General features: G+C 55.5%; 36 protein-coding genes and 4 tRNA genes (2 of these 40 cut by a window edge). 19 read left to right on the forward strand and 21 right to left on the reverse strand.

What is annotated here, in order from left to right; genetic code table 11:
- Positions 1 to 1702 carry the 3' portion of a cyclic peptide export ABC transporter gene (locus J3U87_RS28785; protein WP_237379244.1) on the forward strand. The gene continues 14 nt to the left of window position 1, outside the view, so only the last 1702 of its 1716 coding nucleotides appear in the window; the start codon falls outside the window, past its left edge; its stop codon occupies positions 1700 to 1702.
- A gap of 45 nt (positions 1703 to 1747) precedes the next feature.
- Here the strand turns inward: J3U87_RS28785 and J3U87_RS28790 are convergent, their stop codons facing one another.
- The 7 genes from J3U87_RS28790 to J3U87_RS28820 form a co-directional block, all read right to left on the reverse strand.
- The gene (locus J3U87_RS28790; protein ID WP_237379245.1) at positions 1748 to 2734 is read right to left on the reverse strand and encodes a TolB-like translocation protein; all 987 of its coding nucleotides are present in this window, start codon (positions 2732 to 2734) and stop codon (positions 1748 to 1750) included.
- Positions 2735 to 3177: 443 nt separating this feature from the next.
- On the reverse strand, positions 3178 to 3429 hold the full coding sequence (locus J3U87_RS28795) for a hypothetical protein (RefSeq protein WP_237379246.1): 252 nt from the start codon (positions 3427 to 3429) through the stop codon (positions 3178 to 3180).
- A gap of 2 nt (positions 3430 to 3431) precedes the next feature.
- The gene (locus J3U87_RS28800; protein ID WP_237379247.1) at positions 3432 to 8723 is read right to left on the reverse strand and encodes an RHS repeat domain-containing protein; all 5292 of its coding nucleotides are present in this window, start codon (positions 8721 to 8723) and stop codon (positions 3432 to 3434) included.
- 674 nt (positions 8724 to 9397) lie between these two features.
- Positions 9398 to 9880, reverse strand: coding sequence for a hypothetical protein (locus J3U87_RS28805; RefSeq protein WP_237379248.1), 483 nt, complete (start codon positions 9878 to 9880; stop codon positions 9398 to 9400).
- Positions 9881 to 11201: 1321 nt separating this feature from the next.
- Complete coding sequence (locus tag J3U87_RS28810; protein WP_237379249.1) at positions 11202 to 12398, reverse strand: CHAT domain-containing protein; 1197 nt, start codon at positions 12396 to 12398, stop codon at positions 11202 to 11204.
- A 23-nt stretch (positions 12399 to 12421) separates the two neighbouring features.
- A complete protein-coding gene (locus tag J3U87_RS28815) occupies positions 12422 to 13552 on the reverse strand; it encodes a CHAT domain-containing protein (protein ID WP_237379250.1) in 1131 nt (376 codons plus the stop codon).
- Between the two features lie 32 nt (positions 13553 to 13584).
- Positions 13585 to 13956, reverse strand: a complete 372-nt coding sequence (locus tag J3U87_RS28820; RefSeq protein ID WP_237379251.1) for a hypothetical protein — start codon at positions 13954 to 13956, stop codon at positions 13585 to 13587.
- 585 nt (positions 13957 to 14541) lie between these two features.
- On the opposite strand from J3U87_RS28820, the gene tnpA reads away from it, so the two are divergent.
- The 3 genes from tnpA (at position 14542) to J3U87_RS28830 (ending at position 16228) form a co-directional block, all read left to right on the forward strand.
- Complete coding sequence (tnpA, locus tag J3U87_RS35410; RefSeq protein ID WP_420038228.1) at positions 14542 to 14808, forward strand: IS66 family insertion sequence element accessory protein TnpA; 267 nt, start codon at positions 14542 to 14544, stop codon at positions 14806 to 14808.
- Positions 14809 to 14967: 159 nt separating this feature from the next.
- The gene (locus J3U87_RS28825) at positions 14968 to 15645 is read left to right on the forward strand and encodes a phosphodiester glycosidase family protein (protein WP_237379252.1); all 678 of its coding nucleotides are present in this window, start codon (positions 14968 to 14970) and stop codon (positions 15643 to 15645) included.
- Positions 15646 to 15898: 253 nt separating this feature from the next.
- Entirely contained in the window at positions 15899 to 16228 is a 330-nt protein-coding gene (locus tag J3U87_RS28830; protein WP_237379253.1) for a hypothetical protein, read from the forward strand.
- A 541-nt stretch (positions 16229 to 16769) separates the two neighbouring features.
- Here J3U87_RS28830 and J3U87_RS28835 read toward each other — a convergent pair.
- Complete coding sequence (locus tag J3U87_RS28835; RefSeq protein WP_237379254.1) at positions 16770 to 17003, reverse strand: hypothetical protein; 234 nt, start codon at positions 17001 to 17003, stop codon at positions 16770 to 16772.
- 384 nt (positions 17004 to 17387) lie between these two features.
- Between J3U87_RS28835 and J3U87_RS28840 the strand changes: the two genes are divergently transcribed.
- From J3U87_RS28840 to J3U87_RS28865, 6 genes are all read left to right on the forward strand, one after another.
- Positions 17388 to 19571 carry a sigma-70 family RNA polymerase sigma factor gene (locus J3U87_RS28840; RefSeq protein WP_237379255.1) on the forward strand — a complete coding sequence of 728 codons (2184 nt, stop codon included), beginning with the start codon at positions 17388 to 17390 and terminating at the stop codon, positions 19569 to 19571.
- A 96-nt stretch (positions 19572 to 19667) separates the two neighbouring features.
- Positions 19668 to 20417: an ATP-binding protein gene (locus J3U87_RS28845; RefSeq protein ID WP_237379256.1), complete on the forward strand. Its 750-nt coding sequence runs from the start codon at positions 19668 to 19670 to the stop codon at positions 20415 to 20417.
- Positions 20418 to 20429: 12 nt separating this feature from the next.
- Positions 20430 to 20900: a DUF669 domain-containing protein gene (locus tag J3U87_RS28850; protein ID WP_237379257.1), complete on the forward strand. Its 471-nt coding sequence runs from the start codon at positions 20430 to 20432 to the stop codon at positions 20898 to 20900.
- A gap of 19 nt (positions 20901 to 20919) precedes the next feature.
- Positions 20920 to 21354 carry an ERCC4 domain-containing protein gene (locus J3U87_RS28855; protein ID WP_272932431.1) on the forward strand — a complete coding sequence of 145 codons (435 nt, stop codon included), beginning with the start codon at positions 20920 to 20922 and terminating at the stop codon, positions 21352 to 21354.
- Positions 21347 to 23506 carry an SF1B family DNA helicase RecD2 gene (gene recD2, locus J3U87_RS28860; protein ID WP_237379259.1) on the forward strand — a complete coding sequence of 720 codons (2160 nt, stop codon included), beginning with the start codon at positions 21347 to 21349 and terminating at the stop codon, positions 23504 to 23506. Before J3U87_RS28855 ends, recD2 begins: the two co-directional genes overlap by 8 nt.
- A 14-nt stretch (positions 23507 to 23520) precedes the next feature.
- Positions 23521 to 26886: a CHC2 zinc finger domain-containing protein gene (locus J3U87_RS28865; protein ID WP_237379260.1), complete on the forward strand. Its 3366-nt coding sequence runs from the start codon at positions 23521 to 23523 to the stop codon at positions 26884 to 26886.
- 22 nt (positions 26887 to 26908) lie between these two features.
- Here J3U87_RS28865 and J3U87_RS28870 read toward each other — a convergent pair whose 3' ends face one another.
- Together J3U87_RS28870 and J3U87_RS28875 are read right to left on the reverse strand one after the other, a co-directional pair.
- Complete coding sequence (locus J3U87_RS28870) at positions 26909 to 28174, reverse strand: pentapeptide repeat-containing protein (RefSeq protein WP_237379261.1); 1266 nt, start codon at positions 28172 to 28174, stop codon at positions 26909 to 26911.
- A 179-nt stretch (positions 28175 to 28353) separates the two neighbouring features.
- Complete coding sequence (locus tag J3U87_RS28875; protein ID WP_237379262.1) at positions 28354 to 29319, reverse strand: hypothetical protein; 966 nt, start codon at positions 29317 to 29319, stop codon at positions 28354 to 28356.
- A gap of 1333 nt (positions 29320 to 30652) precedes the next feature.
- Between J3U87_RS28875 and J3U87_RS28880 the strand changes: the two genes are divergently transcribed.
- From J3U87_RS28880 to J3U87_RS28890, 3 genes are all read left to right on the forward strand, one after another.
- Complete coding sequence (locus J3U87_RS28880; protein ID WP_237379263.1) at positions 30653 to 43531, forward strand: Ig-like domain-containing protein; 12879 nt, start codon at positions 30653 to 30655, stop codon at positions 43529 to 43531.
- Positions 43524 to 43979: a hypothetical protein gene (locus J3U87_RS28885; protein WP_237379264.1), complete on the forward strand. Its 456-nt coding sequence runs from the start codon at positions 43524 to 43526 to the stop codon at positions 43977 to 43979. The genes J3U87_RS28880 and J3U87_RS28885 overlap by 8 nt, the downstream gene beginning before the upstream one ends.
- Before the next feature lie 402 nt (positions 43980 to 44381).
- Entirely contained in the window at positions 44382 to 44591 is a 210-nt protein-coding gene (locus J3U87_RS28890; protein ID WP_237379265.1) for a hypothetical protein, read from the forward strand.
- 298 nt (positions 44592 to 44889) lie between these two features.
- Here J3U87_RS28890 and J3U87_RS28895 read toward each other — a convergent pair whose 3' ends face one another.
- Positions 44890 to 45471, reverse strand: a complete 582-nt coding sequence (locus tag J3U87_RS28895; protein ID WP_237379266.1) for a hypothetical protein — start codon at positions 45469 to 45471, stop codon at positions 44890 to 44892.
- 175 nt (positions 45472 to 45646) lie between these two features.
- Positions 45647 to 46096 carry a hypothetical protein gene (locus tag J3U87_RS28900; RefSeq protein ID WP_237379267.1) on the reverse strand — a complete coding sequence of 150 codons (450 nt, stop codon included), beginning with the start codon at positions 46094 to 46096 and terminating at the stop codon, positions 45647 to 45649.
- A gap of 197 nt (positions 46097 to 46293) precedes the next feature.
- Between J3U87_RS28900 and J3U87_RS28905 the strand changes: the two genes are divergently transcribed.
- Positions 46294 to 46977 carry a hypothetical protein gene (locus J3U87_RS28905; protein ID WP_237379268.1) on the forward strand — a complete coding sequence of 228 codons (684 nt, stop codon included), beginning with the start codon at positions 46294 to 46296 and terminating at the stop codon, positions 46975 to 46977.
- Positions 46978 to 47142: 165 nt separating this feature from the next.
- Here J3U87_RS28905 and J3U87_RS28910 read toward each other — a convergent pair.
- From J3U87_RS28910 to J3U87_RS28940, 7 genes are all read right to left on the reverse strand, one after another.
- A tRNA-Met gene (locus J3U87_RS28910) sits at positions 47143 to 47214 on the reverse strand.
- Between the two features lie 38 nt (positions 47215 to 47252).
- Positions 47253 to 47325: transfer RNA gene (locus J3U87_RS28915), tRNA-Lys, on the reverse strand.
- A gap of 64 nt (positions 47326 to 47389) precedes the next feature.
- Positions 47390 to 47462, reverse strand: a tRNA-Lys gene (locus tag J3U87_RS28920).
- A gap of 12 nt (positions 47463 to 47474) precedes the next feature.
- Positions 47475 to 48815 carry a hypothetical protein gene (locus tag J3U87_RS28925; protein ID WP_237379269.1) on the reverse strand — a complete coding sequence of 447 codons (1341 nt, stop codon included), beginning with the start codon at positions 48813 to 48815 and terminating at the stop codon, positions 47475 to 47477.
- A 19-nt stretch (positions 48816 to 48834) separates the two neighbouring features.
- Positions 48835 to 48906: transfer RNA gene (locus tag J3U87_RS28930), tRNA-Pro, on the reverse strand.
- A gap of 286 nt (positions 48907 to 49192) precedes the next feature.
- Positions 49193 to 49579, reverse strand: a complete 387-nt coding sequence (locus J3U87_RS28935; RefSeq protein WP_237379270.1) for a hypothetical protein — start codon at positions 49577 to 49579, stop codon at positions 49193 to 49195.
- A gap of 211 nt (positions 49580 to 49790) precedes the next feature.
- Positions 49791 to 50513 carry a hypothetical protein gene (locus J3U87_RS28940; RefSeq protein WP_237379271.1) on the reverse strand — a complete coding sequence of 241 codons (723 nt, stop codon included), beginning with the start codon at positions 50511 to 50513 and terminating at the stop codon, positions 49791 to 49793.
- 942 nt (positions 50514 to 51455) lie between these two features.
- Between J3U87_RS28940 and J3U87_RS28945 the strand changes: the two genes are divergently transcribed.
- Entirely contained in the window at positions 51456 to 51749 is a 294-nt protein-coding gene (locus J3U87_RS28945; RefSeq protein WP_237379272.1) for a hypothetical protein, read from the forward strand.
- A 240-nt stretch (positions 51750 to 51989) separates the two neighbouring features.
- Here J3U87_RS28945 and J3U87_RS28950 read toward each other — a convergent pair whose 3' ends face one another.
- Positions 51990 to 52295, reverse strand: coding sequence for a hypothetical protein (locus tag J3U87_RS28950; protein WP_237379273.1), 306 nt, complete (start codon positions 52293 to 52295; stop codon positions 51990 to 51992).
- Between the two features lie 305 nt (positions 52296 to 52600).
- Here J3U87_RS28950 and J3U87_RS28955 point away from each other — a divergent pair, with 305 nt between their 5' ends.
- From J3U87_RS28955 to J3U87_RS28965, 3 genes are all read left to right on the forward strand, one after another.
- Positions 52601 to 52876, forward strand: coding sequence for a hypothetical protein (locus J3U87_RS28955; protein ID WP_237379274.1), 276 nt, complete (start codon positions 52601 to 52603; stop codon positions 52874 to 52876).
- Between the two features lie 149 nt (positions 52877 to 53025).
- A complete protein-coding gene (locus J3U87_RS28960) occupies positions 53026 to 53628 on the forward strand; it encodes a hypothetical protein (RefSeq protein WP_237379275.1) in 603 nt (200 codons plus the stop codon).
- A gap of 95 nt (positions 53629 to 53723) precedes the next feature.
- Entirely contained in the window at positions 53724 to 54764 is a 1041-nt protein-coding gene (locus J3U87_RS28965; RefSeq protein ID WP_237379276.1) for a tetratricopeptide repeat protein, read from the forward strand.
- 5 nt (positions 54765 to 54769) lie between these two features.
- Here J3U87_RS28965 and J3U87_RS28970 read toward each other — a convergent pair whose 3' ends face one another.
- Positions 54770 to 55354, reverse strand: a complete 585-nt coding sequence (locus J3U87_RS28970; protein WP_237379277.1) for a tyrosine-type recombinase/integrase — start codon at positions 55352 to 55354, stop codon at positions 54770 to 54772.
- A 669-nt stretch (positions 55355 to 56023) separates the two neighbouring features.
- Here J3U87_RS28970 and J3U87_RS28975 point away from each other — a divergent pair.
- Positions 56024 to 57671, forward strand: partial view of an LAGLIDADG family homing endonuclease gene (locus tag J3U87_RS28975; RefSeq protein WP_237379278.1) — the 5' portion only. The gene runs 1100 nt beyond the window's last position; the window shows 1648 of its 2748 coding nt (coding positions 1–1648); its start codon is at positions 56024 to 56026; the stop codon falls past the right edge of the window.

The following is a 57671-nucleotide window of genomic DNA, read 5'->3' on the forward strand; positions in this document are numbered from 1 at the left end:
CTTGATTCGTTATCTTTTGTCGTTTGCACCTCGACCGATGTTCCTCGCCTTCGCGGCCGGTATCCTTTCCGGCCTGATCCACACCGGCCTGTTGATGGTCATCAACCGTGGCCTCGCCGGCCCCACCGACGAGGGCATCGATCCCCGCTGGCAGTTTCTGGGATTGTTGGCCCTGTTCCCTCTGGCCCGAATCGGCGCCCAGGTGTTGATGGTCGCCATCGGCGAACGCGCCATCTTCGAGTTACGAATGTCGCTCTGTCGCCGGATCCTGGCACTACCGCTGCGCCATCTGGAGGAGATGGGCGCCGGCAAGCTCCTGGCCACCCTGACCACCGACGTCTTTCGCATCAGCAATGCGACGGCGGCACTCCCCGTCCTGCTGATGCACCTGAGCATCTTCGTGTCCTGCCTGGCCTACCTGATGTACCTCGATCTCTTCGCGGGTATCGGTGTCTGTATGGCGCTGGCCGGCGGTGCGCTGCTCTACCGGATCTTGGGGCAGGCGGGCAGTAGCTACCTGGACCGTTCGAGAGCCGAGAACGATTTCCTGCTCAAACACTTCCACGCCGTGGCGGAGGGCGCCAAGGAGCTCAAACAACATCGCGCCCGTCGACGAAACTTCACCGAGGAGCTCCTGGGCTTTTCCGCCTCCTCCTATCGACGTCACACCGTGACGGGGATCGCGCTGTTCGTGACCGGCGGTACCTTGAGCCAGCTCCTCTATTTCCTGGCGATCGGGTTCGCGGTGTTCCTGTTACCCACCTGGGGCGCCGCACCCACCAGCGAACTGGTCACCGGGTACACCCTGGTCCTGCTCTACCTGCTGTACCCGCTCGACGGCATCACCCTGGTTCTGCCGGACCTGGCTCAGGCCTCGATTTCCTTCGCACGGGTCGAGGGTCTGGGCATCCGCCTCGACGAAGCGCCGAGCGAGCCACTGAGTGAGCCGTCCCGATTCGCACCGAGCTGGCACAGTGTGCGATATGCGGACCTGACCTTCACCTACCCGCCCTCCGGCGACGATCCGCCCTTTCGCCTGGGTCCGATCGACTTCTCGCTTCGACCGGGGGAACTGACCTTCGTCATCGGCGGAAACGGGACGGGCAAGACCACCTTCGCCAAGCTGTTGCTGGGGCTCTACGCGCCGGACGAAGGCGAGATCATTTGGGACGGCGCGGTGGTGACGGCGGAGAAGCGCGACGCCTTCCGGCAGCTCTTCTCGGCGATCCACGCCGATTTCTTCCTGTTCGAGCAGTTGCAGGGGCTGAAGCTTGCGAAGAACGAGGACCTGATCCGAGAATTCCTCGCCCAGCTCGACTTGCACCACAAGGTCACGATCGAGAACCAGCGTTTTTCGACGGTCGACCTATCGAGCGGGCAGCGCAAGCGACTGGCGTTGCTGACCAGCTTCCTGGAGGATCGGCCGATCTACCTCTTCGACGAGTGGGCGGCCGACCAGGACCCCGTTTTCAGGCAGCTCTTCTACCGCAGCATCCTGCCCCAGCTCAAGTCGCGCGGCAAGACGGTGGTGGTAATCACGCACGACGAGCATTACTTCGACGTCGCGGATCGCCTGATCCGCCTGGAAACCCGGCCGTGGGGAACGGGACACACGGTGGTGCTGCGGGAGTTGCCGCATCCACGCCGCGACCGGATCGAGCCGGTCGGCCCGCGCGCCTACCGGATCTACACCAAGCTTTGAGTTGCCCGAGAGCGGAGGTACACGCACGAGCTCCTCGCAAAGGATTCACTGGATGCCGTGCTCGCGCTTCAAGGATTCGATGAACCGAGTATCCATGTAGTACACATTCAGTTGACCGTTGTCCACGCTGCCGAACTTTCGCGCCACGTCCCGCAAGTTCTTCACGGGGGTATCGTAATAAGACGTTTGGAAACGGTTACTTGCAAAGATGAAGAGCTTGCCGTCCGGGGTGACCAGCGGGCATATTTCCTTGGCCTCCGAATTGATTGGCGCGCCAAGGTTGATGGGTTTCTGCCAAACGTTCCCCTTCTTGAAACTGATGTAGAGGTCCGCGCTACCCAAACCCCCCTCGCGATAGGAACGAAAGATGATGTAGCTCTCATCGGGTGCCACGAAGGGATCCGCATCCAACGCGGGGCTGTTGATCAGGTCTCCCAGGTTTTCGATCGTGAAACCGTTGGGCCCCGGTTTCGCCGAAAACAGGTCGTCAGTCCTTCGTTTCTCATCCCAGGTGTTGAAATAGATGGTGCCGTTTTCGGCCAACGAACTGTAAAAATCAGAATGCTTCGTGAAGGGGAGATGCTTGGGTTCGCTCCATCCGCCGGCCTGTTTCTCCATCACCCAAATGCCGCTCTTTCCACCTTTGTCGGCGGCATGGACGGGCCGGCGAGAACTGAAGTACAACCGTTTTCCGTCAGGTGCGAACAGGGGGTCGAAGTCCGGGTGCTTCCCCGAAAAAGGCGCGATCTCCGGCTGGCTCCAACGGCCGTCGGCCAACATGCGTGTCACGGTGATGGCGTCATAACTCGGCAAGCTGACGGTGTAATAGAACGCCTTGCCGTCGGGCGAGAAGGTGCCGTTGTACTCGCCCAAAGAGGTGGAAATCCGATCGGGAAACAGCAGCTTGGGCTGACTCGCCCCCACAAGGCCCATGAAGGGACCGATCGGTTCTGTCGGCTCGCCCGTTTGAAAAGCCCGGCAAGGGAGCATCCACACGACACAGGTCATCATTAGAACGACGGTGACTCTCATGTAACTTCCTTTAAGATACCGATTAAGATGATTCCGTAAACATTGGCGTTTCGATTCGAGTGTACGGGGAAAACCGGAAGAAGGTGCTGAGCATCGACCCGCAGAACACCAAAAGTCCTCAATCCGGTGTAGCACGCCACATCGGGTTGGTAAAGAACCAACCAGGGCGCTCAAATGGCGGAGGCAAACAATGGCCTCAGGGTTCGAAGTTGAGGGCCACAAGTATTGGTGTGCCGAACCGTTCCAGTATCGCCGGAAACACAGTAGGTTGAGTAGAGCCAGATGCGCACCCAAAAGGAGGCTGATTCAGCCATAAAAGTTGTACGTGTCTGACAGGTACGGAAAAGCGCGAGCCAGGCTCTACAAATTCGTGAAGGCGCCTGGCTGTTCGCAGTTATTGTCAGCCCTTTTAATGTGCATCGGATTGGTTTTGAACTGTATGATCAGTCCTCTTCGAAAACGGCGAGAGCTCTTTTACATTCTGGAAAGTTTTCTGCTAGATCTCTTAGTGCCTGGTGAAAACGTTCTGTTTTATCTTCAGGGTCAGCGATCAAAAGGGGTAGATACTCCGTCCAATCAAGGAGTTTATACAAGTACTCCTTTTCTTTGTCACCTTGTCCTACGAGCCACCTCAGGGTTACAAGGATCTTATGGAGGGCGATCAGTGCTTTTTGGTGCTTTTCGCCTGAAATCATTATTACCTACCTCCGATGGTGAACTGAATTTCTGATATTTTTGGACCATTTCCGCCAGGAGTGACCTCGATTGGTGTTTTTATTTCACCTTTTCTTGTCGCATCCATTACCGATTTGAATCGATCTCTCATTTCTTGAGTGCTCATATCGATGGAATCTTTATGGGGAGATCTCAGGTTGTTAATCGATATATCTTTATTCGCGACTACTACATTATCTTTAAGGATATTTGCATTAATGGTCTCGTGGCCGTTGAGTTGAGCCGCTTTGGACCGGCGGACCCCATCCCCTATTTCGTAGAGTTCACCGCCCAATTTTGCCACATCATCACTTTTGGTCGCCAGCGTTGTCACGCCATCCACGACCTCATCGCTCTTCGTTGCCAAGGTGGATGCCAATGCAACCGCATCATCGCCATATCTCATGGCCTTGATGGTCGCACCTGCGCCACCAGGAACAACTGGAACGGCCGCAGCCAGGATGTCCACCGCAACGCCACCTGCATCAAACGCAGCGGAACCCCAGTTGCCCTCCCGGACGTTATCGACAAAGGAGGCGACACCCATCCCGATATTGGCGATGTCCCAGAGCGTCTCGACGACCTTTCCGTCTGGGTCGATAGCGTTTGCCGGGTTTTGATACGTGTAGCTGTAAAGGTTATAGGTGTTTGGCAGGTACGGATTGAAATCCCGGCCCGAATCGGGTTGGGTGAAACAACCAGCCACCGGGTCGTAATACCGTGCTTTCATGTATATCAAACCGCTCGGGTCTTCGTCGTGCCCGGTGAAACCGTGGGCTCCCTTGTGGCGGGCCTCCTCGATGAGCGGCTGGCCGTAGGGCTCGTAGGCAGCGGTCGTGAACTCGTCGGTTTCCCCGTCCCAGGTCACGACTGGGTTTCCCATACGATCGCGGAAAAAGTGGATCTTCTCCTTGGCCTCAAGCTGTCCATCATCGAAACGTTCTTTTTCGACGTAAATGGCTTTGCCCTGCAACGTGATGTACTGACGACGCTCCTTCAGGTCTCCGACCGAATCCGTCGCAAAGTCCTCTTCGGTGATGATGCGGCCCGCATGGCGGATGGAATAGGTCACGGTTCCCGCATCTTCGCGAATGGCCGCGACACGCTCCCCGAACGCGTCGTATAGGAAGAGCTGAGCCCCGGATCCCAAGCGTTCTCTGTCTTCGATACGACGGTTCGCCAGGATCTGCGAGACCTGGCCGCCGCGGTTGTAGCGAACTTGGTGGATCGGAGTGTTGGCCAATCGGCCTTGCGGTTCGTAGTCGTATCCACCGTCCCGGTGGAATCGGTTTCCTTGGCTGTACAGGGCCGAATGCCCGGTCACCGCAAGCGTCGCGGTTCCGGTGTGAAAACTCATCGACGAGCGGCTGGTCAGATTGCCCACCGTATCGTATTGGTAGGAAATGGCTTCATTCCCAACGGCAAACGATTGCAACTGCCCCCGATCGGTGTACTCGTGGCGCATTCCTGTCGCCGAGGGAAAAAGCCGGTCGTTTCGCGTGTAGGACGCGATGTAGCCCCACTCGTTGTACTTGGTGAATTGCCGCTGATACAGATAGCCCATGCTGCCGCGAAGCTGGCAGGAAGCCGATCGGCCCATGCTGTCCGGCCACCAATAATTGAACAGGGACAGGCTCGAATCCCGTGCTTCTTCCGCCGCCGCCTCGATCGGCTCCCTATCGATCAGCTCGTCTCCGGGTAACGGCGGCCTTCTGCGTTCTTCGTCGGTAACCGGCTCGGCCATTCGGGCAAGCGCTGGTGCACAGTTGCCTGACTGACATTCACCTTGGTCCCAGAGCGCCGCCAACAACTGACCATTGTACGGGTTGTACTGCGCGTGATCGATGAGGTGCTCGAAGGCCGGTCCCTCGGGATGATTGGGCCCAAATCCGTAGAAAACGCCCCGTGGTGCACTGAAATAGTCGTAGGTGTAGGATTCGAAGGCGCCGTTGGGATGCTGGAACCAGCGCTCGCGACCAATTTCGTCGTATTCGATGTCGAGTTCGTAGGTTCGTGAGCCAGGAAGCGCTTCAAACGGCGCATCGAAATTGCCCAGGTTGGCGCCGTCCAGTTGGGGCAGCGTGATCCTCATGCCTTTCAGTCGGTTGGCATCGTCAAACGATTTGTAGGTGTAGGTCACCGGAAGCCCGTTGTCGGCATACTGGACCGCCTCGGTCAAGCGGTTGCGGGCGTCGTAGGTGAAGGCCGAGAGCAATGATTCACTCGTCTCGCTTTGACGGCGGCCGTATCGCTGGACCACCCGACCCAGGCCGTCGTAGACGTACCTGGTGGCTTCGGTAGGATTGGTGACGTTGCCCTGGTATCGTTTCTCCAGGAGACCTCGGCTGTTGTATTCGTACCGAACCGATTCGCTGATTTCGGGATGGGTCTCTTCGCGTACCTGGCCGAGCCAGGTTGTCACGGTGGTGCGGGCCAGCGAAGCTTCGCCATAGGGAAGCGTGGTGGTTTCCAGCCCTCGTGGATGGGTGGCGTATCGGAAGAACGTTTTGTTGCCGTTGGTGCCAGCCATCGTCGTCCGGCCCAAAAAGTCGGTTTCCTGGATTCGCTCCAGCGAATCGTCACTATCGTAGGCCGTCACATTTTGGGAGAAAACCGACCCACCATCGCTGGTTCGGCGATAGTCAAAGGTGGTGTCCTGCAGGATGCGGTTCGCTTCCGTCCACGTGAAATGAATGCGAGTGGGCCGACCGAAGGCGTCGTACGCGTAGGACCAGTGGCCCCCGAGCCCGCTCGTCTTGCGCGACATCAGCCCCAACGGGGTGTAGGTGGTGTCGCGATACCAGGTTTTCTGGTCGAGCGTAGGAATGCCCACCCGCGTTTCCCGACCCCATTCGTCGAATTGCCGGAAAACCACCGGGATGGTGTAGCCCGCTTTGGTTCGGGTCACGATGGGAAAGGCCATCTCCGAGGGATTATTCCCTGGAGCGTCGAGGCGGTAGTAGCTGGTCATGTAGGGCGCAGCAGCTCCGGGCCGCGAGTACTCGGTGATCAGATCGGCGGTGTCCGGTTGCTGAACCAGCACGATGCGACCATCGCCATCGTACCGATAGGTAGTGGTGACCCCGTCGACCGTTTCGGTGGCTACCAAGCCGTCGGCATGGACCGTTCGAGTGGTGTCGACGCCCTCGGGGTGGTCGATCCGGGTCGGTACGCCGAAGGCGAAGTCGTGATAGCTCGTCGGGGATGTGGTGTCTCCGCGGGTTTCCTGCAGGAGCAGGCCGCGGTTGACACCGTTCTGGTAGTAGGCGAAGGTGTCGCGCTCGGATTCGGACGCATCGCGCCAGCGCCGAACCTCGGTGACGAAGGGGAAGATGGCGTTTTCGTACGCGTAGGTGGTACGGCCCACGGTTTCCACGACCGCGCCTCGTTGGAGGGTTTCCCGCTCATCGGTGACGAGGTTGATGGCATAGTGATCTTCAATGACGTTGGTGTGTTCGTCGAATTCCCGGACCACCCGATGTGTGTACTCAAAGTCCTTCCGCAGGATGTGGGACCCGTGGCGTGCCTTACGAACGACCGCCGTCGGTTGCAGGAAGTGCAGGTCAAAGTTCTGACCATTCAGGCCGTTCTCGTCAAACCAACTGTATTCGTAGGTGGTGTCCAACCAAACCCCGTCCTCGAGCTGGCTGTGTTGTCGCAGCGAATGAACTTGAACGGGATCACCTCCCGCGTGGCCGCCAATGTTGAGCGGCGGGGTATAGGTCCACGCTTCGCGGTAGCTTGAATTCCCAAATGTGACGGTGCGCTCGCGCGGACGCCCCGCGACGTGGGCTTGGTCCCAGGTTTGGAAGTAGGTTTCGAAGATGGGTGTGTTGACGTAGCTGGTGATGCGCTGATACTGGTCGTCGCCGTTGTGTTCCGTGACCGTGACGTCGATTCGGCCCTCGTTCTGGGGATTCGTCCGTTCCTCGGAAGCGGTCCATTGGTGGTAGTCAAAGGTGTAGCGACCCCCGCGGAAGGACATTTGGCTCAACCGCACGAAGGGGCGTGAACGAAGGATGTACTCTTCGCAACCATCGTCTCGAGCCGCTCGGCAGTCACTCGTGTCGACTTCCAGATGATGGAATGATTGGGTGGCGTATTGGTACCGAACGGTGCCGCCACTGGGCAGTTTCATGGCGGTCACGAAGGGAAAGGGCTCGCCGATGTTTTCCGTCGTGAACTCGGTTTCGTAGCCTTCCGGGGTCATGACCTTGTGCAAGACCCAGAACGATTGATTGCCGACTTGAATGGACTGGTATCTGAAGGATCTGAGAAGTTTCGATCCCTGCGAAGATTCCAGAGTCACGCGGTCCAGTTTCCCGGCGGCATAGTGGAACTGCAGCGAGCGACCAAACGAATCGATGACTCGATCGATGAGCCCCGAATCAGGCAGGGTCCCATCGGGATCGTTTCCACCCACATAAAAAATATTGATGGTGCGTTGGTTGGGTAACCGAATCTCGACCGGGAGGAACTTCACGGCCGTGGTGTTGTTCCACTGGGTCACCCGGTGGATTGCTTGATACTCTGTCCGCTGGCCGTTCGGATCCAACAGGAAATAGCTGTTTTGGGAAAAGCCTTCCAGAGAGGTGCCGTCGAAGGTGCGTTCCCGGGTGATGCGGCGGAGCTGGCTGTCGATGAAGTGGATGTCGGCGTGGACCGGTGTACAGCCGTCGGGGAGGCAGGCATCGCCGGCACCGCCGTCTTCGGGGCTGGCCTGAAAGACGCCATCCCGGCCGAACGGCGTGACATTGCCCGCGGTATCGACAAAGCGAACGCGTTCCCAGTCGGCGGAGGAAGGTGCAGTTCCATTGTCGAAAATTGCATTGCGGGCCAGGATGTAGCCGAAGTTGAAGCTCCAACCGTAGCCCAACCCCTGGCCAGAGGGTGCCTCGTTCATCGGGCAGAGTCGAAATCCGCTCTCGTCGTCGCAGTATTTTTCCTGCGGCGATTTGTAGAGCGGCTGAAGGAACATGCCGGGCACCCCGATCGGGTCGAGGGCGATGTTGAGCTTGCCGGTGAACTCGTTGACGGTGGTGAAGGGTGCCGAGGTGTGGACGCCCAAGCGGTCGGAATCGGAAGAAAGCGCGGCGACGCCGTTTTGGGGTTCGGTAAGGGCCGGGTTGCGGCGGCCGCTGTCGTCAAGGTTCTCAGAATCGGAGGCTGAAATGGGGGGATTCAGAATGAAAAACAGGCAGGCAGTGATGCCAACAAACACCAGGCGACGAGAAAGGCCAACCTGGAGCCGCCTTTGAATGCGATAGGAAGACATGATGTCAAACTCCAAAGAATAGAAAAAAAATCGCTAACTGGAGTTAAGAGCCGTATTTCGAAAGCGTTGACGTGAAGGGCAGGATGTCGGTACACCTGGGCGCACTCCGGTCAATCCGTCCAGGATGGGTCAACGGTTGGTTCAACGGGCCATCGCGTAAAGTTGGGTGACGAGGGCCTAAATGCCAGGTGGGCGCATGAAGTTTAGGGCGGAATCATTGTCGTCGAACGAGCAGGTCTCCATGTCGAAAGGCGGCATTCGGCGAGGGTTCCTATCGCTTGTTTACAAACGATTTACAGTGGGCCGGCTTGCCAAAAACGCCATGACGCCTGAACCATCCTAACAAGTCAACAAGACAAACCTTGTCTTTGAACCTAAAAAAGAGCGATTGACATTCCGCTCAGAACTTTTCGGTGCGAACCAAGGACCCCCGCAAGCAAGGCGGTGGGCCTAATCCTTGGTGAGTTAACGCCACTGGCCCCAACGAAGCGGATACATCCGGGACCCCTCGACGTAGCTCAGAAGAAGCGTTGTGCCGCTGATGGCTTCGGTCGCCACCTTCGTTGCCGTGCCGCACCAAGCACGGGGGCTTACCACCTCAGATGAACCACCCGGCCATCGTCCCTCCCACGGCCGGCTCTGGAGCGCGACTCAGGGGTCGCCTACAAGCCCACTCAGGTCCCGAACCAAAACCAGCCGTGGCTGCCGGCGACCGCCCCCGCCACCGTAAGCAGGCTGATACTCAACAAGAACACGTGCATCCGGCTGATGATGGCCATGGTTCCCTCGGGGTCTCGCTTGGCCCGCTCCTCGAACCAGCGATGCAGGATCAGGGGCTCGAGCACGAACAGCATGAGGGTGAAAACCAACCAGACCAGGATCATGGCGTGGAGCCACCAGTGTGCCGGAGACAGCAGACGGTTCCAGCCATCCATCACCCACAGCATGTAGAAACCGGAAAGGCCGGTGACCAGGGTCGTCACGCGGGCCTGCATGGCAAAGCGCGACTCGACCCGCTCGAAAAAGGCGACCTGCTCCTCGACCGAAGCAAAACGGCGCACCGCGGGAATGATGACCGTCGTCACCATGGCCACACCACCGATCCACAAAACAACCCCCAGAACGTGGAGGACACGAGCCAACGCGTATCCGTTCATCGCGCCACCCTCGAACCGGTGTCCGGCATCCGGTGCCCTCTCTCGCCGGATGGAACAGGCTCGTCCACAAACTCGATCACAATCGAACCCGGGTGGTTTTCCCGAAAATCGCGACCCACCATGTAACCGTCTCCCGTTTCATGATGATAAGGGCACTTCCAGAGCCCTTTGCCCACTTCGGCACTACCATATCACGAATCCCACCGATGATTCGGTCCGTCAGGCGCGGACGTACACCTCGGTTTCAAATGAGTCGCGGACAAGCGGGGCGAGAGCCCAGCTCGATTTCGGGAAAAAAACAACGCGAAGCGATTCGATTCGGAGAGCCCGCATTCGCGCAAGAGACGTAAAGCCTGTAGGTTGGCCCGCCGGGCCGACGCCTCGAAGCGACTCAAGCAACAGCAATCAATTGCGCCAAAAAGCGAAGCCGATTATTTCCCCCACGACCCCAATCAAAAGCCGTGAGGTCCAAAGTTCCCGGATCATGAGAGGGGCGTCAGGCCTGTAGGTGGAGCTGCTATTCAAGAGGGTGTGGTTTTGTAACATATTTGATTTGATATACTTGTGTCGATTGAATGAAGTCTGGGAATTCCATTTTGCGACATATATGCGACATCGAGAGTGAAAGTTGAAAACCAGCCAGGTTTTACAGGAAATCGACTAGTTTTACCTTTTGTTTACATAAAGAAAGAGTGTTCAAGGGAACAAAGTCACCAACCTGATTCCCGTTCATCCCAGGGTGGCTTCACTCGCTGGGGATTTAAGGGCGTCATCCGTCCAGGTGCGACCTTCTTCTGTGCTGATCCAGGCAGGCCTGCCTTACCAAATTGAGAATCCTAGCCCAACCGAGGCGACAACTATCCTGACACATAGGGCAGCCGACATGCGACAACTTTGTTGACAAGCAACGCGGCCACCCGAGGGAGGAACCCAGTGCGTTAACAGCGTACGCTGGGATCTGCGCGGGGGGGGTGCTCCGAGATGGGCATTCCTACCGCGACCGTTCATTCATCAAAGGGACATTCCAGGCGCAGACCTGGTTCGATTGGCTAAATGCGGGAAATGAGGCTTCAGTTTAACATTGATATCGTGTAGATTGAGGCTATTACAGCTTGTGGTCGTTTTTCAAAAATTGGCTATTTGGAGTTTCCTGATGCACGAAGCAAATCGAGATGTTTTTTTGAGAATATCATTTTGAGTCACACAATATTGTTGTATATAGGGTAGCTCTGAATTAACACTGTCGCTTCTATTACCAATTTTCTCATATCATTAAAGCATAAGTTCTTTTTATGTGTGTCGAAAATTTAAAAAAATATAATCAAAGAATAATTTGATCTTCTTCAGGCGCTGTTTCGTGCAGAACAGGTTTTTCAACATTTCTAACGCGGAATAAATCAAAGCTTTCTCGCCATTCAAGAGCTTCAAGTCCTAGACCCATGTATTGGGATCGACCATACAGCACTGGGCTGGACCAGTCACCAGCATATCCCCGCTCCGAATCAATATACAACTCAGCACGCCCTTGGCGAACTGCTTGGTCGACGCGGTTACCGTATTTTATTATACTTTTATAAAATCTTCTACTAAAGACTGTTGCAGCCCAAATCGTAATTTCATGATTGGTTGCAACAACCAAGGGCGCGCCAGCTTCTATTAGCCCGTGGGCCATATTAACTAGAGAATCACCTTGGGTTTCATTTAAGGTTATTTTATTTTTGGAGATTGATTCTCTCGCAGTGTTGCATGCATTCAGATAACAAAAGCCAATGCTTTGACTCACGGCTAGTGTAGCCAGTGTTCGAATCGAGAGAAGACCAGTGTCTCTGCTTGATCGTCCCCATGTTAAAAGATAGCTTTCAATAATATCTTTGGAGTTGAAGTGTCCATGACCTGTAAAGTGCCATATATCTACTCCCTCGAAAAGGCAATCCTTGATGTTATCTAGCGTAGCTTCTTCTTGGTACAAAGAAGTGAAATTAATACTATCTCCATATCCTTGTAGTATCTCGCATAGGTTTTGATGCTCTTCATGTATGCCACTTTCCCCGAAAAGAGGATCGACACAAACTGCCAATACTCTTAGCTTTTTTCTTTCTCTTTGTGGAATATTTGCTGGTCGAGCAACAAAAGGATGGCGCACGAAGTTGTGTCTGAATCCGATATATTCCTTGCGATAATGCATAAGCTCCCATTGGATTGCATTTAACTTTGCCTTTCCAAGCATTAATCTAATATCAAGCTGGCCTTCTAAAGAACCGCCGATGGTTCGATTAAATAGAGTTAAGATGTCTCCTTTAATAATTCCGCTAAACAGGCGGATTCCGAAGTTTATCATTTCTTCTTTTAAATTGCATAAATCTGGTTTTTTATGGCTTTCTCTAAGCTGCTCTGATTTATTTATCATTTCTTCAAGAAAAACGTTTGGTACTTGGATTGTTGCTTCGCCGAAGTTTGACTCTGCTAATATGACTGATTCCTTTTCAGATGGAACTATTTTTATTTCAAAAAGCGCCAATAATGACCACCTTTAACCATGTGTTAATCACCTTTTTTTGAATAAAACAATCCACGAGAGTAAAGCACAGGGGCAAACCAGTCGGACGGAAGAAGAGTGTCGTTGTGAGCAAAAAGCTCGAGCCGCGCCTGGCGCATTGCGCGTGCAATACTCTGACCTTGTTGAAGCAACCCAATATAAAGCCTACGCGAAAGCATCTCTGTTGCTATTTTTGATACAGGATGAGACATTCCAACTACACACGGTATTCCAGTTTTGATTAGTGCATGGGCTGTACTAAAGTAGTCGCCATTAAGAATAACCTCTTCTTGGACACTCTGATAATCAAAAGCTTGATCTGATCGGCATGCACCTAAGATTGCCAGCTTCATTGGATTTGCTCTACAGAAGCTTTGTAGCATTTCAGAAGATAGTCTGTTAGGGCCCTTTCCTGATTCACCATCAACTACAAAGTAACTTTTTATGTTTTTGCTTTGATTTTCATAGCGTCCATGCGCTAGCATATGTAATATATCGGTTCCGGCAAATATTCGACTAGCAATTTTAGTCACGGTCGCATCTGGAGTAACTAATAAGTTAAAAGCATCTTTTTTGTCCGGCGGAATCCCTGCGCAAACAGCATCAATTTGACCCCTGATATAAATGTCGCTGTTTGGATTTGCCCCAACAAAAAGAACAGATAGGTTGTCCATGTTTCTTGCTTGCTGCTTTACCGGTTGAAGAGAAAAAGGGTGCCGGTAGAGATCGTAGACATGGCACAAAAATGCCCCATCAGCGTAAAAAAGCTCCCACGGAACAATGTTTAAAAAATCTGTCGATACAACTAACCTAATATTTACATCGCAATTAAACCTGATAGCTTGTCCAATAGCTACATTTAACGAATCTTCTATTTCATCTTTGAACACAACAGAATAAAGATACTCACCAAGATGTTTTAAATAAAACTTAAGCCGTTTTCTGTAATTTCTATTTAGCTTGCCTTCTTCGTCTCTCTGTATTGCCTGTTCTATTCTTTTGTGTAGCTTAAGTGATCTCTTGATAATTTTCTCAGATTGAAAAATGCTGATTAGCCTATAAGCCTCGCCGCTGAGCCCCGTGGAAACAACCATAATTTGGTTATTTAGGTAGCGTAGCTGAAGGGAGACTTCCAAAGCGTTCGGGCTCTTGAGAGAAATGTTCTCTTTCAACGGTCTGCACACTCACATAACTTGTTGAGTTGCTGTTGAGTTAAAAGTGAAGCTAATGTAAACACAGGAAGCCCGCCATACACACTAGATAAAAGATCACCCAACGCTGCAACAATTTCAACTGATCGAATGTTGGGGTTTTCGTTTATAAAATCACAATAGTTTCCTTCTGAGCATATTAACTTTTTTATAGTCTCTATGCGTTCACCTAGCCAACTTTTGCCTTTATCTTCGGGATCTGTTTTATTATCTAGTGTTCCTAGCTGTTGGGCCAGCTCGATATACAAATCCACTTCTTCTAAGTCTAACAACCTGTTGATTTCAGCTTCTTCCTGGCTGGATAATCCTCGAATACTTAATCTCGACATAAAACTCACTCCCTTTCAAAGGCTGCATTGTCATCTTTCACCAAAATCAAAACAGTCACGGTACTGGATGCAAGAACGTACCTAGCTTCAGGTGAATTTAACTTCTCTCTATATCGACCATTTTTTCTTGCTCTTTAGCATTTGATTTTTTTTGCGAATAGACTGACCTGAGCAAAAATGCAAGGAGCTGCAAAAATCACTTCCACGAAGAGAGCAGGGCCCTGGTTTCCTCATGAATTAAGTACAGCGTGTTTCGGAAGTCTTCGTTTGTTGAGCCCAATAGACATTCGAACTCGAACATTTTGGGTAATGGCCGCATCTTGCTTATTCCACGTTTCTTTTGTCTTCATCCCGCAACAGTAGCCAACACTTCTATCGGATGCCCCCATTTTCAGTTTTCCGGCGACCCATCATCACTCACAAACCCGTCAAACACTTTTGCGTACCTCGCAAATTTCCCTAAAACGATACGAGAAATGACCTTGAAAAGGCGCGGTATACAACCCAAGCATCGTAATGCCAAGGGATGCACATCTAGAAAGCGATCACCGCCTGGGCAAGAATGCTGGGTAGGAGGTGAAGACCATGGATGAGACTCATGAGACGACTACTCGCGCTTCCAAAGCAGGGGCTTGGGAAGCTCACATTCGCGCCTGGGAGGTGTCGGGGCTTTCGCAAGTCGCCTTTTGCCGCGAACACGGCCTGAAACACGCGACCTTCATGTATTGGCACCAAAAGTTCCCTGGCAGCCCCAAGCCGGATCGGGGTTTGAGATTGGTTCCGCTACAAGAAAAACCCCGACGGAAAAGGCATTGCATCAACCCAATCGGCCTGTATCTTGTGACACATTGAATTCCAAACGGCAAGGAACTACAATCAACCCGTCGCGCCCGGCAACCCGTCACAGCCTTGCTGTAGATGATGCAACACCGGTGGTTGGGCGTGGCGTTTCCTTTAAATCATTGCACCACAGCCGTGATCCCTTTTTCCATTGATTGAAGCGAGGCTTAGATGTCGCTTTCCCTGTTTTTGCTTTGGATAACCTCTGTGAACAATGATGGCATCACCGTTGATCGGTGGGTCGATGAACAGGCGGGGCTCGAGGCCGTGATCATCACGATTCCTACGAACCAAAACCACGGCTTCGGTGTGATCGATGTCCCCAACAAGTCGCCAGGCGACGACATTCTCTCTTACTGGCAGCCTGACCGCTACTCCCTGATGATCAACGGCGGTTACTTCGAAGATGACTTTTCGCCGACGGGCCTTTGTCGTATCGATGGGAAGGTGATCAATTCCTCGATCGACCCCAAGCTTTCCGGTTTCCTTGCAATCGATGGGCAGGGCAAGTTGGCCTTGCTCACGAAACACGACCAACGGGATGCCTTCCCTACCGTTCTTCAGTCAGGGCCATATGTCATCGATCCTGGTGGGAGAATAGGCATTCATTCCCGGTCCGGTGCCGCGGCGCGCCGAACGTTGGTCGGAGTTACAAATGATGGTGACATCATGATCATCGTGACTGAGCCGATCTATTTGTACGATCTTGCGGTTTTGGTTTCGAATCGGCTGCCAAAGATCGAGCGGCTATTGAATCTCGACGGAGGTCCCTCGACAGCTTTGGCGGTGGAAGGGCAGGTTGTTCGGAATCGGTGGCCCGTTCGGAATTACGTTTTCAAAGGTGATTGATCTGGTAGAGGGTCGCATGTTGCATTCATTGCTGGCTCTATTTTCGGCTTGCGCCACTTTCGGCGGATCGAAATCGAGAAAATGGGCTTTCTCCTGCGTGTCATCCCACATCTTTGTCAAATAAGCCCATGCCCGAGTACCCGATCAGGAGAAGGTGATCAAAAAGGGCGGTAGTCCCGACACGGCCTCCCTGTATCCAGTAGGTAGACATGGAGAGCCCTTGGTTCTCACCATCTACCTCCGGAGGCTCCCATTGAACACCGATTTCCTCGATGCCTTTCACCAAGCCGCCGCCAAGACCAAAACCCCCGAGGCCTACCAATCCCTGAAACGCGACACCTTTCACAAGATCCGCCAGGCGATCTTCGATGATGAACATCTGATGAACGAGCGTGAGGTCGCCAAGTTCTTTCGAGCCTTCACAGTCCGCGGCCTGCAAGCCATGCGCGGCAAAGGCAGCGGTCCGCGGTATCTCAAATTTGGCAACTCCCGGAACGCGCGGGTCTTTTACAAAGTGAAGGATGTTCGCGACTTCATCGACCGGCACTATCAGGACAAAATCTGGTTTGAGCAGACATCCTGATGCTTCAAGGTGGCGCCTGGTCTCGAATTTTGTTCGCTTCGAAAATTCTCACCTAACCGGCCACGGATATGTCTCCGACCTCCATCCCGTATGGATCCTACATTGTGTTAGGAAGAGCGTTTAAAGTGCTGCGCAGGTTTTATTTTTCTTAAGAATTCACCCTATTGTGCTGGCCAAAATTTTCAGATTACAATCCAGCCACGACGAAGTGATGAAGTCGTTTTGACAATAAGAACCAGTGATTAACCAAGAATATGACCGAGGTAGTGCGAGGATCCCTCAGCTCTGGGTGCGCACGAACCAGGGCATCACAGCTCCTTATTGGTCAAAATGACGCAAAAACAATCGCCCTATATCGAGGTGTCCTTTGAATTACCGCCAACTTACCAAAAAACAAAGACGTCTTCTTCAAGCCATCCACCGTCTCAACCATGGAACGCTTGAAGGTGTGAAAATCAAGCAAGGCGAACCGATGATCGATGGCCCAGCGCTTGGAACCCGCACCGTGAAATTGGGTCTTGGCCTCCCCGAACAGCGCCACCTACCTCACGATTTCAGGCTCAAACGCCAGCATCTGTTTCTGATCTCGTATCTCAGAGACATACAAAACGGGAAGATCTCCATCAATGTTCAGGATGGTCTGCCCATCCATATATCCCATCCCGTAAGATGCGCCTAATTTACCTCTAGATTCGCCTTTTTTGACTTTCACGCTTTCGTGCCCCCGTAAACCATCACCGATCACTCTCACCATGGAACGACTCAATGCTTTCATCTTTCCCCACTAAGTCCCTCACTTTTGCCGACCTGATCGACCAGATCCAACAGTTGAACCAAGGCATGTTGATCAATCTGGAAATCAGGGATGGCCAGCCATACATCGGCGAGTCAACACGATGGATTCGCCGATACCCCTGTCACTCCAACTCGTCCAAACCAGCCAAAACCAGCCCTTCGGCCGCAAACGCACTCGCTGATCTCTGCAACCTCATCATTAGCTCGAAGGTTTCGGTGATCGACAAAATCGAAATCCAACGCGGTTTACCGACCCACGTTCACTACCGAACATTCGTGTAACACACCTGTTCCCAAGCCCAACGCTCTTTGAAACATAGCTTCTAGCACCAGACAGCATACTGACCGATAAGCGGAGGTTGTTGTGGGTGTCGTCAAACGACGAACCACGGCATCACTCCGCATTTTTTTGGCATTCGTCTTCGGCACCCACAGCAACCCCCGCATGCAGGGGGATCCATTGAACCAGACCCAGACCACACCGACCGCCGACGACATTGCCCACGACCCAAAAATCAAACGCATGGTCAACGTCAAGGCGCACCAACTCAAGCGCCGAGCCGAATTCGCGCGGGACGACCACGACGACATCGTCCAAGAACTCTACCTTGATCTATTGACCCGTTTGCCGAAGTTCGATCCCGACAAGGCAAGCCTCGCCACATTCGTGTCGCGGGTCGTCGACCACAAGGTCTGCAACCTCATCGATCGCCGCAAGTGCCTGAAGCGCGAGTACGTCCACGACGTGGTCTCCACCGAGGACTCGCAACCCGACCGAGCGGGCAACTTCACTCGGAACGAGGACAACCTCGCCACCGATTCACTCGCCAGGCCGGTGAGCCGCGCGACGACTCCGGACCATCCCGCGGACGTCCGCGTGGACGTTCGCCGCGTGATGGCGTCGTTGACGCCCCGACAACGGCGGATCGTCGACAGGTTACCCGACCATACCAAGGTAGAGATCAGCCGTGACCTGGGCGTCCCCCGCGCGACGATTTACGACGACATCGCTCGGATTCGCAACGCGTTCATGCGGTTTGGTCTTGATCGGTATGCCGAGCGAAATCCCGAGGCGACGCCCAAGAAAGTGACCACCACACCGGCCACCCCCTTTGCTGAGCCGGCCAAGACGACTACCGCCAATCCGGCCAGCACAATCCGTACGGACAACGACCACAACACACCGTCCGACGGCAACCAAACCGTATCCGGGAACACCTCTGTGCCCCTTTCCAGGAAGCGCAATAGGCCGGCGTTCACCCAGGCGCTCGCGGAACACCAAGCTCGCCAACAAAGAAACCAACCCAACTCGAAAGGAGAAGCGACCCATGACGCAACAGGAAAACCTGCCACGCCCTCGGTTTCGACGACACCGGCCGACCCGTGCGACGTGGCTTCTCATGTCGATCAACCACCGCTCACAAGCCTGGCTCCCTCGAAACAACCCACTAGGGCCGAACCGGAATCCTCACCTTCACCGTTCGCGCCCATGCCTGAACACGAAAGCGCTTCCATCAGACACTCGTCATCGGGAGGATCACCCATGAGCCAACTCACGACAACGACCTATTCCATGTGGCGGAAGTTCCTGACCTGCCAACGCGCGTTCGAATGGCGCTACCTTCGCGAACTGGTCCCGATCGACCGACCGCAGGTGCTCGGGTTTGGCTCGCTGATCCACGACTGCCTGGAAAAGTGGCACGGCAACGGTGACCTGGACGATGTGTTGCGCCACATCACCGCCGCCATCCCAGATAAAGAAGCGAACCCAAACCGCAAGCGAGATTCCCAACTCGCGATGGCGATGATGCAAGGCTACGCGGCGCGATACTCAACCGAGGACTTTGAAGTCGTCGGCCTTGAAGTCCCGTTCAGTTGGCCGATCTTTAACCCGGCCTCCGGACAACCGCATCCCACGTTGACCATGTCCGGGAAGATCGACGGCATCGTCCGCCGACAAGACGGCTATTACCTCTTGGAACACAAAACGGCGGCCAGCATCGATGGCACCTACCTGGCCAAGCTCTGGAATGACTTCCAAATCATTATATATAGCTACCACGCGGAGAAGGCCTTGGGCCTGCCGATCAAGGGCGTCATCTACAACGTTTTGGCCAAGGCCAAATTGCAACAACGACGCGGGGAAACCGAGGACGCGTTCGAAGAACGGCGCGCGGTCCTGATCGCGCGATCGAAGACCGGCCGCACTTCCGCCAAGCGAAAGCTACCGGAACCCGACGACGAGTTCCAGTCCCGCCTGACGGACAAGTACCTCACCGATCCCGCGATGTTCCACCGTGAGGAACTCCTGGTCTCGCGCGAACAGTTCCGCGAATTGGAACACGAACTCTGGCAATTGACCCAGGCCTACAAGGAAGCCGTGCATCGCGGGTTCTTCATCCCCAACCGCACCAGTTGCTACACCTACGGTCGACCCTGCGCCTACCTGCCGCTTTGTCGGTCGGGTGGTAGCCAGGCGGTCGCCGGCAACCTGTTCGTGCGGTGCGAGCCTCACGAGGAGCTGGCGCCAGCGAAACCGGTTTTTTGACCCGACACTTCGAGCCGCTTTGCTTTAGGTAGAACAGGAAAGCGGTTGGGCCACACCGGCTTTACCGCGAAACACGTTCAACAATTGGAGTTAGCTTTGATCCTACCCAAATCGAAAACACCCGCCAAAACCGACCTCAGCTCTTTTTCGGTGATGCTCTACGGTGGCGCCAAAATCGGCAAATCGGAGTTCTGCAGCCAGGCACCGAGCGCCCTGTTCCTCGCCACCGAACCCGGCCTGAACGCCCTGGAAACATTCCAAGTGCCCATCCACAAATGGGAAGACTTGCTCGAGGCGTGCGCCGAACTCGCGAAGGGCGAGCACACGTTTCAAACCATCATCGTCGATACCATTGACCTCGCGTACCGGCATTGCCTGGAATACGTGTGTGCCAAACACAAAATGGAACACCCCGCCGACCTCGGTTACGGCAAGGGCTATGCCCTAGTGGACAACGAGTTCACGCGAGTCATGACCAAGATGGCAGGCATGCCCTACGGCCTGATTTTGGTATCGCACTCGAAGACGATCGACATCGAAACCCGCACCGGGAAGGTCCAGAAGGTCGTGCCGACCTTGCCAGACAAGGCCCGAAAGTTCGTGCTGGGCTTGGTCGACTTGATCTTGTTCTGCGACCTCAAGACCCAAGTCGTTGACGGGAAGCCCGTTCAAAAGCGCGTGATCCACACCAAGCCATCCGCCCACTTCGAAGCCGGTGACCGCACCAAGCGGTTGCCCGCCGTGTTGCCTCTGAACTTCCCGGCCTTCCAGGCGGCCTTCGAGCACGCCCAGCAGGAAGCCAAGACCGAGAAACATAGCCAAGACGCCGTGACCGCGAAACCTTAAGGAGACTTCACCATGACCATGGAAGACAATTTCGAAAACGAAATCGACCTGAGTTCAATGGACGACGACTTCGTCCGCGCCGAGAAAAAGGAATCCAAAAGCTTTGAAGACCTCCCCGAAGGGAAGTACCAGGTTCGTGTCGCCAAAGTCGAGTTGACCAAAGCGAAGACGACCGGCAACCCGATGATCAAATGGGAACTGCTCGTGCTCTCCGGCAAGTACCGGAACCGCCGCATCTGGCGAAACTCGGTGCTCACGGCCAACACGATGAGCTACATCAAAACCGATCTGGCCATTTGCGGGTTGGAGCTGGCCAAGCTCAGCGACTTGCCCTTGCGGCTCGCCGACCTGCTGGACGTCGATCTCGAAATCTTCCTGAAAGTGAAGGCCGACAGCACCAACGTGTACTTCAACAAACGCCTCGAAGGTCTCGACACCGCCGCCGACTCCGCACCCACGGGCAAAGACGATATCCCTTTCTGAGTCCGGCCAACCGGTCATCGTGATCGACACCAGGGAAAAGCAACCGTATGCGTTCGACTCCGAGCGGGTGGGCATGGTGCGCCGTGCCCTGCCCGCTGGGGATTACTCCCTGGCCGGTCACGAAACCGAGGTGGCGGTCGAGCGCAAGTCCCTGGCTGACTTGCTCGGCACCTTGACCCGCGGGCGGCGTCGGTTCAAGGCGGAGCTTAAGCGACTGGCCACCTATCGATTCGCGGCCGTCGTGGTGGAGGCCAACTTCCGCGACGCGTTAACCGGCAACTACAACAGCCAACTGAAACCCAACGCGCTCATTGGGTCGGTCATGTCGATCACGCTCGATCACGGGATTCCGGTGTTCTGGCTCGGCGACCGCCAGGCCGCAGTGGCGTTCACAGAATGGTACCTCGCACGGTGCCACGAAATCTTGAAACGAGAAGGAACAAGTAATGAGTGAACTCAAGCAAATTGACGGGTTCGTCGAGAAGGTGTTCTTTTGCTCGCCGACGTTTTCGGCCGGCAAGCTGGCCACCGACAAAGGACTGGTTAGCTTCGCGGGAAAGGTATTCGCCGAACAGGGCAAGCACCTGACCTTGAAAGGTCGGTGGACCCGCCACGATAAGTACGGTTGGCAATTCAAGGTGGTCGACGTCGGTGGCAGCACCGAGCTTGACCCGAAAGGCCTGGCGCATTTCCTTGCCTGCCATCCCGACATCAAGGGGATCGGCCCGGTCAAGGCTCAGTTGATAGCCGATACCTTCGGCACCGACTTCGGAGATGTCCTTACCAATGAACCGGAACGCATCGCCGAGGCCGGGATGGTTTCGATGGAAACCGTCGACCACTTGCGCGAGGTCTGGAAGAAACACGCCGATCATGTCGGCACGTTGACGTGGTTGTCCTCGTTCGGTCTGACCCACCATCAATGCAAGACGTTGATGGAAATACATGGGAACAACGTGCGTGAATTATTGGAGAAAGATCCATATCAACTCATTGAAAAGGTCGAGGGCATGGGCTTCAAACGGGTGGATGCCGTGGCCCAAGCCATGGGCATTCAAAAGCGTCACGAAGGTCGGATTCGTGCAGGTCTCAAGGACTGCGTCAAGTCCGCACTGGCGCAGGGGCACACCTGGACAGATGCAGGCGACCTCATTCACGATGCGAATGAATTGCTGGCCATGGATGAGTTGGATAGCAAGGACGTCATCACGTCGGCGCTAAAGAAATCCCTTCAAAACAAGGAGTTCACCACTTTTCCCAAAGGAAAGCGTCTGCTGGTTTCCAAGCCTTCGATTCACGAAATGGAAACCGAGTTGGCCGAGATCTTTAATGACCACGGTACGAACGAGTTGGTCGAAGACGCTGATTACCTTCGCACCGACGTCTGCGACATAGCCCCTACCCTGGAACCAGAGCAGGCCGAGGCCGTCGTTTCTGCTTTGATAAACCGGATCTCGCTGATCTCTGGTGGGGCGGGTTCGGGCAAAACCTTCACGATCAATGTGCTGGTCAAGATGATCAAAGACCTTGGGAGAACAGTTGCACTCACGGCCCCAACGGGCAAAGCATCCCAGCGGATGACCGAGATGATCGGGCTTCCCGCAAAAACCATTCACAGATTGCTCGAATACGACGGTGTTGAGTTTCGTGTGGGACCGGACAACCCAATATATGCTGATTGGGTCATCGTCGACGAAGTCTCGATGGTGGACGTGGCTCTTGCCTGGCGGCTTTTTCAGGCCATCGACCTCGACCGCACCTCGGTCGTGTTGGTTGGTGATCACAACCAACTCGAGCCGGTTGGCCCGGGCAATCTTCTCCGCGACTTAATCCATGCGAAATCGTTCCCCAAGGTGATTCTGAAAACCTGCAAACGCCAAGCGGGTTTGTTACGGGAAAACAGTTTGGCGATTCTTGACGGAAAAGTTCCGCCCACGCCTGAATCTAATGACTCCGACGAACTTCATCCCTGGTATGTGATCGGAGGTTTCCCGGACTCGGCCAAATGCCGGGATTACCTCGAAAAGTTGTATCGAGAGGTGTTGTCCGAGCGATTTGGGTTCGACCTGGCTGCAGACGTTCAGGTAGCCAGTCCAACTCACAAGGGGCCGTTGGGCACCCGCGAAATCAACATTGCCTTGCAACGTTTGGTTCACCAAAAGTGCCATGGCCAGACGATTCCCAAGGTACCGGAAAACCGGAGACCGCCTATCTACAAATGGGACAAGGTCATCATGACCAAAAACAACTACGACTTGGACGTGATGAACGGAACGATCGGGTCGGTGCTTCAAGACAACCCCGAATACATTATCGATTTCGAGGGGAAAGAAGTCACCTTGGCCCGCAATTCACCCATTTTGTCGGACATCGAACTGGCTTATTGCCTGACGATTCACAAGTTGCAGGGTTCCGAGACGAAGTGCGTCATTGTGATTTGCCATAAGAAGCATGCATTCCAACTCAACCGGAACCTTTTGTACACCGGCGTAACTCGAGCCAAACAGGTCGCCTTCATCCTGGGTGACGCATATGGGATTGATCAGGCAGCCAAAAAACAAACGACCCATGTACGACGGACCCATCTTTCCCTGATGGTGAGCTGAGAAAGGACGACGGAATGAAACATCCAACCATCGAAGCCTACTACGACAACATCACCGCGGCAGACATCGGGAAGGTGGCCGACCGATTGCTTCCCAGTCGCATCAAAAACAGGACGGCGCGTGTATTGGAATGCGACTGTCCCCACCACAAGTCCCAGTCCGGAACCAGCTTTCACGTCATTCTCGACAAGCAAATGTTCTATTGCCATGGCTGCCGTGTCGGCGGGGACGTCCTTCATATGGTCGAGTTCGTGCAATCCGGCCAGGTAACGACGAACACGCGGGGCCCAATGCCTGAAAGTCACCGGGCCGCGCGCGACTACCTTGCTGATTTTCTGGGAATGCGGCCGCTTTCGGGATTCGGCGGGTACGGCGACGACATCCGCGAAGTGGAGGAGCGCCGGCGGGAACGCGACCTGTGCCATGCGATCCGGGATGCGGCGGCAGACTACTACCACATCTGCCTATTGAAGCGGCCCGAGGTGTTGGCGTGGCTGTTTAAGAACTACAGCATTTCCTTGGAAACGGTGAAGGAATTGAAGATCGGGTACACCGACATCGAGCCAGAAGGGCTTCCACCCATTGAAGTATGGTTGCGATCCAAGGAATTCTATCGGGACCAGATGTTCCTGACCGGCTTGTTCCACAAGACCAAACGCGACGACATCTTCCCCTTGTTCCGAAACCGGTTGTTCTTTCCGTATTGGTCGCAGGCCCACGTCGTTTTCGGCATCGCCCGCAAGACGCCCTGGACTCCCCACAACCAGTTCGAAAACGCGAAATACAAGAAGTTGCTGGTCCACGATCCGGAGCGCCGGCCGTGGGTCTCGAAGTCGGTCACCAACTCGATGTTGTTCAATGAGGATGTGCTGTCCACCAACACCGATTGGGTGGTGATCACCGAGGGAATCACCGACGCGATAGCGTTGATGGAGCGTGGTATTCCGGTAATCTCGCCCGTAACGGTTCGGCTCAAGCGGGATGACTGGAAGCGTGTCCTTCCGAAATTGGAGCGGATGAAGACCGTCTACATCTGCCAGGACAACGAAATCAGCCAGGTCGGTCTAAAAGGCGCTTTGGATTCCGCACACATGCTGGCCGAAGCCGGGATCACTTGCAAAATCATGTCCTTGCCATTGGGGCAGTACCAGCAAGAGGCACGGACCGCTTTGGAAAAACGGTTTGGCATTGAACCCCATCCCGATGGAAAGGTGATTGATGCCAAGCTTGACGGACTATCTGAGGAACAGAGAAATGAAGCGCGCGAGTTGATCGGTCGTGCCAAGACCGATGTCAACGAATGGTTCAATCAAGGTGCAACCACCGACGCGTTTCTCGCGCTTCGCGAATCAGCGAAGACTGCCGTCGAGTGGGAAATCACCTCTCTGGATTGGCCTGAAGCGGATGAAGCCCGAATCGAGGTTTTGAAACCGATTTTGAAAAAGATTGCACCCATGCCTCAAATCATTCAGGACAGGCACCTCGTCATGATCAAGGATTTGTACGGTATGAAACTGGGTGGTTTAAAAGACCTGCTCAAAGATGCGCGCAAGGAATGGAGGCGAGAGGATCGAAAACGGGCACTCGTCAAAAAATTTGGTGAGGTCGACAAGAACGACCCGACCTCGTGTGAGGAGCTAATCGACAAGGAGATCGGAAGATACCACTTGGCGCAAATGAAGCCGGCGTATAACAAGATCGCGGTCAAGGCCTGCGATTGGTTCGTGGAAAACGGCGCGGTCTTCCTGCACACCAGCCAAGGAAGGCCCTACATGTTCTGGAAAAACCAGCTCTTGTGGATGGATGCCTCGGGCAGTCAAAAACGGCGCTACCTCGCAGCGCTGTTCAAACAAACGGGCCGGTCAACCTGCGATCCCATGGGAAGGGAATTGTGTGAGGTCATGGCCAATACCGCAGTCAACGATGGCCGACAGCAGGATGTGACCACTTGGATTCATACGGATACCAAGAACCATGTCATCCATTTCAACCTGAATAATGAGGAAGGCCAAATCGCACGAATCTCCCCGAACGGGGTGACGGTGGTCCAAAACGGCACCAACCCAGAACAGGTCGTTCTGGGTGGAGCCAACAAAATCAAACCGATCCACTTTCAGACGGGCATCAGCCTTGAAGTGGTGGAGGACTTGACCACGGAGTTGCTCTCCAATCCGCTTGCTTGCGATTTGGTGGACCGGTACTTGATCACAAGCTGGATCGGTTGCTTCTTGCTGTTGGATTTCTCGGGCACCAAGCCGATCGTTCGGTTCGAGGGCGGCGAGGGCTGCGGGAAGACGACCGCGACGAAGCTGCTCACCACGTTACTTTTCGGGGAAACCCAGCAAAAGAACGGTACGGTGGCGGCCAACTACACGGACAGCTCCAAGAATCCGCTAGTGGTGCTCGACAACATCGAAGTCAAAAACGTCAGCAAGGATTTGTCCGACTTCCTATTGTGTGCGTCGACCGGCGTGGTCCGGGAAAAGCGAGCGAACGGGACTGACACCGAAACCGTAATGGAGCGACCCCGAAGCCTGTTGTGCATGACGGGAATTGAATCTCTAGGCGCTGGGCTCCCAGAACTGACGAGCCGGATGTTTACCATCCTGTTCTGGAAGTCCAATAACCGTGTAAAAAGCTTCGAGGAAGAAGAGAAGGAACGGATCGAAGGTCACGTACCCCTGAGCCCAGAGGAAGAAGGCCAAAGCGACCAACCGGTGTTCTTGGAAAGTTCGATTCTCCAAAAGATCGAGGAACATCGCGACGAGATACTATCTCTGATCATGCTAAAAACCCAAACGGTACTCGGCTGGATCCAGGATGGACATCTCAAAAAGGCGATGGACTTGATGAAACGGACGTTCAGGGACCATGAGAAGGCACGCGCGACGGACTTCCTCGCGCTGATGTACTTGTTCAGCCTTGCCGAAGGCGGGGAGCAACCTGCCCCGGACCTCGAAGAACTCAATCCGGTGTTGGTGGCCTGCGTGAACGCCCTGAATGAAACCAGCAATGAGGCGGCGCGGGAGTCCGAACCGATCGTGACGGCACTCAACGGTTTGTTCAATGCGAGCCAGCGAGCCCGTGATGCAGACGAATCACCCAATGGTCGCGGGACGGCAGTTGTTGACTTTCAAATGAAGTATGGTCTGGTGGTCGAAGATGGAAAGGTCTTGACGGCAACCGGCCAAACCCTGTTCACCGGACTAACGAAGTATTGCAAGGACATGGGCCTTGCGTTTCCGTATACGAACACGACCCAATTCGGCCAGCGAATGTTCCATTCGAGAAAGTTGATTCGAGATGCCGGGTTTGTGGTGACTTCGAAGGTGGGCGGAGGACGGCGGCGGACGTATTCGATTCTGCAAGAGGAGAGCTGATCAAAATTCAGGTTCATGATCGTCATTCTCGGTCAGCCATTCGAACTGAATGGACATATTCTTGCCACTTTTTGGGGCTGAATTGTACTGCCCCGTTTTCCAATGCCCAGCTTTTTAATTCTGGGTCCATTATTGCCCAACGGATATTTACACCTTTTAGGTTCAGGGATTCATTCCAGGTCACTCCCCTTAAATCTGCTTTCGATAGATCCACTAAGTAGAGGCTTGCTAAGGTTAGATTTGCACCTCGTAAATCACTTTTTGAGAGGTCGCAATCGTCAAACCTAGATTTTGATAGATCGACACATTTCATTTTTGAATCAGATAGGTTACAGCTTGAAAAAATAGACTGCCTCATGCTTGCATTTTCCATTGTAGACCCAATAAAGTCACACTTTTCAAATCTAATTTCATCCAATGTTGAACTCTTTAGATTTGATTGTCCCAAATTCATTTTTTCCCATAGTGAATACGATAAAATTTCCACTCCTCCGAGTAGCGCAATGCCCCTGTATCGAATGAAGTGATCATCTCTAATATTTTGAAAATTAACAGATTCAAGGTTTGCGAATGTCAGAAGGCTCTCCGTGTCAAGCCTTGAAGATATCTTGATCGTGGCTATGATAGATCCGATGCTACGAGCTTTATTATTGTCTTTTATTATTGGTTTTAATGATTTTAAAATGTTATATGGATCAGACTCCGCAAGAAGAACTATCTGCTCTACCGCCACTTCGTCATATGCAACACTGTTTTCTGTCGGTATCGAAGGTTGACTAACTACGGGAGAGTTCAGCAACAAACGAAACTTGGAAGTATTTTCAAATGCGATGTATGCGTTTTGCCGCATGACTTCCATTGTCTGTGATTCGAACAAGCTTGTCTGAGATTCCAGCATTTTGTTTTGCAAACCCAAATATTGAGTCTGTTTATAGATAAAGTAATTTGGAATGATTGCTAATCCTGCACCCAAAATCAGAAACATTGGGACTCTCGCTTTTGCGGCCACAAATGCTATTATGAAATCTTTAATCTCCTGCTTGGGTAATGGCTGCCCGGGTTTGTGCTTTTCAATACTCTCCCACAATGAAATAGCAGTTTTCTGAACAACACGACTTGTCATTAAGCATGTCCATAACTTTGCTGTCTGTTTTGCAAAAAGCCATTTTCGTTTTTTAGACGCATGAACCTTTTGGATATAAAGGTTATTTAACTGCGTCAACCTTTGAATCTCTTTTTCAAGGTTATTTATCCGAGATCTTAGCAAGATGTTCTCGTTGTCTTCCATTATTGCCGCCTGAGTATGGGAAATTGAAGTCGCCGATTAGGTAGCATCTTTGTGATAGGCTACCTGCGACCTTTGACTCTTGCCGGAGGGGGATTACAAAATGAAGATACCCTATATTAAGCACATATCATATTTTTATGGAAGATTATTCCAGGCCCCTTGGAGGCAATCCGGAACGTCTATGTCTCATTTCCTGATCTCTGGAATTTCATAACTTGTCTTCTCAAATCAGCCGGTTTCATCTCTATGGCTTTATCGGTCACAGCACCAATCTTCATATTGTCCTTCAAAAAACACACAAGGCCATATTCCTGTCCATACGGAAACTTGAACACACTCCGATTCTGATACAACTGCTCATGAGTCCAGCCAACCGAAAGAGCCACATTTTCGATTGCCCGGACCTTCGACAAGGCTTCCTCAGTCACCGGCACATGGAACGCGAAATTGCCTTGTTCAGGCCACAAAAAACCAGTTTCCGCGGCAGCCTCACCATCACCAGAACCCTTCCGTTGCGGTCGAGCGACGGCACCGGCCTCAATGAACCGTTCCAAGGTTGGTGGCTGATAATCGCTTGCGCGCACCAGCATCTGTGACCAAGCAGCATCCAAAGTGGCTCGATCGAACTCTGCCTCGGCCTGTGCCTGAACGACTGCGAATGGCGTCAGCATTGCCAGATAGGCGTCCTGCGATATTTGGCCTTCGTTGTAGGCCCGAACGACGGTCTGCATCTTAAGACGGAGCCAGGCGAAATAGTCCGGATCCAAGCGACGGTAGGCGACATCGTTCAACAGCAGGTCCGCACCAAACCGTTCCGGATGGTCGATGGTCGTATACCGCAACCTCGGAGACACGTAAATGGCGGGGCTTGAGGTTTCCTGCAAATTGTCGAGAATTTCAGGATGGTCAGCGGAAGACGACCCGGCACCTTCCTGAGGTGAAACCGTCACAGTGTCGTTGGATGCCGATGGCTCACTCTTGCCAGCCAGGCCTCCGTCACGACGAGGTGCGGCCTGTTCTGAAAGCATGGAGTCGAAAACCGGTCGCACCGGATCGACGTTGGTCCACGTCCCGTGGTTGGCTTTTTCGCCCGCGTTTGGCCCGTGGTTCATTAGTTGCCGGCTCGATTGGCTGAGAATTGACATGGTTTCCCCCTGGTTCCTCGTTTCTCAGGGCTACCTACCGGAACCGGCCTGGAAATGTCGGAGGGGACGGAAAAATCTTGCCGCATGCCAGCGAAAGCCATGACGCAATGCGTTTGATTGGAGTTCGCCGCTCGTTACGGTGCGAGCGAACTGGTCGGTAGCAGCAAACCCCAACTCTGTGCTGCCAATTCTTGCTGTATTGTGGCTTGGCGCCGAACCGAAACAACTACCTGAGGGGAAGGTGTATGTAACGGACCAGGAAATTCGCCTAATGCATTGATTTCAATTGTGTTGTATGCAACACATGAGATGGGCCGTACCAGTGAGGGCTTTGAAACCTCACACTTCGTCTTGAAACCTCACCTCACTATCTAAACCCCTGTATTTATTTATATTTATATTTTAACAGTGAAGATAGTGAAGTAGTAGGAGGGTCGCCTATATAAGGCCAGGTAAATCAATAGGGATCGAGACTGGGGGGTATTCTGTTAGGAACCCCTTTAAGGGGGGGTCGATTCTGGGGGGTATCATCGAAGGTACTCACTATTGTTATAACCATCTCTTGATAAAGGCGTTACTTTGAAGGTGTATTTCAAAGACCTCACACTCGGAGGATGGTCCCCACAAGGTAATCGCTCTCTACCCCGGCTTCACCGGTTTCCTGTCAGATCGAGCGAGCTGGAATGCCGAGCCAAACTGGTGCCCTTGATGTCTGGCATGATTCGTTTCCAGTCCCTCCTTTTGCAGCAAGTGCTGTTCGATCGTGTGGACTTGCCTAATCAGGGAATTCCGACGCCACTGATGCGGTTCGAGTTGGGCACGGTTGACCGTGAACACCTTGTAGAAAATCCAAATTTCGACAGTTGGACAAAGGGTGTCTGGAGACTTCGGCAAAATAGAGCAAGCCTAGACACGGCCTTGTTTTGTCGGAAGGTTTGTCAGGTTCGGGGGAAGCAGTAAAAGACATGGAGAAGACTTGATAAATCTTGTTTTTTAGGTCTTTTTAATTTCAAAAAGACGTCTGTTGTGATATGTTTTGACTCGAGTGATGCCTGCTACTGAGTCGGCAAAAGATAAGGTCATGAAGCCTCACAGAAGAATGCAAGGCATGATATAACAAAAAAATCCTCCACAAAAAATTACCATCACCTCATCTGCTCTCACACTGAGGAATTCTCATTTGGCGCTGTCCCAAATGACCATTTGTGCCCAGGACTCCAGAATTCAGAATGCATACCCGTGAATCCCCTCCACGAACCGCTTCGATCCCTATAAACACGAGCCCATCAAAACCCAACCCATTCCGATATGATGCTTCTGTGAGGTCTGCTCCATGATTGCCAAGCGATTGATTCCGTGTCTCCTGCTCCTAATCGGCCCTGCCTGGGGCGCTTTCGCGCAGGAAACCATCACCATCGCGCTCGACGACACCGCCCGCTTCCGCGCTGCGGCCACCGCCACCCTTTCCGGCACCGTCACCCCCACTGATGCCAGCCTTTCGATCGACGGGACCATCCTCGCCCTCGACGGCAATGGCCGCTTCAGCCACGACGTCACCCTCACCGAAGGCCTCAACACCTTTTTCTTCACCGCCACCAAGGACGGTTTGCCCGAAGCCCGGCTCAAACGCGACCTATTCCGCGATACTGTTGCCCCGGTTCTCGCCATTTCCGAGCCGCTACCTGACCTACGCACCAACCGGACCAGTCTCCACATCATTGGCGAGGCTGGCGACGCCTTATCGAAGCCGGTCACGCTCACCCGCGACGGCCAACCCGTTGCTGTCGTCGGCCATCGTTTCTATGACCGCGACGTCCCTCTCCAGTCAGGTGCGAACACCTTCCAATACACCCTCACCGACGCCGCCGGCAACACCGCCGAACAATCGCTCACCGTGCACCACAAGATCGAACCGCCCACGATTGATCTCACCGCGCCCGGTTCCGTCGATGCCCGTAGCAACTTCGACATCGCCGTTTCCTTCGAACCCGCCGCCGAGATCGCCTCGGTTCGGGTCTACCTGAACGCGGACTTGGTGCTCGAAGCCAGCGATGGCAGTGCCCTGCAGCAAACCTTCCAGGACGATGGCAGTCGTGCCAGCCACCAGCTCCGCCTTGAGGTCCGCGACGTCTACGGCAACGAGGCCCAGCTCGAGCGCGACCTGCCGGTGGCGCACCCTAACTTCGTGCATGGCCTCGTCCTTGACAGCGAGACCAGCCACCCACTGACTGGTGTCACTGTTCAACTTGAAAGCCCCGCGGCCAGCACCACCGCCGTCACCGACGATGCCGGCCGCTACGTCGCCTATCTGGCCGGCTCACCCATCACCGCCCGCGTCACCGACCCCACCTACGTCCCCATCGCCCGGACCTTGGACGTCCCACCTGCAGGTGGCGCTCGTCTCTTCGACCTGCGCCTCACCCGCCGCGGCCCGCCTCACTCCACCGCCCAGGTTTTCAGCGATCCCCTCCTTCGGCTCCAGTTTGCCTCCGGCTTCAGCGGCACCTCCCGCGTCACTCCGCTGCGCACCCAGGCCCTGCCCATCCTGCTCCCTCTCGGCTACGCTCCACTGCGCGCTTTCGAACTGGCCGACGCCACCGGGATCGGCACACTCCAGGTCCAGCTCCGTCGGCCACCGCGTGAGCTTCCACCGGCCACCGAAGTCCTACTCTTGCGCCGGGACGGCGACGGCTGGAGGGTCACCGAGCACCTGACTGTCGGTGGCACCCGCATCGACGCCACCTGGACTGCTGCCGGGAACGGCGTCTACGCCGCCGTACTCCGTGATACTCGCTTCGTTACCGAAACCCCTGCCGTCGGCAGCTTCCTGATCCGCCAAAACCACGCGTGGATTCCGCGCGCAGATACCGCTGACGCGGTCGCGTTTCCTCGAATGGTTTCACTCCTAGACACGCCACGCACCCTACTCCGCTTCCTCGCCCACGGTCATCATCCTTCTGGCGCCGTCGCCCGCCTCCGCGCCCGCGAGCACCACACCTATTTTGACGGCCAGCACCTGTTCCCCGACTACCTGCTCGACGTGACCTGCTACTACTACGGCGAAAACCTCGACGGCCGCGCCAAGCTGGTGGGCCGCCTGCCCATCGAGGCGCGCGGTGAGATCACCCGCGGGCACACCCGTGCCGCCTCGATCAAGTTCTACCTGGAAGGTGGGTCACCGCCACTCGGTGGCTTCCGCTACGACGCGGTGCACGACCTCGGTCCACTCCAGCTCGATTTCGGACCTCAGCCCGTCAATCCCCGCGCCGTCCGCACCCGGCTCGCCGATATCTCTGACATCCCAATGCCCGCCGGGGCCGAGCGGCTCGCCTCGTTCACGCTCACCGTCGGCCGCGAGCTGGACGCCTCGCCGAGCATTCGCTTCCAGCACGGTGCCCGTGAAGCGCTGGTTCTGCTGCGCCGCCAGGACGCGGCGACCTGGGTCTACGCCGGCCGGCTGCGCTTCGTCGATGGTGCTTGGCAGGCCGCGCCTGAAGACGTCGACGTCACCACTACCGGCGCCTATGCTTTGGTTGCCCTGCCGTTTTCGATCACGGAACTGCGCGGTCAGGTCACCTTTGCCGCGAGCCCTGTTGTCGGGGTCACCCTCCAGACTGAAGTCCACCCTTGGCGGGCGACCAGCGCCGCTGATGGCGGGTTCCGCTTCGCCGTCGCCCGCTGGAACCAGCCCCAGACCGTTGACGCCTACGACCCCGCCACCACCCGCAGCGCCCAGCTCCACCTGGCCGACACCTCGACCGATGACCTGCGCGATGGCCTTGACCTCGCGCTTCAGGCACCCGACTTCCGCCTCGTCGAGCACCGGCCTGCCGCCAACCAGGTCCACGTCAGTCGCCACGAGATCCCCAGCCTCACCTTCTCCCATGCCCTCGGAGGCACCGTTGACGACTGGACCCAGGCGATCACGCTCCAGGGCGGCGGCACCACCGTCCCGCTGCGCATCCAGCGCCAGGCCGATTACCGCACCCTGACCCTCAACCCCCAGGCCCCACTCGCTGACGACACCGAGTACACAGTTACGGTTGGCACCAGTCTCCTGAGCCAACATAGCCACCCGTTGGTTTCGGCTGCTTCGTTCAGCTACCGAACCGCCGACCGAAGCGCCGTCGGCACCCTCGACCTCAAGCGGTTCTACCTCACCGCCAGCGGTGATGACCTCGCCGTCCACGCTCCGGCCGACGCCTACCCAGCCCGCAGCCAGATCCGCCTGATCAATCGCAATACCGCCGCCACCGTGACCGACACCATGCTGGGTGGCGACTATCAGCGGGGCATCGAGGGGGACATCGGCGACCGGATCCAGGTGGCCGTGACCCGGCCAGATGGCCAATCCGCCTCGATCGAGCTGGACAGCATCCGCACGGGCCCCGGTCAGGTCATCCTGGGCGGCCAACCCTTCGTGCTCGACCTCGGCGAGGGCACCACCCTCCACATCGAGCGCGTGCTGGACGGCGTCGGCCGCGAGGTCCGCTTCGCCTTGGCCGACGAGGCCGAGATCCGCGCCGAGCTGGCCAAGGTCCCGCACCACGGCGACGACCCCTTCGGCGCCTTCTACGGCGGGTTGCGCATCACGCCGCTCGACGGCGGGCCCGTGCCTCGCCTTTCCGGCCGGTTCCAGCTCGACCTCGACCCCGCCACCATTGGGACCGCTATGCTCTCGTTCGTGGCGCTGCAGCCCGAGGTCTCGTTCCCGGCCAACCCGCTCGAACCGGAGACCCTGACGCCCCACACCTTCGCTACGCTGGCCGATGCCGTCGCCGTCCGCGACGGCCAGCTCGGCAGCACGACCAAACGAACCCGCACTAAACGGTTCGGCGGCCGCATCGCCGCCTCGCTGGGCCAGGCCTACGCCCGCCTCTACGGCCTATTCCACACCGACAGCACCAGCTTCATCTTCGGCCAGAGTCTGCGCCAGGATGTCCGCAACCAGGTTGATACCACCTACGGCAACCTGATGTGGGTCGAGCCGCCGCCCTCCTGGTTCAACCCGGACCGCTACACCCGCGCGGGAACCCCCTACTACCCGTGCCAAAACGTCTACTTCTACCAGCGCTTCGGCGATGGTGAGAACGCCTTCTTCAAGCCGCTCGGTCTCACCGGCCCGCTGGCCGACGGCGACTTTATCGCCGAGCCCGACCCTGGCCAGCCCACCATCCTGGCGATGGACCCAGTCACCCATCGGCTCACCTTGCTTGAGCTGCGCCCCTCGAGTGCGTCCTACCTGTTGGCTGGCTCCCGCGCCTACCGAGTCACGGCCTGGCTGCGCTGGCCCAAGCAAGGCGGTGCCGGCAGCGACGCCGAACTGGAACTCGATTGGCAAGTCGTGACCCTGGACGACGACGAGCCCGTGGTCCACGCCGGCCTGACCGAGACCTTTCGGCAGACCGGCAAGCTTCTGCTCGATCCCGGCCAAACCGGGGGCAAAACGCCCCAGATCCAAGTCACGATCAAGGCCGATCAGGCCCTGAAACACGCTGTGGCCAAAATCCCTGAGGTGGGCTGGGAAGAGACCGTCACCCGCGACACCCGCCACGACGCGATCACCGTCCTGCTGCCCGCCACCGCCTACGGCACCGAACGCAAGCTCGACGTCGCCCTGACCGTGGTGGACATCAAAGACCAGAGCCAGGACGTCTACAAGCGGGTCTGGCTGGTTCGACCCGACCAGGCGGCGGGCATCCCCAACGTCGCCCCGGCCGTGCTCGCTAGCACGCCCCAGGACAAAGGCACCGACGTCCTGATCGCCGACCCGCTCTACCTCGAATTCAGCGAGCCGGTCCGCGACGTGGGCCCGGCCAGCGTGACCCTGACCCCCGACGGCGGCGACCCGGTCACGCTGGCCTTCTTCGACGCCAACGGCCTGCCTGTTGAGGCCGCGACCGAGGTCCGCTTGCTCACGGTCCAACCGACCGAAGCGCTCAAGCTCGACACGGTATACACGCTCGACGTACGCGGGGTCCGCGACCAGGAGAACCGCACCCTGCTGCAGCCGGCGGACACCAAGGCCTCGGGCACCGAGCCAGCCAAGGATCACTATCGCATCCAGTTCCGGACCCAGACCAGCAAGCCCCAGACGGTGGTGCCGGAGACGGGCGACCTGCGCGCCTACGCCGGGCTACGTAACTTACTGGTAGGCCTGGACGGGATCACGAACCCGGACGGCATCGCCTCCGGCTTCAAGCTGCGCATCTACGACACCGACACCCGCCACAGCGAGCCACGCCTGCTCACCGAGTACCCCGAGGCGATCCGGGCGCCGGGCATGCTGGCCCCCAACCTGGTGCTGATCACCAAAGAGGCGTTGGCCGCGGCGCCCGGCGCCGAGGTCTTCGCCATCGAGCGCGACAACCGCGAGCGGCTGCGGGCCTTGCCTGCCGGGACCATGCTGGTCGTGCAGTACTACTCCTTCGCCCAGCACAGCTACGTCTTGATGTTCCTTCACTACAACGGGGCCAAGTTCGAGGAGAAGGGCCACTTCCGTGTGCCAACCACGGGCGCCCAGGGCGGGTTCGCTGCCATCGGGCCATACCTGATCCTGGGTGACTTCGACCTGACCGAGGCCGGCCCAGTCGGCACGGCTACGGTCCACGACGTGCGCCAGTACCTGGAACAGCTCGCCAACATTGACGCCACCACGCTTCAGGACAGCCTGGGCGGTGGCCGCCACCTTTATGCCTGGCAGAAAACCAAGCCGGTGGGTCACTACGCCAACCCGCGCGGCGTGGTCCGACTCGCGCCCTTCCTCCACCAAACCGAGGACGGGCTGGTTCCGGCCTTCGCCGCGGCCGCCTTCGGCTACCCGGGCTTGAACGCAATCGTGCCCCAGGAATCCGACCTGCTGCCGCCCGTCCATCCGCCTTACGACCGCCGCGCCCTGGCCAAAACCGTCTGGCCCCACCGCACCGGCACCGAAACCGCGCCAGGTGAGCCGGGTCGCTTTGGCGTCTCCCGCCTGCGCTGCGCCGTGGTCGAGGCCTTCCCGACCCAATCCGCCCTGGGTGAGACGCTGACCCGCGACATCGCGATCTTCGGTGAGCGCGGCCTCGACCAGGACGGTTCCCTCTATATTTATGAAGTTCCCGAGAAGACCGACCTCGACCAGGATACCCAGCCGCGCTTCACCCTGGATCTACCTGGCGGGTTCCTGGGTCTGGCCGCCGACCGCGCCCACGGTCTGGTGGCCGTGCGGACCCGGATCGGCAACGCGATGGGCGTCGGCGTGCTCGACCTGCGGGCACTCTACGCCCGCGGTCGGGCGCAAGGCGTCAGCCAGTGGACCCTCGACCAGGCGTTCGCGGAGGAGATGTTCCTGACCTGGATCGACGACGACGCGGACCAAGCCCCGGTGGGGCGCCAATTGTTCATGCACGACGGCGCGCTTTACTGGAGCCTGTCGGACGAGCGCCTGCGCCGCCTGCCGCTGGCGAGCAACCCCTACCGAACCTTCGGCTGGCTGTCCTACGATCTGGCCCGCTGGCAGGCCGGTACCGCGCGACACGACACGAGCGGCCGGATCCGCGACCCGCAGGGCATGCTGACCCACCAGCCCTACGGCGTGCTCTACGCCACCGACCTGGATGTAGAGAATGGAGAAGAGGCCGACCTGGCCTTCACGGTGGAAATGGGCACCTTCGAGGTCGAGGTTTTCGCCCAGGAGAGCCTGAAGCTGACCTACCGGCTCGAAGGCGAATCCGGCACGGCCGAAGTGGTCCACGAGGTCAAGGACGCGAAGGCTCGGACGCTGGTGGGCTTCGACACCCGGAAACTGAACGTCGCGATCCAGAACCAGGCCAAGGCGCTGCGCGAGCACGGGTTCCTGAAGGGCGAGGTGGCCTTGACCCTCACGCGCCAGGGAACCACCGTGATGCAGCGGACCCTGCCGTTCCTGGTCGCCTGGCACAGCGTGCCGACGCGCTATGTGGACGACCTGCGCTTCCACGGCGGCCTCGACCTGCTGACCGGTTCGCCCGAGCTGCACCAGACCGACCTTGCCGTGAGCGCCCGCGATGCCCGGCTCGACCTGAGCTGGCGCCGCAGTTTCCACCGCGACTACGCCTTCGGTAGCGGGCCTTACGGAGTTGGAATGCTCGACGGCGCTCGGCTGTACCAGGCCATGCCGGTCTGGTGGCGGCCGCAGGACGTGGACGCAGTTGATGGCGCCGGTCAGGAGGGCGAGGAAACCGTCGCACGCAACTTTACCACCGCAAAAGTTCATCAACGGTTGATCTTCGAGCAACCGGGCCAGTTTCAGATCCAGGCCGGCCTCGCCGAAGACGGGGACAAGGTCGGGGTGCGCAACGACGCCCTTAGCCAGGTGCGCCGTTTCCCGGACCGCGGCCCCTGGCACCTGATCCACCGCGGCAACGTCGTCTACAAGCTCCGCAGCAAACTGCGTTGGCCCGAGTACCGGGACCTGCTGAGCCAAATTAACGAGAGGACCCGCGACAAAAAGGAAACCGACCGACTCCGCTTCCCGCTGATGCGCTTCCCGGGTTCGATGCAGGCGCCGGGCTCGCTCTACGGCGAGGTTCAGTTGACCGAGCGTGTCGACTACCCCTGGAAGAACCAGATGGCGGCGGAGGATGCGGCCCGTTTCCCGACAGAGCTTTGGGACGCCCCCAATGACAGCGGTGGCCGGCGCACCATCGACCGGACCTGGAAGATGAATCCAGTCGGCACCGTGATCGAGACCCAGACGATGCAGACCCGCAGCGTCCAGGGGACCTACGACTACACGGACGACGGCTACCTGGCTCGGGTAGAACTGAACCAAACCAGCGGCGGCGGGACACCGCGCGGCTACACCCTGACCTGGAGCGAACCGGTAGCCGAAGTGGGCCAACTCAAACTGCGCCGGCTGGAGAAGGTGGAGGCGTTGAACGCAGGCGACGACAATGTGGTCTTCGAAGCCCAGTACCCGCCCAAAAGCCTGACCACCTCCAATCTCGGCGACGGCTACTGCCTCCAGAGCCTCGATGTCGCCCGAGACGGGACGACCGGCTACGTCGTTTCGGTGGCCCTGCCGGGCTGCGGTGAGGTGCCGGAACTGAGGCGGACCTTCGGCACGATGAGCGGGACACGGCTGTCCTCGGGCTACACCTTCGAAGGGGTCGACGCGACTCACACCTTCTCGCGAACCTGGGAACGGCGCAAACTGGACGGGTTCCGCTTCGATCCCGATCAAGGTGGCACGGCCGTGACGATGGGAGACTCGGTTCTGCCTATCCATCAGTGGCAGCTCACGGGTGACAGCTTCGGTGATCAGATCTTCGGCTATGACGCTTTGGGACGCCTGACCTCCCACCAAATCCACGGCACCAGTCAAAGCTGGACCTACCAGATCATGCCATGGTGGATCGAGACACCCGACACTATGACCAACGCAGTGGGTGACAAGCTGCGCTACGAGGTTTCCGAGAAATCGTTGGTCGTCTCCGACGCCAACGCAGATGGCGAAGGTGGCACCAGCGCGACCCAAACAACCTTTTTCAGCACCAGCGGCGTGCCCATCCGAACGGAGGACCTGGTGGGTCGGGTTCAGGGCGGCACCACCTCGGTCCACTACAGACCCAGTGGCAAAGACATGGACGCGGGCTCCTTCAGCACACGATCCCAGAATTTGCCTGGCACCGGCATGGCTATGACCGAGCGCCGTCTTAACCCGTTCGGCGACGTGACCGAGGAAAGCCACCTCGACGTCACGAGCCGGTTTACCTACGACGGCTTGGGCCGGCTTGACACCGAGACCGATGTGACGCTGGGCCGCACGCTGAATGTCGGTTACGAGGTCGTTTCGGGTCAGGGGCCGCGTATAGCGGTCGTGGACCAAAGCACCGAGATCACCACTGAAACCGACTACGACATCTGGGGCCGGGTCACGGCCCAGCGGCGAACGGCGCCAGATCCCCAGAACCTGAGCTATACCTATGACGCGTTGGGTCGGTTGGCGCGCACCACTGATACCCAGACCGGCCAGACCGAAACCTACACCTACTTCGGGACCACGTCCCAGCCAACGCGGGTTGTCACTGGCCAAGGGGGCACCAGCGTCACGACGACCTACGATGTCGTGCAGAGCGAGAAGGGCCCTATCACCAACCGGGCGACGGTTCAAGCTCAGGGAGAATCCTATGTTGAGCATTTGGTGACCGACGCACTCGGCCGTGTCGAGGAAACCAAAATGGCGGATGTCGGCAAGGTGCGCATCGTCTACGACGTCTTCGGCCGGGCGACCCGCGTCGAGAAGTTCCTCGAGGACCCGGCTAAGGCCGACGAAACGGTGGACGGCGTCGACTCCGCCATCGTGATCACCTACGAAAAGGGCAAGATCACCGTAGTGGACGGATTCAAGGACATCACGACCGTGACGAGTTGGTCGGACCCGGCCGGGCAAACCGTGACCACGAAGGTTTTCGGTAGCGGCGTCGACCAAGAACGCGAGACCAAAACTGCCACCTCGATTGCGGCCAGTCCGCGACGCCTGCGCGTGGTGACGGAGGAGAAGGGCGAGGGCCAGACGGTAACCACTACGGCCGAGGTCAACGGACGGGGTGACGTGGTCAAGGCCGGTTCGGGCCCCATCGAGGTGACCGCCACCGCGTTCAACAGCTCGGGCGACCCGACCCAGATGACAATCGGCTCGACGCTGGGCAGCGGCCAGGCAAAGCGAGCCCAGGCTGCCACGTCCGTGGCCATCGCCTACGACCGCTACAACCGCGTCATGGGCGGGACCAACGCCCATGGGCTGAATTGGTCGATCGACGGCTACGACGGACGCTGGCGGCCGACTGGGACCACCGACACCCGCGGCCTCACAACGCAGCGCAGCTACGATGACTGGCGGGACACCCTGCGTACGGTGACCACCGCTGAGCCCAACCGTTCCGGCAGTGAGACGCTGACTTTGTTTAGCCGCGAGCAGGCGGGCCAGCCGGGCATGTCGCTGCTGACCGAACGCAGCACCTCCTGGCTGGGCGAGACCACCGAGGTCACACGGCACATCGCCAACGCGGCCGCCGGAGTCGACGTCACCCGCAACGGCAAGACCATGCGGATCCGGCGCGACGCCGAGACCGACCAAGTAAGGACCATCGACGACTTCGAAAACGACCGCACCCAGGTCGACCCCGAGCGCTTCGGCCGCCGAATCCGGGCCACCTTGCCCGACGGCGCCGAGCACGAGCTGGAGCTGAACGGCTTCGGCCAGCCGCGGGCGTTTCGCGACAACGGGGTGACCACCCGCAAGTGGGTTCGGGACGCCTTGGGCCGGGTGGACGAGGTGCGCACGCCCGATCGGGTCTACGACTTCGACTACAGCGAGGAGAGCCTGGGGCTGGCATCGATCACGGGTGGCCGCCATGACCTGAACTTCAGCAACTGGAGCCCGTTGGGTCAGCCGCAGACCATCGAGATCGGCGACGTGGCGCGAATCGAAGTCCAGTACCATCCGGGTGGCCGGCCGAGCTGCGCGACTCTCACCCGTAAAGGTGGACTGCCGACCCAGATGAACTACAACGCCCACGGCGACCTGGTGGGGCTCAAGCGGGGCAACCAGCCGTTGACCGAGTACACCTACAACCGCTGGGGTGCGGTGGCGAGCATGACGGTGGGCAACAGCCAACCGCTGCAGGTGTTCGGCAGCGGCGACAGCGCGACCGTGAACCTCCCGGGCGGGGTCACGGCCGACGTCGACACCGAGGGCCGGCTGTCCCAGGTGACCTACCCGGGCTTGGCTACCAAAGAATACGGCTACGACGGTCTGGGCCAACTGACCAGCGTGACGATCGGCGGAGTGCTGCTTCGGAGTTACCAGTACGGCCAGGGTCGGCTGGAGCAGATCACGGCGGGCGAGCCGGGCAGCGAGGAAGTCTACGTCTACGGTTACGACGTCGATGGCCGCCTGGCGAGCCTGACACGCGACGGAGTCCCCTGGGGCAATTGGACCTATCCCGATCTAGAGGACCTGCGCCAACAAGAGGGACTGGCCGAACCCAATCGGGTACAGAGCTACACCGACCCCAACGGAGTGACCATATCCTACCGTTACGAAGACGGCCAGGTCACCCTGATCGACATCGAGCAGGGGCCCAGCTTTCAGATAGCGTACGACGTAGGCGGAAACCAGACACTGATCCGCGCAATGGGCATGGAAGCCAAGTACACCGAGTGGGAAAACGGTATGCCGACCCGGATCGCGTGGGGCGACGGGACCTCATTCGACCTCGCGCAGGACGAAATGGGCCAGCTCGACCAGATCGCGGAGAGCGAAGGCATTTTCCTCCTCGATCTCGACTGGGAGGACGTTCCCAGCGAGGGCCTGTGCAGCGAGGCGGGCGAGGCGGGCCCGCCGGACAAGAAGATCAGCAAGGTGACGCGTAAAGCGCCGGGCCTCGAAGAGACCTGGGAGCCCGAGTACACCGAGGGGCAGCAGCTCCAGTCGATCCAGATCACGCGCACTGGCGGCCAGGGTACGGACACCCTGACCGAAAACTACGGCGAAGTGCGGAACCAGCTCCTGGGCGGGCTTACCAGGGTGCTCAACGGCACGGTGGTGCGCGACGATGTCTTCACTCACGACCCCACGGTCGACCACCGCCGCGTCGACAGCGTGACCGGAACCGGCGGGGTCGACGTTTATAGCTACGACCCGGTCTTGGGTAACCTGACGCGGATCGACTACCGCGACGGCCGTGTGCGGGAATTCGCATGGGACGGCTTCCGTCGGCTGACAGAGATCCGCGAAGACGGCCAGGTTTTGGGAGCGTATGCCTATGATCACCAGAACCGCCGGATCCGGGCGGCGACTCCGGCGAGCGACGTGCCACTGGTATTCGCATGGCACGACTCGCGGGTGATCGCGATCGGCCAGCAGCGCGGCACGTTGGAGGCGCCGCGCATCGAGTGGACGCACGCCATTGGCCAAGGCCCGCTGGGCCCGGCCTTCCTGAAGGACCTCACGGGCGGCGGCAATGACTACTACATCGCCACGGACCACCTGGGCACGCCCTACGCGTACAAGCACGTGGGAAGCGGGACGGTGTACCTCAGCCCGCTGACCCCCTGGGGTGAGCGAGTCCAGAGCCCATCCCTGGGTGTACAGGCGGGCGTCGCCCCCGACAGCGTCTTCGCAAGCGTTCCGCTTGGCCTGGGTGGGCACCTGGTAGACTGGGAAACCAGTCTGACGCAGATGCACCACCGCTATTATGACGCCAAACTGGGTCACTTCCTCAACCCCGACTTCCGGGTCCCCGATCTGTACGACCTTACCACGGTCAAAGAACCCTACGCCTACGCCGCCGGTAACCCGATCCTTTTCTGGGACCCGAATGGCTTGGCAGTTTATACTATTTACATTAGATCCTTCGCACCCTTTGAATCGTTTGGTGATCCAACGAAAGCGTTCACTGGCGAAGCCTACCATGGCGATGATAGGAGTTTTTCAGTTAATACAGGATCAATCACTTCTAGAATAACTCACATATTAACCTATGACTCAGATACAAATAGTGTTGAGGTTGTTGCAACCTACAGTGACCCAAGCCATCACTGGGTGTTCGGTACAGCAATAGGAAGACCAACAGCCACGCTAGAGCTGATCGAAAGCAAAGAGGCATTTTTGAAATTTTCAACTAAGTATAGAGGTAGTTTACCGAATCCTCCCTATCCTTATTTTTTAGAGTTGAATGATTGGATGAAAGAGAAGGGTAAGACTCTTAGACGCATTGGGACTCCTGATATTGATGTCTTAACAAATGTCATTATCGAAAAAATTGACAGCAATAAACTTGGGTTAATGCTGGAAATGCTTGGCGATGCATTTCCTAGCGCTGAGGCATTTATCATAGACCCGGCAGGAAATGCCGTTTTCATTGGAGGTGCAAATGCTGTAACCGATGGTATTCTAGCACCTGAGCTGAATCCTGCTACAATGCTTGGAGGAGTGAACAAACGTTTCATGGACTATCAAGAAGTCATACTTCACCTAAACAAGGAAGGTCATTTTGTAGCAGTGACAACGCCACAAGGAACATTCTCAAGAGAAAAATGGAATGAAATCTTTGCATCGAATAGAAACAAAAGACTTAGGGATTTGATTTCCATCCGAGATTTTGAAAAAACCAAAAAGAAGAGCTATGAATCCACCATAAGAGAGAAAAATTCATTCAAAAATGGAGAGATGTTGCATGATTAAACCAGAAATAAGAAAATTGAACATCCTGATAATTTTGTTCACTCTATCGATTACTTCCTTTTGCACTAAACATGAATTTTATTACTTTGTAAAAGCAAAAGAAGACGAACCCTTTGTGATAATATTTGACCACCCAAATGGAGATTCTGCCGATTATTCAAAGAAACGAATCGAATATCATGTACCTCAGAATGGAATTTTGTTTTTAGAATCGAGGGAGCCGGGAAGTGAAAATGTAAAAATGCACTTTTTTTATCAAAAAAACAATGAATGGACAGAGATGCCAAGAGATAAGATGCGTTTGCGTGTTGGAGAGTTTTTATTCAACAGCGATACTAAGACCTATGTCACTGCGCATTTTTTCTTCCCTGAAAATTCTCACAAAAAAATGAATGACAAATCCATGATTGAAATGCTTGAAAAAGCAAAGAGAGAGGATGTGCAGTGAAGTTTCTCGGTTTAAAAAAAGTTGTGTGAGAGCCAAACGAACCGCACCCGGTCGCAGAAAGAGCTCTAACCTACATTGAGATCCATCAACGAGGACTAGCTTTTCAGGCAGGCCAGGCTCCAGAAAGTTCAAGAAGACGGCTTGGCGATTTATGCAAGGCTGCTCTCGTATTGATCAAGCTCTTTTTTCGGTAGGCGGTCAAACAAGAACCACAATTAGGCATAGGTCCTGTGTGCCGCCATATGTAGTCGCACCACCTAAGTTAAAGCTCCCTGCTCTGGAAGATGGATATGAATCGGTAGACAGATGCGCAGAAATGGCCGCGTTCGGCAGAGGCGTCACCGTCGGCCAAAAAAGTTTGCCATTCCCTCCTCCCTGGCAAAGTACATTTCAGGACTCTGCTTGGTAATCGGAGGATTCAAACCGACGCTCGAATTTGACCACGCCATCCGCCCCGATCACCCGAACCCCGACAAGCCGAATTCCCGATTCCAGATACGCGAGGCGCAGATTTTACCTGCCAAGTGCAAACAGCACCCGAACGACGCTTCTTTCTTTATAGGCGATTCGCTCGCCACGGCAACAACCAATCAGATCCGTCTCAACCGTTGAAAAAGGAATGTGTAGGCCTTCCGAAAAGAAAACGCGTCAGAAGGGTCACCGCCGGCAAAGTGATGCCAAGTAACCCAACAGCCAAAACCAGCAGCAGGCTGCTTTGCTCTCTCGGAAGCACAAACGACTTGAGCAACTGAATGCCCCTGATAATTCCCTCAATGAGGATACGCTCGGGGCCATAAAAACGCCGCTTCCAATATTAGAATTGCGGTTAAGTAAAGCTGCATTGTCTAAAGCAGGTAGACAACATCGTTTTGAATTCAACCCATTACCCCAAAACAAGTATTCAAGGCTGTTAATACTCATCATCGATGAGGAATTGCTTAAGAATCTTCTCGCCAATGGCCCACGCATTTGCCCATTCTTTTTCAGGACTTTCGAAGGTTACGATAAAAAGAGTATCTCTTTTGTCATTAGCGATGTAGTTTTGATGTACGATGATGGGTTCGCCCACAACCGGAGCGTTGCGATATCTAATACCGAATGCTTTAAAAGGACCAGTACCTAAATCAGCGGAAGACAAAATGGTGTTTTCACTACTCTCGTTTATTGCTTGAGCCATACGTATAGCAAAAACAGAAGCTGGCAAACCCTCCTTCTTTTGAATAAACTTTATCACCTGCAATGTTAGACCGGTAGTAAATGATCCATGTTCCAATACTGATTCTTGTGAAATAACGTAAACGTGAGCGGAGCCTCGTTGTTCGTGCTTGAAGAACCATCCGTTTGGCTTAAGAAAAGCAGAGTTTATTTCTGAAAATTGTTGCCAGGTGTATCCTGATGGAGGTGGAGGCATACTGTCGTCATGTGCTTTTGAATCTTGTCCGAGCGAATAAGTCAAAGAAAGAATGATGATAGCGAAAAAACAAACCTTCATAAAATATCTCCTTCTGTTTGGGACAGCAATAACCCTGTGCCATTCACTTTTCAAATGAATTTATCAACGGATAGGCTTCGAAATAATATTTAGAGAGTCTGGCTGCTCTCAAAATAAATTCGGCACACACCTTTGCTTACTTAAGCCCCCCAAATAACATAAGGCAGAGACTTAGCTAACCTTTGAATCTGACTTGGCCATCCGATCCGATTACCCGAATCCCGACAAACTGAATTCCCGACTCCAGATACGCAAACCGCAAGCTCTGCCCTCCCGGCGCCAACAGCACCCGAACGACGATTCCCTCCTTGTGGGCCACCCACTCGAAGTCGGCCTTGACCTTCTGCGGTCGCTCGCCTGAGCCTAGGTCCCAGTAGACGAAGTGGCCCGGGTTGGCCTCCAGGCCTTCGAGTAGAGCTAGATGGTACTTGTGATAAACCTCAGCCGATAATGGACCAGTCGCCGCAGGCTTGGCGGCTGGTGCCTTGGTCTTTTTCTTCTTTCGCGAGCCTTTGCTTTTGGGAATAGCGGGTGGGCTTCCTTTGGTTTCATCTGTCACCCTTCTCGAGTCGCCATCATCATAAAACGGAAGCCCTGTCATTTTCGCTGGCAGGCCCAGAACCATCGCACCTTTTGTTGAAAAATACGCCTGTCAGGTAAAGGCGCCTTGCGTCCCGGATTTCAACCTGAGCCGCCTAGGATGCCCAACCTCTCCCGAAAGGAACTAACATGATGCCGACGCTCACTTGGATCGTTTTCTTGTCCTTTCTCCCTGGTCCGGCCGTTCGGGCCACAATTGACCCGGCACCGTATGTGGGGATCATGAATGTCCTCACTCGCGCCGAATCGATCGAGGAAACCACCGACATCATCCGCACCTACCGCCAAGACCATCTGGCCTACCTTCGCGGTCTGGCCCGAAGTCGCGACGCCCAACTGCTGCCGCCAGGAGTCGAAGTCCTGGAGGGTGCCATCGTCGTCGACGGCCAAGTCGCGGCGCACCTGTTGCCCGTCACCCACCGGCTGTTCTATTTCCTGGATGATCTCACGGAGCGGACAGGTCAGCGGGACACGCACATTGTCGCACTCGTAGCCCGCGGGGTGGATCCGCAAGACCTCAACGTGTTGATCAACGCCGTTCCCGAGGACTTCAACCGCATGTTTTGGACGCTGGACCTTCAACGGAAAGCGATACAAGAATCGTGGTTCGGCTTCTTGCTCGAAGATCCGGTCGACGAAGACGCCTTGACGGACGACGTCCTGTTCGATATATGGCTTTCCGTCCAGGAATTGAACGACGAAACGGATGCGGCGCTGGTACGCCACGTGTTCGCGGACATGTCTTTGGAGGGTCGCGAGGTGTTAATGGCCTACGCTTGCGAATTACCTGTCGATGGAATGTATGGTTTCACTCTCGAAGACCCTACACCCGAGGCAGTGGCGGTAGGCATCCGAGATGGCACCATTCGAGAGGAAGGTGATTCAATCGAAAAAGAGGAACCTTGATGGCCCGGTCTAAGAACCAGATTCCCATACCGACATTAAAAGGGGTGACTTATCCGTCGCTTGCATCGCTGACTTGCAAGGCTGCCTAATTCAGCCATCGCAATCCATTCGGAAAAGCTCATTTCTCCAGAAGACGCCACTTGCTCAAAGCCGGTACGTATTTGATTCCAAGGGCGGGATTCGAACCCGCGTCCTTCCGGTTATGAGCCGGATGCTCTGCCGCTGAGCTACCTTGGGTCAATGAACGGCGATCGCGACCCAGGCGTGACCGCCAATCCCGAGGGCGGGAGTCGAACCCGCAACACTCCGGGTAAGAGCCGGATACTCTGCCAGTTGAGCTACCTCGGGTTTGGAATGTAAAAGGTCAAGGAGTTTGCGGGCGCATGGCCACGCCATGGCCCGCAGGTGGGGTGCCCAAGAACGGGGCTCGAACCCGCGTCCTCCCGGATGAAGAGCCGGGTGCTCTGCCACTGAGCTATCTTGGGACATTCGTGATTTCAGGAATCCAACCCGATCAGGTCAAGGTTCTTCAAGTGCTTCCCCGAAAAGGCACCGATGCGTTTCAGTATGTTGGCCAGGCCGGGATGGCCGACGGCGACGCCGTGAACCAATTCAGGAGTGAAGGTGAACGACACGGGTTCGTGTGCCGGGCGAGGTGCGACCCAACCTTTGCGGACCGGATCGATGTCGTGCTCGCGACACACCCGTTCGACCATGGTCCGGGTGCACCGGGCCTTGCCCTCGAAGACTTCCCAAGGCAAAGGCAGCGAGGCCCAAACCGGCGTGTCGCCTTCCAACTCGTTGCCAACCGCGCTGTGGTACCAAACCAAGTCGGCCGCCATCAACCGAAGGACCTTGCCGAAACACATCTCATCCAAGATGTCTTCGGTGCCCATGGCGTAGTTCAGGGCAATCCAGTGGCTTCGAGCCCGGCTCCAGGCGCTGGCCAACAGGTTCCACGTACTGGAATCATTACCCCGTCTGACAATCATGGTCCGCCGGTTAATGCTCGATCGTTCCCAGACTTGCTTGAGGTAACCGGCACAGGTTTCCAAGACCTGGTACCACCGACTCAGCAGGACGCCCTTCTGGGTGTCGGTGACCCGAGCCAGGACGGCAGGCTTGGGGTACACGTGCCCGATGGCGAACCAGTTGGCCGTTTCACTTGCGGTGCATGCCTCGAACAAGGCCGCGGCGATGCGGTCATAGGCCCGGGTTTGCGGCCTGGCAACGAATTCCGATCGCAGGTTGCAGCGTGACACGTAGTACGCGATGAAACAGGCGGTCGCCTCATCTTGAGCGAAGGTCTCGAACAACAAGTCGGTCGTCAGCCCCGAGTGCCCTTTGTAGACCAGATCGGCGAGTTCCTTGTTCCGCATCAGGCGTTCCAGCTTGGCTTCCATTCGACGAAGGAACCGGAAGCGCTTGTTGTACTGCTTTTTGGAGATGTCGAGGCCGGCGGCCTTCCGCTGAAACTTGTCGAGTCGATCGTGAAGAAAGCTGTTCTTGCCGAATTCCTTGGAGATCACGCGACCTGCACTCGTCAGATAGGCACCGACCACCGGCGCTTTCGATTCGTCCTGCCGCGGAAAGGGTTCCAGTTCCGGGAACAGCACCTCGAACAGATCGGCCTTGTTGGCAAATCCCTTGGGCTCGTGGAAGGTGGCGGACATCGAAGAGTAGTAATGGTAATTCGGGTTCTTCAAAGACCTTTGGGCGGCCACAGCCAAGTTGTGAACAACCCGCTCAGGGAGGCAGGCGGCGTGCTGATCCAAGATCAACCGGGCGACATCCTCGGGGCGGGGTCTTTGAAAAAGTGAGTCGTAAAGGTCCTGCATGATCGTCTCCAAACACTGTTACCAGCGGCGGGGCTCGAACCCGCGTCATCCCGGTCCCGAGCCGGGCGCTCTGCCACTGAACTACGCTGACACAATGTAAGCATTCGGCGAAACGGGTGACCTCAGGAGGTGCCCGTCACTTCGAGGTGATGGTACTGCGGGGTCTGTGCCAAAGGCATTGCGAATTGTTTAAATATCTTGAATAAAATGGCTTATTTTTGAAACCACAACAAAGGACTCACTTTCAACCAGTCGCTCTGTATCGATAAACATCATTTACTATCGAAAATAATAAGCCCCTGGGCGCGTGTGGCATTCACACAGACGCTGCACCTTGTTTTCTCAGGCGCAGCCGCGTCCATCACATTGCCACCGAGCTAAACCCTAACCTGGGGAATAGATTCCGCAGCCTCGAGAACCTGCCTGAACTTCACGTTGCCATCTTTGTCCAAAACACGAACACCAACAATCGGAATTTCCGATTCCAGATACGCGAACCGCAAGCTCTGCCCTCCCGACGCCAAAAGCACCCGCGCGACAATCCCTTCCTTGTGGGCGACTCGCTCGAAGTCGACCTTGACCTTCTGCGGTCGCTCGCCTGAGCCGAGGTCCCAGTAGGCGAAGTGGCCTGCGTTGGCCTCCTGACCTTCGAGTAAGGAGAGATAATATTTGTGAAATAGATCTGTGGGAATGTGGCTGGTCGTCGCGGGCTTTGTAGATGCGGCTTTTGCTTTCTTTCGACGAGAAGACTTGTTCTTGGGCATAAGGAATAGACTGCCTTCGAGAATCGAGGTGTGGAGTTACTTGATCCCAATTCTAACGCTATCGGCAAGCCCAATCCACTAAATTTAAGTAGCAAAAGCTGCACTGTTTTTTAGGCGGATTGAGGGGTTGAAATTTTTCAAAGGACTTTGCGATTCGCAAAAGAGATCCGGAGAATCTTATGCAAGCCAGAGCTGGAAAGGGGCTTTTGAACTACTTGCCTGAGATATTCACATTGGGGTTTCTAATAGTTACCCTTATAATATATCCATCCACATGATCCAGCGTAGCATATACCCCTTCACTTAAGGCACCTCCCATCTTTGCAGGTAAACAATAGCCAAATTGAGCACCTCTTTCGATCTCGAAGGTTTCTCCTTCGATCAAAATCGTTTCACTAATCAAGCGTCTTTTTATATAATATACTCTGGTAATTTCTACAACACCACTCGTGGTCTGATAAGAATTTAAAGACATACTTCGAAGGAGTTCACTATTAATTCGGTGTTTAGATATATAGCCATCAAAAGTGCACAATAAAAGGAATTTTCCTATCATGATAATACCTATCCCAAGCGGTATCATTAATGCATACAAAGCAGATGAAAAAATGTCTATTCCAAAAAAACTAACATCCGCTTTAAAGCAATTATCATCTACGCGATCTATTGAGAGAAAGTAGTCCATGGCAATAGTCTCTGGATTTGATAATGCAACTATCTCAGTCTTTGCATAATGTCTTTTTCTGCATGGCTTTGTTCTTGCGTTGGGCAGGAATAAATTCCGACATTCTTGGATTAGATTTCCAAATCCACAAAATGACATGATAATACCTAAAAGAATTACCGCGATTGAGACACAGCCAAAGATCAAGGATAATCTAAGGATTACACCACTTGAATCACTGAATTCATAAATGATCTGGTAATCTTCCACTTTTTCACCTGCCAATCATTAATTTTTTGTCGCCATCATGCCGAAACTCAAACCAGGGTGCCATACCCTCTGTTTTGTACAAGGGCGTATGAATGGAAATCTTGGGGCCGTATTTTTTCGGCAGGAAACGAATTGGTTGACACAGATTGAAGAATCAGCAGTAAAGCGTAATTTGAATTTTAATTAATGAAAGAGGTAGCACCTGCAACATTAAACCTGTGTCAAAACAGGTTAAAAACGGAGATTGACGCTTGCTGTCTTTTGGGAAATATTGGAAATGATAAATCCGTAGTGATCAGGAGTTTTTTTCTTAAAACAATACATGACTGCCGATCGTGTCCTTGAAAAATACTCCTTCCAGATTCAGGCGCCTCCCATCAAAGATCCCGCGCCGTGACCTCTTGCGCTCCCTGTCTTCCTTGAAAAGAATCGACACGATCCCGACACTCAATTTGGTCGGTCACTTTTCCATTCTTCCTGGCCTGGCCGCTCCGGCCACCGTTACCCCACAATCAGATGGGTGGATCATGGATACCCTCACGTGCTGAATCGATTGAGGAAACCACTGACATCATCAACATAGCCAGACGCGCGCCCTTTCGGGCGCGCGTCTGGCTGGAAATACGCATATCAGGTAAAGGCGCGTTGGGCAACGCCCTCAATGCCACCCAACACGCCAAATTATGCAACCCTCACCTGGCTTGCTTTCCTATCCTTTCTCCTCGGCTTCGTGACTCCTGCTTCGACAATTCCACTACCGACCACCAGGCTTAACGACGCCCCTGCCGGCTGCTTCCGCAAGCAAAAGCGTCACATCGAGGCCCTCTGTATGGGCGGAGTGGACCAGGCCTACTTCGCGAAATCCTTCCCGCGAGTTCCGTTATCGGCCACTGCACCCGCGGTATTGGATTCGCTGCCTACCAATGCACGCACTTCGAGTTCGTGACCGGCCCTGACAGCACGGACCTCTACGACTACTTCGATGACTTCCTCTACAAAATCGTCGTGTACGTCGAAGAGGTCGAGCCACTAAAGAACGACACCTTGGCCCAACGGGCGCTTGGCGGCATTTCCCCTCAAGGCCGGGTGATTCTGCTGAACTACGCGGCCGACCAACGGATGCGAAACCACCACGGCTTTCCGCTGGTCGATCGATCCGAGCGCGATACCGTTCATTTCATCCGAGGCCACGTCTGGATCGACGATGAAGCTTTCATCAAGTTGGCGCAGCCATGAGTCCAAGGGGTTCCTGTAAAAGCCTCCTTCAGGATGTCGCCCTAAAAAAAATGGCGACACTTCATGCTTTCCCCCCTTCGCGACCGGCATGCAGTCGTCCGGCCGAGGAGCCAACGCCTTGACGTCCTGCATTTGAAATACTGACGGCGTACCGCCAAAGTAAAACAGGGCCGATTCCAGCCACCTGCTCAGGTGGCTGGAATCGGCCCCACATCGCTATGGCGCGACTGCCAATCTCGTTTAAGCGTAACTGGTTTCCCGTTGAGCGCGCCAATTCCAAGGGCGAGCAAACTGGCGTTCACCGATCCTGACCACTTCTTCGCCAAAACGAACCAATACTTTTCGTCGAATCGGCTTTTCGTTTAGCGGTTTTCCTGGTTTTACTTTCGCCGAAAACTTGCCTGGTTCACATTCAGTTTGGTTGGTCTCCAGTTCTTGAAGAGTGACCATTTTGGGAGTTCTCTTGAGGACACTATAAAAAGTTACATTGGTTTGATCGTATCCCCATTTGCTCACCAGGATTGAGTGCTCTTTGATAGTGTTCATTGCAGAACTCCTTGATTGTAGTATGACGAGCATGACGTTCGTTTGGCTCGCTGTTGATGAATCTTTTATAGCGTGAGCCTTTTCAAGGTGTCAGTAGTAAATCACTGCTTTTTTGCAAATTCCCAAACAAGTATTGATCTATCACTTTCCCTTTTGGGTACAGACTTGTAGTAGTGTGATTCTTAGGTGAGGTGGTTTTTCGAGTTGGCCTTGAAACCGATCTCCGACATCTCCCCGATTGCTCCGGTAGGTAGAAAAGGAAGCAACCCGACGGGCTGCGACACCAACCCATCACGGAGGCCACCTTGAAACCCCGAATGAATGCGACCGGCCACCCTTCCAAGCCCGACACCTCGGAATTCAGCCCCTTGTTCGACACCAATCCGAAGGGCACCTCGCAACCGGACATCTCACACTTGAACCCATCGACCTCGCCCGAACTGGTCGCGGTCTTGAAAAGCCTGGCGGAGGCGACCGCCAGCTTGGCCAGCACCTTGGCGAAAACGGAACAAGTTGGTTTCCATCAAAAGGAGACTTCGATCGACGACGACCTAATCCGGTTCAGGGACGCGCGGTTGTGACCTTGCGTGTTCGAATGGAGGGTCGGGCGATTCCTGCAGCTCGGCAGGCCGAAAATCCCCGGTGGCATTAGAGATTTGATCCGCTAAAGCCGCCCCCTCTCTCCCTGAAAATCAAACGTCATCAAAAACTCAGCGAATCGGGGGGTTCAATGCCGTTCAAGAAGCCGGGCAAGTTCAGCCCAAGGGCACAAAATGACATGGCGACCATGACCAAGAACGAGGAACCACCGAAACCCAAAAGCCGAACACGCCACGGCAACGCGGGCAACAACCACAACCTCAAACACGGTCTCTTCGTCAACGCGGTCCTCAACGACGAAGAAAAGGGCATGTTCGATGCCTTGGTCGATTCCCTGTCTAGCGACTTCATATTCAACAAGTCGGCCGACCTGATCCAGGTCAAGATGATCGCGCTGTACTGGCTCAAGCTCAACCGCGCGATCACCCTCGACCTTCCCGAGCACGCCGAACGCTTCGATCGCATGATTCGCGCACATATGCGGGAACTCAAGACCACGAAGCTCACCCGTGAAGGCGACAAGCCCGTCGAACCGACGACGACGCCGGCGGAATGGGCGGCCGATATTTTGGCCAAGGCCGGAACGGAAGCGGAGTCGGAGCCAGTCAAACCCAAACGTGGCAGGAAGCCAACGAAAGAGCGCGCATCAACGCCATCAATATCGGGAACTCGTCGGAAGCCATCATCGAAAATGAATCAATCACAAACGCTAAGCGAGACGTCAAGAAAATGACTTATTGACCTTGGTGTGGTAAAGTTTCGCTTTGACAATTATTGGGCTCGTCACGTGACAGGCATCGACACGTACGGATCTATTGGTGGCATTTCGTGTTTAACAACTTTTTGCACTGGATCTTCAGAAACCGCTACCTGCTCGCTGCGCAAACAATCGACGTTTTGATTTTTCTGGGCACCCTTGTATTGACCCTATTTGCGCTGGCCTTCCAAGTTTGGCTTGCCCTTGCTGTCCTTTCCTTCGGTCTTCTCTGGATTTACGCTCGACATGCTCCACGGTATTCCGAGGGATATCAAGTTAGGGCTATAACCTATATGAATCAAGGCTTATACAAGGAGGCTCTAGCTGATTTCAACAAGGCATTAAAACTCGACCCCAAAAATGGGTCAGCCTACTCGGAGCGTGGCGTGCTGCTTGTGGACGTTGGCGATACAGACCAAGCATTTAAAGATCTTGATCAAGGTATTTCGCTCTTGCCCACCGATCCCATGATGTATTTCCATCGATCTGTAGGGCACCTCGCCTTGGGGAAACCGGACAAGGCGATTGAGGACCTTGATCAAGCCATTCTCCTCGGGCTCATCCATTGCAATACCTATTTTGTGCGTGGCAACGCCAATATGGACCTTGAGAGATGGGAAGATGCAAAAGCGGATTTTGACAAGTCCTTACAATTTAGTCCACACGGAGTGGACATCCTTGTCAGGCGTGCAGAAGCATTTGTGAGGTTAGGAAATCCAAGCGAAGCCGTCACTGATTGCCTTACCGCGTTGAAGTATGATCCGAACAGTGAAAGCGCCTATATCAATCTCGCATTTACCTACATTGAGATGAAGGAACCTGAAAAGGCAAAAGACGCTTGCGATGAGGCTCTCCGTTTGAACCCTAACCTAGGCGTGGGATATTTCAATCGGGCTGGGGCCTGGATCATGAAAGCCTGTGTACCTGAAGCACTTAGAGATTTGAAAACCGCATACACTTATGATGCCCAATATCGATCCAAAGCCCTAATAGATCCAGATTTCGAGATCCTTTGGCATGACCCGGCTTTCCTTTTGTGGATTCAGGAAACTGAAGAAGAGGCTCAAGTTGAGGCCGAAAATCCAGGAAACGTGCCACTTGAGAACGCTTGACGTTTTCAATCTGTCCAAAAATTCGCGAACCGGTTCGACGCCAATTCCGTGTACCGCATCGTGTGCTTGATGTCCCTGTGCCCCAAGTAAATCTGAATCGCGCGAGTGTCGACACCTTCGTTTGCCAACTTGAATCCGCAGGAATGCCGCAACATGTGCGGATGAATCGGAATGCCGATATCTGCCTTCTCACCCGCGCGTTTCACCAACTTTTGGAAGGTGCTGGCCGTCAAGGGTCCCTTGCGCTCGGTGACAAAGACGAACGTCGTTTCAGGGTAATCTCGCATTACTCGTCGCAGCGCGCGGATTTCCACCCCGTAAAGCGGATGCACACCCGATATGCCGCCCTTCTTGCGAACCACGCTCAATCGCGCCTCGTTCAAGAGCACCTGTGACCACTTCAATTCCACCAGTTCCGATAACCGCAGGCCGTGACGGAAGGCGACCAAGATCATGGTCGCGTCGCGGTGCCCGTGTCGTCCAATCGAGCGCGCGGCCTTCATGAGCCGTTCGACCTCATCGGGGGTCAGGTATTCGCGGTCGCGTACCGCGGCGTTCGTTGGCCGTTTCAGGGTCAGCCCTGTCGTCATGAATCCTCCCCATTCAGCAACTTTCCGTAAAACGCCCGTTGGCGCCTCGAACCAAAGCGGCTCTCACGCGTTGGTGCCGTTCGGCCTTGCCGGGCCAACTTTCCGTTTTTTGGGCCATTTACGGAAAGTTTCCCTGACCAAGCCAAAACCAGCGGGTGCGCTTAGAGCCTCAAATAGTCCAGGGGCTATTGTATACAATCATGGTTGTGTATAAAACCAAAGACAATTGCCTTCCCCCTTGCTTGGCCGTAAGATGGCCTCCGGAGGTCGACCATGGGAAGGCCAGGTAAACCTATGCGTGAAGACGCACTTAGGACGATTGCGGCACTAAAGGCCAGTGAACTATACACTCCATCCACCGCGGTCGACTTCGGTATCGAGCTTGGTCATGTTGAATCCCAAAATCGGCACAAGGTACGCCGCGCGTTTGTTCACTTTTCCGCCTACCATTTCAAAGATATTCCCCCAGACGGCACAGTTAGAGTGGCGGGAAGGTGGCAGGGGGCATGGAAGGGTTCAAGATGGCGAGAAGGGGCCAGTCTAGACTCCTAAGTAGCTCGGCAATCATGTATGCACGTGTACACAAATGCACTTATGGCTTCTTTAGCTTCATTGAATCGTCGCTTTCGAGTCGAGGCCGGTAGGTAGTGGTGGAAAGGGGCCGCCACCATGACGAAATCGAAGCGCGATCATCGAAAGATCCTTGAAACCCTGCAAAACCCCGTTCGCTGGGGCGAAACCTACCTACAGAACCGGGATGGCTCACCGCGAACCTATTGGCCCCATCAGGTTGAAGACCTGATCTGCGACGAGCGAAACATTGTTCACCTAGACGGCCGCGACGTCGGTAAGTGCATGTGTGGGAATGTACTTATCCTCGATACGCAAACTGGTGAACGGATTCGCATCGACCAGTTGAAACCCGGTCGCACGATTACCGTGCTCGCCCCAAACGGCAAACTCGAAACGACGACGAACTATCAGGTACACGCGAACGGCCCCAGGCCCACCTTCAAGCTCACAACTCGGCTTGGTCGGTCGATCACCGCGACTGGCAATCACCCGTTTTTGACGGATCATGGATGGCGGACGCTCGACGACTTGCAGCCTAGATCCTGGCTGGCGGTACCCCGAAATCTACCCGTTTCGCTTCCTACAAACCCCGCAATGACCGACGACCAGTTGCAATTGTTGGCGTTTCTTCTGGCGGATGGCTCCTTGACCAGCGGGAACGTGGTCTTTACCAAGGAAGACCCACTGATCGCGGACGAATTCCAACTTGCTGTGGGGCGCACCTGGCCTTGGCTGACCACCCACCGATTCGATGAGATCAACTATCGCGTGGTCAACGACCCAGCCATCACGAGCAACCGACTCAATGCTTGCCGCGCCTGGCTGGAAGGCCATGGCCTGTTCGGTTGCCGGTCCGAGAACAAGTTCATTCCCGACGAAATCTTTCGTTGCTCGAGCCGCCAGGTCGCCGTGTTCCTCGCCGCGTTGTTCGGCTGTGATGGCTGGTTCTGTTTGAAACGTCGCGGTACCACCATGCAACCAGAGGTCGGATATTGCTCGGCCTCGATGGCGGTGATCGACGGCATTGCCCACTTGCTGATGCGGGTCGGCATTGTCGCGCGGACTCGGACCCGAATGGTCGACGGTCGGCCTTACAGGGTCCTCGAAATCAAGCCCACAGCCTACATTCTTCGGTTCGAAAGGCTGATAGGCATGGCGGGTATCAAAGGCTTGAATTTGGCCGCGTTTTGCAGTGATTTCGGTGGTTGTCCTGAAGACCCTGATAGCATTCCCAAGGCTCTGATTCAGAGGGTGTTAAGGTCAGAGAAAAGCATAGAAACCAAGTGTAACCAAGGGGGATTCGGCAGGTACAACACCCGCCGTTTCAAGCTCGGTCGAATTGCCCGCCAAACCCGATCGAGCGACCTCCACAAAGTTGCCGCCTCTGACATTTATTGGGACGAAGTCACTGCCATCGAACCCGCCGGCATCGCCGAAACATACGACTTGAGCGTGCCCGGGTACCGAAACTTCGTAGCCAACGACATCATCGTCCACAACTCGATTTGCCTCACGACCGATTGCCTGCATTTCGGGTTCACGACCAAAGGCGGGAAGGGCCTCATCGCGGCGCCACACCAGGGCCAATTGGACACGCTTGCGGAGGAAATCGAGTATCAAGTCGACCACAATCCGGACTTAGCGCGGTCGATCGCCAAGACCCGAATGGGTGCACCCAAGATCATTCGCAAGCCCTATTTTCGGGTGGAATTCACCAACGGCACCGTCCTGTACTTCCGGCCGG

This window comes from Sulfidibacter corallicola, from assembly GCF_017498545.1.
Classification (GTDB): domain Bacteria; phylum Acidobacteriota; class Holophagae; order Acanthopleuribacterales; family Acanthopleuribacteraceae; genus Sulfidibacter; species Sulfidibacter corallicola.

Excerpts from the sequence above, each read along its gene's own strand:
- J3U87_RS28790 (WP_237379245.1), bottom strand. The coding sequence starts at position 2,734 with ATGAGAGTCACCGTCGTTCTAATGATGACCTGTGTCGTGTGGATGCTC.
- J3U87_RS28795 (WP_237379246.1), bottom strand. The coding sequence starts at position 3,429 with ATGATTTCAGGCGAAAAGCACCAAAAAGCACTGATCGCCCTCCATAAG.
- J3U87_RS28800 (WP_237379247.1), bottom strand. The coding sequence starts at position 8,723 with ATGTCTTCCTATCGCATTCAAAGGCGGCTCCAGGTTGGCCTTTCTCGT.
- J3U87_RS28805 (WP_237379248.1), bottom strand. The coding sequence starts at position 9,880 with ATGAACGGATACGCGTTGGCTCGTGTCCTCCACGTTCTGGGGGTTGTT.
- J3U87_RS28820 (WP_237379251.1), bottom strand. The coding sequence starts at position 13,956 with ATGTCGAGATTAAGTATTCGAGGATTATCCAGCCAGGAAGAAGCTGAA.
- tnpA (WP_420038228.1), top strand. The coding sequence starts at position 14,542 with ATGGATGAGACTCATGAGACGACTACTCGCGCTTCCAAAGCAGGGGCT.
- J3U87_RS28825 (WP_237379252.1), top strand. The coding sequence starts at position 14,968 with ATGTCGCTTTCCCTGTTTTTGCTTTGGATAACCTCTGTGAACAATGAT.
- J3U87_RS28835 (WP_237379254.1), bottom strand. The coding sequence starts at position 17,003 with ATGAAAGCATTGAGTCGTTCCATGGTGAGAGTGATCGGTGATGGTTTA.
- J3U87_RS28850 (WP_237379257.1), top strand. The coding sequence starts at position 20,430 with ATGACCATGGAAGACAATTTCGAAAACGAAATCGACCTGAGTTCAATG.
- recD2 (WP_237379259.1), top strand. The coding sequence starts at position 21,347 with ATGAGTGAACTCAAGCAAATTGACGGGTTCGTCGAGAAGGTGTTCTTT.
- J3U87_RS28865 (WP_237379260.1), top strand. The coding sequence starts at position 23,521 with ATGAAACATCCAACCATCGAAGCCTACTACGACAACATCACCGCGGCA.
- J3U87_RS28870 (WP_237379261.1), bottom strand. The coding sequence starts at position 28,174 with ATGGAAGACAACGAGAACATCTTGCTAAGATCTCGGATAAATAACCTT.
- J3U87_RS28875 (WP_237379262.1), bottom strand. The coding sequence starts at position 29,319 with ATGTCAATTCTCAGCCAATCGAGCCGGCAACTAATGAACCACGGGCCA.
- J3U87_RS28880 (WP_237379263.1), top strand. The coding sequence starts at position 30,653 with ATGATTGCCAAGCGATTGATTCCGTGTCTCCTGCTCCTAATCGGCCCT.
- J3U87_RS28885 (WP_237379264.1), top strand. The coding sequence starts at position 43,524 with ATGATTAAACCAGAAATAAGAAAATTGAACATCCTGATAATTTTGTTC.
- J3U87_RS28895 (WP_237379266.1), bottom strand. The coding sequence starts at position 45,471 with ATGAAGGTTTGTTTTTTCGCTATCATCATTCTTTCTTTGACTTATTCG.
- J3U87_RS28900 (WP_237379267.1), bottom strand. The coding sequence starts at position 46,096 with ATGGTTCTGGGCCTGCCAGCGAAAATGACAGGGCTTCCGTTTTATGAT.
- J3U87_RS28905 (WP_237379268.1), top strand. The coding sequence starts at position 46,294 with ATGAATGTCCTCACTCGCGCCGAATCGATCGAGGAAACCACCGACATC.
- J3U87_RS28925 (WP_237379269.1), bottom strand. The coding sequence starts at position 48,815 with ATGCAGGACCTTTACGACTCACTTTTTCAAAGACCCCGCCCCGAGGAT.
- J3U87_RS28935 (WP_237379270.1), bottom strand. The coding sequence starts at position 49,579 with ATGCCCAAGAACAAGTCTTCTCGTCGAAAGAAAGCAAAAGCCGCATCT.
- J3U87_RS28950 (WP_237379273.1), bottom strand. The coding sequence starts at position 52,295 with ATGAACACTATCAAAGAGCACTCAATCCTGGTGAGCAAATGGGGATAC.
- J3U87_RS28960 (WP_237379275.1), top strand. The coding sequence starts at position 53,026 with ATGCCGTTCAAGAAGCCGGGCAAGTTCAGCCCAAGGGCACAAAATGAC.
- J3U87_RS28970 (WP_237379277.1), bottom strand. The coding sequence starts at position 55,354 with ATGACGACAGGGCTGACCCTGAAACGGCCAACGAACGCCGCGGTACGC.